55 protein-coding genes (2 of these 55 cut by a window edge) are annotated in these 54,367 nt (G+C 67.7%); 30 read left to right on the top strand and 25 right to left on the bottom strand.

What is annotated here, in order from left to right; translation table 11 throughout:
* Nucleotides 1–44, top strand: the end of a protein-coding gene (locus ACJ7Z0_RS17855; RefSeq protein ID WP_434790902.1) for an NAD(P)/FAD-dependent oxidoreductase. 1,102 nt of this gene lie to the left of the window's left edge; 44 of the gene's 1,146 nt are visible here — the last part of the coding sequence; its start codon lies beyond the left edge, outside the window; it ends in the stop codon at nt 42–44.
* A gap of 12 nt (nt 45–56) precedes the next feature.
* Nucleotides 57–1,127 (top strand): ABC transporter substrate-binding protein, encoded by a 1,071-nt coding sequence (locus ACJ7Z0_RS17850; protein WP_434790901.1) that lies wholly within the window; start codon nt 57–59, stop codon nt 1,125–1,127.
* Between the two features lie 324 nt (nt 1,128–1,451).
* Here ACJ7Z0_RS17850 and ACJ7Z0_RS17845 read toward each other — a convergent pair whose 3' ends face one another.
* Complete coding sequence (locus ACJ7Z0_RS17845) at nt 1,452–3,083, bottom strand: GMC family oxidoreductase (RefSeq protein WP_434790900.1); 1,632 nt, start codon at nt 3,081–3,083, stop codon at nt 1,452–1,454.
* A 132-nt stretch (nt 3,084–3,215) separates the two neighbouring features.
* On the opposite strand from ACJ7Z0_RS17845, the gene ACJ7Z0_RS17840 reads away from it, so the two are divergent.
* From ACJ7Z0_RS17840 to ACJ7Z0_RS17815, 6 genes are all read left to right on the top strand, one after another.
* Complete coding sequence (locus ACJ7Z0_RS17840; protein WP_434790899.1) at nt 3,216–4,121, top strand: LysR family transcriptional regulator; 906 nt, start codon at nt 3,216–3,218, stop codon at nt 4,119–4,121.
* A gap of 147 nt (nt 4,122–4,268) precedes the next feature.
* On the top strand, nt 4,269–5,435 hold the full coding sequence (locus ACJ7Z0_RS17835) for an MlaE family ABC transporter permease (protein ID WP_434790898.1): 1,167 nt from the start codon (nt 4,269–4,271) through the stop codon (nt 5,433–5,435).
* 61 nt (nt 5,436–5,496) lie between these two features.
* Entirely contained in the window at nt 5,497–6,321 is an 825-nt protein-coding gene (locus tag ACJ7Z0_RS17830; protein WP_434790897.1) for an ABC transporter ATP-binding protein, read from the top strand.
* A gap of 14 nt (nt 6,322–6,335) precedes the next feature.
* A complete protein-coding gene (locus ACJ7Z0_RS17825; RefSeq protein ID WP_434790896.1) occupies nt 6,336–7,307 on the top strand; it encodes an MlaD family protein in 972 nt (323 codons plus the stop codon).
* Between the two features lie 14 nt (nt 7,308–7,321).
* Nucleotides 7,322–7,984, top strand: a complete 663-nt coding sequence (locus tag ACJ7Z0_RS17820; protein WP_434790895.1) for an ABC-type transport auxiliary lipoprotein family protein — start codon at nt 7,322–7,324, stop codon at nt 7,982–7,984.
* A 48-nt stretch (nt 7,985–8,032) separates the two neighbouring features.
* Nucleotides 8,033–8,254, top strand: coding sequence for a hypothetical protein (locus tag ACJ7Z0_RS17815; protein WP_021005054.1), 222 nt, complete (start codon nt 8,033–8,035; stop codon nt 8,252–8,254).
* 47 nt (nt 8,255–8,301) lie between these two features.
* Here the strand turns inward: ACJ7Z0_RS17815 and ACJ7Z0_RS17810 are convergent, their stop codons facing one another.
* Nucleotides 8,302–9,165, bottom strand: a complete 864-nt coding sequence (locus ACJ7Z0_RS17810) for an IclR family transcriptional regulator (protein WP_434792683.1) — start codon at nt 9,163–9,165, stop codon at nt 8,302–8,304.
* A gap of 147 nt (nt 9,166–9,312) precedes the next feature.
* Here ACJ7Z0_RS17810 and ACJ7Z0_RS17805 point away from each other — a divergent pair, with 147 nt between their 5' ends.
* The 5 genes from ACJ7Z0_RS17805 to fahA all read left to right on the top strand — a co-directional run bounded on the left by ACJ7Z0_RS17805 (nt 9,313) and on the right by fahA (nt 14,905).
* On the top strand, nt 9,313–10,272 hold the full coding sequence (locus tag ACJ7Z0_RS17805; RefSeq protein WP_434790894.1) for an MBL fold metallo-hydrolase: 960 nt from the start codon (nt 9,313–9,315) through the stop codon (nt 10,270–10,272).
* Between the two features lie 137 nt (nt 10,273–10,409).
* Nucleotides 10,410–12,047, top strand: coding sequence for an FAD-dependent oxidoreductase (locus ACJ7Z0_RS17800; RefSeq protein ID WP_434790893.1), 1,638 nt, complete (start codon nt 10,410–10,412; stop codon nt 12,045–12,047).
* Nucleotides 12,048–12,055: 8 nt separating this feature from the next.
* Nucleotides 12,056–12,274, top strand: a complete 219-nt coding sequence (locus ACJ7Z0_RS17795) for a DUF2783 domain-containing protein (RefSeq protein WP_434792682.1) — start codon at nt 12,056–12,058, stop codon at nt 12,272–12,274.
* An 11-nt stretch (nt 12,275–12,285) separates the two neighbouring features.
* Nucleotides 12,286–13,596 carry a homogentisate 1,2-dioxygenase gene (hmgA, locus tag ACJ7Z0_RS17790; protein WP_434790892.1) on the top strand — a complete coding sequence of 437 codons (1,311 nt, stop codon included), beginning with the start codon at nt 12,286–12,288 and terminating at the stop codon, nt 13,594–13,596.
* Between the two features lie 37 nt (nt 13,597–13,633).
* Complete coding sequence (fahA, locus tag ACJ7Z0_RS17785) at nt 13,634–14,905, top strand: fumarylacetoacetase (protein ID WP_434790891.1); 1,272 nt, start codon at nt 13,634–13,636, stop codon at nt 14,903–14,905.
* Between the two features lie 142 nt (nt 14,906–15,047).
* On the opposite strand, the gene mrdA is transcribed toward fahA, so the two are convergent.
* The 4 genes from mrdA to ACJ7Z0_RS17765 form a co-directional block, all read right to left on the bottom strand.
* The gene (mrdA, locus tag ACJ7Z0_RS17780) at nt 15,048–17,015 is read right to left on the bottom strand and encodes a penicillin-binding protein 2 (RefSeq protein WP_434790890.1); all 1,968 of its coding nucleotides are present in this window, start codon (nt 17,013–17,015) and stop codon (nt 15,048–15,050) included.
* Nucleotides 17,016–17,079: 64 nt separating this feature from the next.
* Entirely contained in the window at nt 17,080–17,601 is a 522-nt protein-coding gene (mreD, locus tag ACJ7Z0_RS17775; RefSeq protein ID WP_434790889.1) for a rod shape-determining protein MreD, read from the bottom strand.
* On the bottom strand, nt 17,598–18,575 hold the full coding sequence (mreC, locus tag ACJ7Z0_RS17770) for a rod shape-determining protein MreC (protein WP_434790888.1): 978 nt from the start codon (nt 18,573–18,575) through the stop codon (nt 17,598–17,600). The genes mreD and mreC overlap by 4 nt, the downstream gene beginning before the upstream one ends.
* Before the next feature lie 83 nt (nt 18,576–18,658).
* Nucleotides 18,659–19,702 (bottom strand): rod shape-determining protein, encoded by a 1,044-nt coding sequence (locus tag ACJ7Z0_RS17765; protein ID WP_007833435.1) that lies wholly within the window; start codon nt 19,700–19,702, stop codon nt 18,659–18,661.
* Between the two features lie 214 nt (nt 19,703–19,916).
* Between ACJ7Z0_RS17765 and gatC the strand changes: the two genes are divergently transcribed.
* Genes gatC through gatB form a run of 3 tightly spaced genes read left to right on the top strand, consistent with a single transcriptional unit; the run spans nt 19,917 to nt 23,192 of the window.
* Nucleotides 19,917–20,216 (top strand): Asp-tRNA(Asn)/Glu-tRNA(Gln) amidotransferase subunit GatC, encoded by a 300-nt coding sequence (gene gatC, locus ACJ7Z0_RS17760; RefSeq protein ID WP_093021281.1) that lies wholly within the window; start codon nt 19,917–19,919, stop codon nt 20,214–20,216.
* Complete coding sequence (gene gatA / locus ACJ7Z0_RS17755; protein ID WP_434790887.1) at nt 20,213–21,700, top strand: Asp-tRNA(Asn)/Glu-tRNA(Gln) amidotransferase subunit GatA; 1,488 nt, start codon at nt 20,213–20,215, stop codon at nt 21,698–21,700. Before gatC ends, gatA begins: the two co-directional genes overlap by 4 nt.
* A 1-nt stretch (nt 21,701) precedes the next feature.
* Entirely contained in the window at nt 21,702–23,192 is a 1,491-nt protein-coding gene (gene gatB, locus ACJ7Z0_RS17750) for an Asp-tRNA(Asn)/Glu-tRNA(Gln) amidotransferase subunit GatB (protein WP_434790886.1), read from the top strand.
* A 15-nt stretch (nt 23,193–23,207) separates the two neighbouring features.
* Here gatB and ACJ7Z0_RS17745 read toward each other — a convergent pair whose 3' ends face one another.
* Both ACJ7Z0_RS17745 and pyrE read right to left on the bottom strand, forming a co-directional pair.
* Complete coding sequence (locus ACJ7Z0_RS17745) at nt 23,208–23,903, bottom strand: DUF4124 domain-containing protein (RefSeq protein WP_434790885.1); 696 nt, start codon at nt 23,901–23,903, stop codon at nt 23,208–23,210.
* Between the two features lie 11 nt (nt 23,904–23,914).
* A complete protein-coding gene (pyrE, locus tag ACJ7Z0_RS17740; RefSeq protein WP_434790884.1) occupies nt 23,915–24,601 on the bottom strand; it encodes an orotate phosphoribosyltransferase in 687 nt (228 codons plus the stop codon).
* Nucleotides 24,602–24,613: 12 nt separating this feature from the next.
* Between pyrE and ACJ7Z0_RS17735 the strand changes: the two genes are divergently transcribed.
* Nucleotides 24,614–25,417, top strand: a complete 804-nt coding sequence (locus ACJ7Z0_RS17735) for an exodeoxyribonuclease III (RefSeq protein WP_434790883.1) — start codon at nt 24,614–24,616, stop codon at nt 25,415–25,417.
* A gap of 4 nt (nt 25,418–25,421) precedes the next feature.
* Here the strand turns inward: ACJ7Z0_RS17735 and ACJ7Z0_RS17730 are convergent, their stop codons facing one another.
* The 13 genes from ACJ7Z0_RS17730 to ACJ7Z0_RS17670 all read right to left on the bottom strand — a co-directional run bounded on the left by ACJ7Z0_RS17730 (nt 25,422) and on the right by ACJ7Z0_RS17670 (nt 38,318).
* The gene (locus ACJ7Z0_RS17730) at nt 25,422–26,201 is read right to left on the bottom strand and encodes a GntR family transcriptional regulator (protein WP_434790882.1); all 780 of its coding nucleotides are present in this window, start codon (nt 26,199–26,201) and stop codon (nt 25,422–25,424) included.
* Nucleotides 26,198–26,869, bottom strand: coding sequence for a cysteine hydrolase family protein (locus ACJ7Z0_RS17725; RefSeq protein ID WP_434790881.1), 672 nt, complete (start codon nt 26,867–26,869; stop codon nt 26,198–26,200). The genes ACJ7Z0_RS17730 and ACJ7Z0_RS17725 overlap by 4 nt, the downstream gene beginning before the upstream one ends.
* A gap of 28 nt (nt 26,870–26,897) precedes the next feature.
* On the bottom strand, nt 26,898–28,520 hold the full coding sequence (locus ACJ7Z0_RS17720) for an ABC transporter ATP-binding protein (protein WP_434790880.1): 1,623 nt from the start codon (nt 28,518–28,520) through the stop codon (nt 26,898–26,900).
* A 7-nt stretch (nt 28,521–28,527) separates the two neighbouring features.
* Complete coding sequence (biuH, locus tag ACJ7Z0_RS17715) at nt 28,528–29,220, bottom strand: biuret amidohydrolase (protein ID WP_434790879.1); 693 nt, start codon at nt 29,218–29,220, stop codon at nt 28,528–28,530.
* Nucleotides 29,221–29,225: 5 nt separating this feature from the next.
* Entirely contained in the window at nt 29,226–30,149 is a 924-nt protein-coding gene (locus ACJ7Z0_RS17710; RefSeq protein ID WP_434790878.1) for an ABC transporter permease, read from the bottom strand.
* A complete protein-coding gene (locus tag ACJ7Z0_RS17705; protein WP_434790877.1) occupies nt 30,146–31,231 on the bottom strand; it encodes an ABC transporter permease in 1,086 nt (361 codons plus the stop codon). Before ACJ7Z0_RS17705 ends, ACJ7Z0_RS17710 begins: the two co-directional genes overlap by 4 nt.
* Nucleotides 31,232–31,250: 19 nt before the next feature.
* Nucleotides 31,251–32,369: a BMP family ABC transporter substrate-binding protein gene (locus ACJ7Z0_RS17700; protein ID WP_055800464.1), complete on the bottom strand. Its 1,119-nt coding sequence runs from the start codon at nt 32,367–32,369 to the stop codon at nt 31,251–31,253.
* Between the two features lie 53 nt (nt 32,370–32,422).
* Nucleotides 32,423–32,803, bottom strand: a complete 381-nt coding sequence (hpxZ, locus tag ACJ7Z0_RS17695; protein ID WP_434790876.1) for an oxalurate catabolism protein HpxZ — start codon at nt 32,801–32,803, stop codon at nt 32,423–32,425.
* Nucleotides 32,800–33,633: an ABC transporter ATP-binding protein gene (locus ACJ7Z0_RS17690; protein ID WP_434790875.1), complete on the bottom strand. Its 834-nt coding sequence runs from the start codon at nt 33,631–33,633 to the stop codon at nt 32,800–32,802. The genes hpxZ and ACJ7Z0_RS17690 overlap by 4 nt, the downstream gene beginning before the upstream one ends.
* Nucleotides 33,630–34,460 (bottom strand): ABC transporter permease, encoded by an 831-nt coding sequence (locus ACJ7Z0_RS17685; protein WP_434790874.1) that lies wholly within the window; start codon nt 34,458–34,460, stop codon nt 33,630–33,632. The genes ACJ7Z0_RS17690 and ACJ7Z0_RS17685 overlap by 4 nt, the downstream gene beginning before the upstream one ends.
* Before the next feature lie 2 nt (nt 34,461–34,462).
* Nucleotides 34,463–35,467: an ABC transporter substrate-binding protein gene (locus ACJ7Z0_RS17680; protein ID WP_434790873.1), complete on the bottom strand. Its 1,005-nt coding sequence runs from the start codon at nt 35,465–35,467 to the stop codon at nt 34,463–34,465.
* Nucleotides 35,468–35,484: 17 nt separating this feature from the next.
* Nucleotides 35,485–37,197 (bottom strand): allophanate hydrolase, encoded by a 1,713-nt coding sequence (gene atzF, locus ACJ7Z0_RS17675; RefSeq protein WP_434790872.1) that lies wholly within the window; start codon nt 37,195–37,197, stop codon nt 35,485–35,487.
* A 257-nt stretch (nt 37,198–37,454) separates the two neighbouring features.
* Nucleotides 37,455–38,318, bottom strand: a complete 864-nt coding sequence (locus ACJ7Z0_RS17670) for a M48 family metallopeptidase (protein ID WP_434790871.1) — start codon at nt 38,316–38,318, stop codon at nt 37,455–37,457.
* Between the two features lie 75 nt (nt 38,319–38,393).
* Here ACJ7Z0_RS17670 and ACJ7Z0_RS17665 point away from each other — a divergent pair, with 75 nt between their 5' ends.
* The 7 genes from ACJ7Z0_RS17665 (at nt 38,394) to ACJ7Z0_RS17635 (ending at nt 46,904) form a co-directional block, all read left to right on the top strand.
* Nucleotides 38,394–39,761 (top strand): AmpG family muropeptide MFS transporter, encoded by a 1,368-nt coding sequence (locus ACJ7Z0_RS17665; protein WP_434790870.1) that lies wholly within the window; start codon nt 38,394–38,396, stop codon nt 39,759–39,761.
* Nucleotides 39,762–39,904: 143 nt separating this feature from the next.
* Nucleotides 39,905–41,107 (top strand): beta-ketoacyl-[acyl-carrier-protein] synthase family protein, encoded by a 1,203-nt coding sequence (locus ACJ7Z0_RS17660; protein ID WP_434790869.1) that lies wholly within the window; start codon nt 39,905–39,907, stop codon nt 41,105–41,107.
* Nucleotides 41,104–41,949, top strand: coding sequence for a beta-ketoacyl synthase chain length factor (locus ACJ7Z0_RS17655; RefSeq protein WP_434790868.1), 846 nt, complete (start codon nt 41,104–41,106; stop codon nt 41,947–41,949). Before ACJ7Z0_RS17660 ends, ACJ7Z0_RS17655 begins: the two co-directional genes overlap by 4 nt.
* Nucleotides 41,950–41,955: 6 nt before the next feature.
* Nucleotides 41,956–43,662 carry an NAD(P)/FAD-dependent oxidoreductase gene (locus tag ACJ7Z0_RS17650; protein WP_434790867.1) on the top strand — a complete coding sequence of 569 codons (1,707 nt, stop codon included), beginning with the start codon at nt 41,956–41,958 and terminating at the stop codon, nt 43,660–43,662.
* On the top strand, nt 43,659–44,381 hold the full coding sequence (locus ACJ7Z0_RS17645) for a response regulator (RefSeq protein ID WP_434790866.1): 723 nt from the start codon (nt 43,659–43,661) through the stop codon (nt 44,379–44,381). The genes ACJ7Z0_RS17650 and ACJ7Z0_RS17645 overlap by 4 nt, the downstream gene beginning before the upstream one ends.
* 4 nt (nt 44,382–44,385) lie before the next feature.
* Complete coding sequence (locus tag ACJ7Z0_RS17640; RefSeq protein WP_434790865.1) at nt 44,386–45,582, top strand: ATP-binding protein; 1,197 nt, start codon at nt 44,386–44,388, stop codon at nt 45,580–45,582.
* A gap of 59 nt (nt 45,583–45,641) precedes the next feature.
* Entirely contained in the window at nt 45,642–46,904 is a 1,263-nt protein-coding gene (locus ACJ7Z0_RS17635; RefSeq protein ID WP_434790864.1) for an O-antigen ligase family protein, read from the top strand.
* A gap of 101 nt (nt 46,905–47,005) precedes the next feature.
* Here the strand turns inward: ACJ7Z0_RS17635 and ACJ7Z0_RS17630 are convergent, their stop codons facing one another.
* Together ACJ7Z0_RS17630 and ACJ7Z0_RS17625 are read right to left on the bottom strand one after the other, a co-directional pair.
* Complete coding sequence (locus ACJ7Z0_RS17630; protein WP_012745419.1) at nt 47,006–47,215, bottom strand: zinc-finger domain-containing protein; 210 nt, start codon at nt 47,213–47,215, stop codon at nt 47,006–47,008.
* An 8-nt stretch (nt 47,216–47,223) separates the two neighbouring features.
* Nucleotides 47,224–48,177 (bottom strand): branched-chain amino acid transaminase, encoded by a 954-nt coding sequence (locus tag ACJ7Z0_RS17625; RefSeq protein WP_434790863.1) that lies wholly within the window; start codon nt 48,175–48,177, stop codon nt 47,224–47,226.
* A gap of 138 nt (nt 48,178–48,315) precedes the next feature.
* Here ACJ7Z0_RS17625 and ACJ7Z0_RS17620 point away from each other — a divergent pair, with 138 nt between their 5' ends.
* Nucleotides 48,316–49,329, top strand: coding sequence for a recombination-associated protein RdgC (locus ACJ7Z0_RS17620; protein WP_434790862.1), 1,014 nt, complete (start codon nt 48,316–48,318; stop codon nt 49,327–49,329).
* A 28-nt stretch (nt 49,330–49,357) separates the two neighbouring features.
* On the opposite strand, the gene ACJ7Z0_RS17615 is transcribed toward ACJ7Z0_RS17620, so the two are convergent.
* Nucleotides 49,358–49,792 (bottom strand): glycerate kinase, encoded by a 435-nt coding sequence (locus ACJ7Z0_RS17615; RefSeq protein ID WP_434790861.1) that lies wholly within the window; start codon nt 49,790–49,792, stop codon nt 49,358–49,360.
* 218 nt (nt 49,793–50,010) lie between these two features.
* Between ACJ7Z0_RS17615 and ACJ7Z0_RS17610 the strand changes: the two genes are divergently transcribed.
* A complete protein-coding gene (locus ACJ7Z0_RS17610; RefSeq protein ID WP_434790860.1) occupies nt 50,011–50,466 on the top strand; it encodes a hypothetical protein in 456 nt (151 codons plus the stop codon).
* 54 nt (nt 50,467–50,520) lie between these two features.
* On the opposite strand, the gene radA is transcribed toward ACJ7Z0_RS17610, so the two are convergent.
* Nucleotides 50,521–51,912: a DNA repair protein RadA gene (gene radA, locus ACJ7Z0_RS17605; RefSeq protein ID WP_434790859.1), complete on the bottom strand. Its 1,392-nt coding sequence runs from the start codon at nt 51,910–51,912 to the stop codon at nt 50,521–50,523.
* A gap of 99 nt (nt 51,913–52,011) precedes the next feature.
* Here radA and hpaR point away from each other — a divergent pair, with 99 nt between their 5' ends.
* The 4 genes in view from hpaR to ACJ7Z0_RS17585 are tightly spaced (at most 44 nt apart) and all read left to right on the top strand, a layout consistent with a single transcriptional unit that may run on beyond the window.
* Nucleotides 52,012–52,446: a homoprotocatechuate degradation operon regulator HpaR gene (hpaR, locus tag ACJ7Z0_RS17600; RefSeq protein WP_434790858.1), complete on the top strand. Its 435-nt coding sequence runs from the start codon at nt 52,012–52,014 to the stop codon at nt 52,444–52,446.
* A complete protein-coding gene (locus ACJ7Z0_RS17595) occupies nt 52,443–53,084 on the top strand; it encodes a fumarylacetoacetate hydrolase family protein (RefSeq protein WP_434790857.1) in 642 nt (213 codons plus the stop codon). The genes hpaR and ACJ7Z0_RS17595 overlap by 4 nt, the downstream gene beginning before the upstream one ends.
* Nucleotides 53,081–53,851 (top strand): fumarylacetoacetate hydrolase family protein, encoded by a 771-nt coding sequence (locus ACJ7Z0_RS17590; protein ID WP_434790856.1) that lies wholly within the window; start codon nt 53,081–53,083, stop codon nt 53,849–53,851. Before ACJ7Z0_RS17595 ends, ACJ7Z0_RS17590 begins: the two co-directional genes overlap by 4 nt.
* Before the next feature lie 44 nt (nt 53,852–53,895).
* On the top strand, nt 53,896–54,367 hold the 5' portion of the coding sequence (locus tag ACJ7Z0_RS17585) for a Bug family tripartite tricarboxylate transporter substrate binding protein (protein ID WP_434790855.1). 512 nt of this gene lie beyond the right edge of the window; 472 of the gene's 984 nt are visible here — the first part of the coding sequence; it begins with the start codon at nt 53,896–53,898; its stop codon lies off the right edge, out of view.

The raw sequence follows: 54,367 nt of genomic DNA, 5'->3' as shown, positions 1-54,367 counted from the left end.
AACGCTTCTTTGCAGAAGAACCAACCACCCCCACCCCACCCTGAAAGGAAAACACCATGTTCCGTTTCCAGAAGACCTTTTTCTCTCTTCGCCGGACCGTGCTCGGTGCGGCGGCGGTTGCCGCGCTCGCGGCCGGCGGCGCGGCCGGCGCGCAGACCAAGACGCTCTACATCGGCATGAACGGCGGCACCATGGAGAAGGCGTACACGCAGTACGTGTTCCCAGCCTTCGAGAAGCTCCATGGCGCCAAGGTGGTGGTGGTGCCGGGCACCTCGTCCGACATCCTCGCGAAGGCGCAGGCCAACAAGGACCGGCCGCAGATGCACGTGATGTTCCTGGACGACGGCATCATGGTGCGCGCCATCGGCATGGGTCTGTGCCAGAAGCAGCGGTCCAATCCGTCGCTCGCAGAAATCTACCCGGCTGCGCGCTTCAAGGACGACATGGCCAGCGGCGTGAGCCTGGGCATGACGGGCCTGGCCTACAACGCGAAGATGTTCAAGGAAAAGGGCTGGGCCGCGCCCACGTCGTGGATGGACCTGGCCGACCCCAAGTACAAGGGCAAGGTGGTGTTCCAGTCGATGTCTTCATCGTCGTTCGGGCTGCATGGCTTCCTGATGTTCAACCGCATCCAGGGCGGCAACGACAAGAACGTGGAGCCCGGCTTCAAGGCCTGGCCCACCAGCATTGGCCCGAACGTGCTCGAGTACATCCCGAGTTCGGCCAAGCTGTCGGAAATGGTGCAGACCGGCGAAGCCGCGATCTTCCCGCTCACGCCTACGGCCGTGGCCGCGCTGAAGACCAAGGGCATACCGGTGGAATACGCGCCGCCGAAGGAAGGCGCGGTGGTGCTGATGGTGGGCCAGTGCGTGATTGCGAACAACAGCGAGCCCGAGCTGTCGCAGAAGCTCGCCGAGTTCCTGCTGAGCCCGCTGGCTCAGGCCAATGTGTTGCAGTACGGCGCGCAAATTCCCACCAACCCCAAGGCTCCGGCCGTGGGCGATGGCGTGAAGCAGGTGGCCGACATCAACCAGTGGATGAAGACCGCGGTCACCATTGACTGGGACAGCATCAATGCGAACCGTCCTGCTTGGAATGCGCGTTGGAACAAGACGATCGAGAAGTGATTGGCCTCGGACGTTCGGGGCGCGCTCCCGCCGACGGGGTACCTTGCTCCGCGAATGTCCCCCGGCCTGCGGCCTCCTCCTTTATTTCGCTGCGCAAGGCACCCCATCGACGTGAGCGTTATGCGCGACGGTCGTTGATCGGCGGAACACCGGCAGCGTGCCCCAGTGCACAGGGCATCGGGTGCTCCCCGCAGCGAAATAAAGGAGGAGCCGAAGGCGGGGGACATTCGCGGAGGGGAGTACCCGGTGGCCTTTGCACGCGCCCTGAACAGCAGCGCCCCGAACAACAGCGCCCCGAAACAGCAACAGCCCCGAACAAACGCCTCAGCGATTCGCTTCCAGAATCCACCCCGCAGCCTTCTCGGCCATCATCAACGTCGGGCTGTTCGTGTTGCCGCTGGTGATGGTGGGCATCGCACCCGCGTCGACCACGCGCAGGCCCTGCACCCCGCGCACACGCAGCTTCGAATCGAGCACCGCCATCGGGTCGCCGTCGGCGCCCATCCGGGTAGTGCCGACCGGATGGAAGATGGTGGTCGCGATGTCGCCGGCCAGGCGCGCCAGGTCTTCGTCGCTCTGGTACTGCACGCCGGGCTTCCATTCCTCGGGCTTGTACTTGGCAAGCGCGGGCTGCGAGGCGATGCGGCGTGTCACGCGCAGCGAATCGGCCGCCACCTTGCGGTCTTCGTCGGTGCTCAGGTAGTTGGGCGCAATCGCGGGCGCATCCTGGAAGCGCGGGCTCTTGATGCGCACGGTGCCGCGGCTCGTGGGGTTGAGGTTGCACACGCTCGCGGTAAAGGCCGGAAAGCTGTGCAGCGGCTCGCCGAAGGCATCGAGCGACAGCGGCTGCACGTGGTACTCGAGGTTGGGCCACTCATGATCGGGCGAGCTGCGCGTGAAGGCGCCGAGTTGCGAGGGCGCCATGCTCATCGGCCCGCTGCGCTTCATCAGGTATTCGAGCCCGATCTTCGCCTTGCCGTACATGGACGAAGCCAGCACGTTGAGCGTGGGCGCGCCGTTGATCTTGTAGACCGCGCGAATCTGCAGGTGGTCCTGCAGGTTGGCGCCGACGCCGGGCGCATCGAGCACCACATCGATGCCGTGCTGGCGCAGCAACTCTGCCGGGCCAATGCCCGAAAGCTGCAGGATCTGCGGCGAGCCGATGCTGCCGGCGCAGAGCACCACCTCGCGCGTGGCGTGCGCCGTCACCATCTCGTGGCCGTCCCACACCTGCACGCCGGTGCAGCGCCGGCTGCCGTCGGGCTGGGTCTCGATGATCAGCTTGGTGACATGCGCGTTGACCCACATCTCGAAGTTGGGCCGGCCGTAGCAGACCGGCCGCAGGAAGGCCTTGGCGGTGTTCCAGCGCCAGCCGTTCTTCTGGTTGACCTGGAAGTAGCCGACGCCTTCGTTGCTGCCGCGGTTGAAGTCGGTGCTGTGCGGCACGCCGGCCTCCACAGCGGCTTCGGCAAAGGCTTCGAGGATGTCCCAGCGCAGCCGCTGCTTCTCCACCCGCCATTCGCCGCCGGCACCGTGCATCTCGTCGGCGCCAAGGTAGTAGTCCTCGTGCTTCTTGAAATCGGGCAGCACGTTTTCCCAGCGCCAGGCGTCGTCGCCCGTGAGCTGCGCCCACTGGTCGTAGTCTCGTGACTGGCCGCGCATGTAGATCATGCCGTTGATGCTGGAGCAGCCGCCCAGCGTCTTTCCGCGCGGGTAGCGCAGCGTGCGCCCATTGAGCCCCGCGTCGGGCTCGGTGCTGTAGAGCCAGTCGGTGCGCGGATTGCCGATGCAGTACAGGTAGCCCACCGGAATGTGGATCCAGTGGTAGTCGTCCTTGCGGCCGGCCTCGATCAGCAGCGTGCGCTGTTGCGATTTGCGGGTCAGCCGGTTGCACATCAGGGCGCCCGCCGTGCCACCGCCGATGACGATGTAGTCGAATGTGTTGTCGTTGCTCATGGCGGCTGCTTGTCTCCGAGGACGATATTTTTGATACTCATGGCGCCATGAGGCGCCCCAGGCCGAAGTTTCACCAGGCCACGCTTAAAAAGCCAATGATTTCGGCGCAAGTAGCTTATAAATTGGTCTTATATGACTGCCGCCGGCTTGGACCTCCAGATCTTGCGCGCCTTCGTGCACGCGGCGCGCGAAGGCAGCGTGTCGCGCGCGGCCGAGCGGCTGCACCTCACGCAGCCGGCGGTGAGCCTGCAGCTCAAGCGCCTGGCCGAGGAAACCGGGCTCCAACTCTTCACGCGCACGCCACACGGGCTCGCACTCACGGCCGACGGCGCGGCATTGCTGCCACAGGCCGAGCGCGTGCTCGCGGCCGTGGGAGACATGCAGCAGGCCGCGCGCAACCTGCAGGGCACGGTGCGCGGGGCGCTGCGCATCGGCACCATCCTCGATCCGGAGTTCACCCGTCTCGGCGTGTTCTTGCGCGAACTGGTGGAATCGGCCCCGCAGATCGAAACCGAGCTGCGCCACGGCATGAGCGGCACGGTGCTGGCGCAGGTGCTGCGCGGCGAGCTCGACGTGGGGTTTCACCTCGACACGGACGAAGGCGACGCCGCCGCGCCAGCGCTGCTCGCGGCGCGCACGCTCACGCGCTTCACCTACCGCGTGGTCGCGCCCGCGGGCTGGGGCCCGCAGGTGCTGGGCCGCGACTGGAAGGCGCTGGCCGCGCTGCCCTGGCTCGCCACGCCGCCCGAGTCCGCACACCATCGGTTGCTCGACAAAGTGTTCGGCCCGCTCGGGCTTTCACCGCGACGCGCGGCGTTGGTCGACCAGGAAGCCTCGATGCTCGACCTGCTGAAGTCGGGCGTGGGCCTGAGCCTCTTGCGCGACTCGATCGCCATCCGCGAGAGCCAGTCGCACGGCCTCGTGATGGCCGACCGCGTTCAGCTCGACTGCGCGCTGCGCTTCGTCTCGCTGGCGGCGCGGCGCAACGAGCCCGTGATCGCGAGCGCATGGAACGCGCTGGCACGGGCCTGGCACTGACCGCAAAAAAGCCGCGAATGTTCCATCGGACGGCGTTCCGCCCTACGCAAACCGGAGCCGCAATGCACGAAGAAAGCCGATTCATCCGGTTACGATGCGCCCATCGAGACCGCCTCTTTTTCTTACTTCGCCCTGCACCGCCGCATCATGTCCCTAGCAACTTCGACTGCCGACGCACCAGCCGCCGACAGCGTGTTGCCGCGCGTCGAAGAGCGCGAGCAGGACGGCCGCCGCTGGACCGTGGCCAGCGGCCGCTGGACCACGCTGGCCATGTCGTCGCGCCCCTCGTGGCAGGCGCTCACCAAGGACCTGGCGGACGCGCCCCCGGCTGAAGACCGCGCCTGGGACCTGCGCCCCATCGAGCAGCTCGACCACATCGGCGCGCAGCTGCTGTGGGAGCACTGGCACCACGACTGGCCGGCCACGCTCGAGATGTCGCCGCAGCACAAGGCGGTGCTCGACCAGGTGGCCCTGTACACCGTGGGAACGCCCGACGAGCCGCCGCCCACGCTGGCCGAGCGGCTGCGGCATTTCTCGCACACCGGCCCGCGCGCGCTGGAGGTAATGCGCGATTTCGTCGGGTTGATCGGCCAGCTCGCGCTGGATACCTTCACGCTCGTGCGCGCGCCGCACCGCGCGCCCTGGCGGGATTTTTCGGGGCATCTCTATCAGTTCGGCGCCACGGCGCTGCACATCACGGCGCTGGTGGGCCTGTTGATCGGCGTGGTGCTGGCCTACCTGATCTCGCAGCAGCTGCGCCAATACGGCGCCGAGGCCTTCGTGGTCAACATCCTCGGGCTGTCGCTGATCCGGGAGCTCGGGCCGGTGCTTGCGGCGGTGCTGATCGCCGGGCGCTCGGGCTCGGCCATCACGGCGCAGATCGGGGTGATGCGCGTGACCGAAGAGCTGGACGCCATGCGCGTGATGGGCATTCCGCACGGCTTCAGGCTGGTGATGCCGCGCGTGATGGCGCTGGCCATCGCCATGCCGCTGATCAGCCTCTGGACCTCGATGGCGGCGCTCGTGGGCGGCATGCTCGCGGCCGACGCCGCACTCGACATCTCGCCTTCGTACTTTCTGTCGGCGCTGCCGCGCGCGGTGCCGATCGCGAACCTCTGGCTCGCGCTGGCGAAGTCGGCGGTGTTCGGCATTCTGATTGCGCTGATCGGCTGCTACTTCGGCATGAAGGTGAAGCCCAACACCGAAAGCCTGGGGCGCGGCACCACCTCGTCGGTCGTGACCTCGATCACCGCGGTGATCTTGGTCGACGCGCTGTTCGCGGTGCTGTTCAAGGGCGTGGGGTTCCGGGCATGAGCCGCCGCCCGGCCGCTCCGAAGGAGGCTCGCACCGGAGTGCGAAGCGCGGAGGTATTCGAATGAGCGAATCCTCAACCACTGTCGTTGTCGACATCCGCAAGCTCTGGACGGTGTTCAAGAACGCCGACGGCGAGGTCGTGGTGCACCGCGACCTCGACCTGCACATCGAGCGCGGCGAGGTGCTCTCACTGGTCGGCGGATCGGGCACCGGCAAGACGGTGCTGCTGCGCCAGATCCTCGGCCTCGAAAAGCCATCGAAGGGCACGGTCGAGGTGCTGGGCCGGGCGCCCGGCGAGCTCAGCGCCAAGGGCGCGGCCAACGTGGGCATGCTGTTCCAGCATGGCGCGCTGTTCTCGGCCTTCAGCGTGCTCGAGAACATTGCCTTTCCGCTGCGCGAGCTCAAGCTTTTGCCCGACGAGCTGATCCGCAACGCAGCGCTGGTCAAGCTGCAGATGGTGGGCCTGGAGCCCCGGCACGCCAACATGAGCCCGGCGGACTTGTCGGGCGGCATGATCAAGCGCGTGGCGCTGGCGCGCGCGCTCATCATGGATCCGCCGCTGCTGCTGCTCGACGAACCCACGGCCGGCCTCGACCCCGAATCCTCCGACAGCTTCTGCGACCTGCTGCGCGGCCTGCACCGCGAACTGGGGCTGACGGTGGTGATGGTCACGCACGACCTGGACACGCTGTTCGACCTGAGCACCCGCATCGCGGTGCTGGCCGACCACAAGGTGATCACCAGCGGATCGGCACGCGAAGTCATCACGTATCCGCATCCGTTCATCCACGAATATTTTCTGGGAGGGCGCGGCCAGCGTGCCCTGGAGGCCCTGCATGACAAACCCGCCAAAGCCCCGCCGCCACCCGTCGGCGCGGGCCACTGAAAGGTAACCACATCATGGAAAACAAAGCCCATGCCATTGCCGCCGGTGCCTTCGTGCTCGGCCTCATCGCCGTGCTCGTGGGGCTGGTGGTCTGGTTCACGCGCGACAACACCGTGCGCAACATCTACGAACTCTCCACCCGCGACGCGGTCAGCGGCCTGCAGCCGCAGGCCATGGTGCGCTACCGCGGCATCGCGGTCGGCAAGGTGGCGTCGATCGACTTCGACCCCAAGGTGAAGGGCAACGTGCGCGTGCGCATCAGCGTCGACGAGCGCGTGCCGCTCACCACCTCGAGCTTTGCCACGCTGAGCTACCAGGGCGTGACCGGCCTGGCCTTCATCGCGCTGGACGACAAGGGCGAATCGAACGTCGCGCTCAAGCCCAACAACGACGATCCGCCGCGCATTCCGCTCAAGCCGTCGATGCTGGCGCAGCTGCAGGACCGAGGCGAATCGATCATCAACCAGGTCGAGGAAGTGACCAGGCGCGCCAACACCCTGCTGGGAGACGACAACCAGAAGCGGACGGCCGACGCGCTCGAAAACATCGCGGCGGCCTCAGCCAGCGCCAACACGCTCATCAAGCAGCTCGATAACACGGTGAAGACCGGGTTGAACCCCGCGCTGGCAGCGCTTCCAGAGACGATGACCACGGTGAAGAAGGCGGCCGGCGACGTCTCGCGCGTGGCCAACAACTTCAACACCACCGTCGGCCGATTGAACGCGCCGGACGGCCCGGTCGAGCGGCTGAGCGACGGCACCAAGGCGCTGGCGCAGGCGGTCGATTCCTTCAATGCCGCCACGCTGCCGCGCGTGAACCGCGTGGCCGACGACACCTCCCGCGCAGTGCGCCGGCTCGGCCGCGCGGCGGACGGCATCAACGACAACCCGCAATCGCTGCTGTTCGGCAGTGGCGGCACCGCCGCGGGGCCCGGGGAGCCTGGCTTCTCGGCGCCGCCGGCCACCAATTCCCTGGCACGCCCCTGAAGGTGATGACAACCATGAAGAACAATGCCACTCGCACTCCGGCGCTTGCCGCCGCCGGCCTGGCGCTGCTGATGATTGCCGGCTGCGGCGCGCTGCCGGACAAGCCAGTGCGCGCCACGCTGTACGACTTCGGGCCCGGTGCTGCCGCGCCGGCCACCGCCGCCCAGCCGCCCGCGGCCGCACTGCCCACGCTCGCGCTGGCCGAGATCGAGAGCAACACCCGGCTCGACGGCACGCAGATTCTTTATCGGCTCGGCTATGCCGATGCCAACGAACTGCGCCCCTACGGCCAGTCGCGCTGGAGCCTGCCGCCGGCGCAGCTGCTGCGCCAGCGGCTGCGCGATGCGCTCGCCGAGCGGCGCACCGTGCTCGGCCCGGAAGAAAGCGCAACCCTCGCGCGCGCCGAGGGCAAGGTGCCCGACACGCTGCGCATCTCGCTCGACGAGTTCAGCCACTACTTCGAATCGGCCGGCAGCAGTGTCGGCCTGGTCCGGCTGCGCGCCACGCTGATCCGCGGCGGCAGCGGCGGCGACCGCGTGGTGGGCCAGCGCACCTTCACCGTGCGCCGTCCGGCGCCGAGCGCCGACGCGCCAGGCGGCGTCAAGGCGCTGGCCGCGGCCACCGATGCGGCCGTGGCAGACGTCGTGCAGTGGGTGGACCAGCAGGCGCGGCCGTAAGCTCGGTTCACAAGGCAAGGCGAATTTTCATCACCGGAGGAGACCCACATGAACGCAACACGCATCATCGGCATCCTGCTCGTCGTCGCAGGCATCGCGGGGCTCGGGCTCGGCGGCTTCAGCTTCACGAAGGAAACGCACCAGGCCAAGCTGGGCCCGCTGGAGTTCTCGGTGAAGGAGAAACAGCAGGTCAACTTCCCCGCCTGGGCGAGCGTGGCCGCCATCGTGGTGGGCGGCGCGCTGGTGCTGCTGGGCGGCAAGAAGGGCTGAGCCGCTGATCCGGGTCGGGACGCCCGAATCGCGGGACGAGCCCGGGGTCAGGGACCCGATTTTCCGGAACCGTTTTTTCCGGCAGGCGTTGCCCCCAGCCGCCCGGAGACCGTGCCCGCGCAGGCCTTGAGCGCGCGTGCGATTTCGCCGTCCCAGGCGGTGTCGAAGATGGCGGCCGGGCCGATGGCCGTGACCGACAGCACGATGGCGCCCGTGTGGTCGAACACCGGCGCCGCCATGGCGCTCACGCCCTCGATCACCTCGCCTTCGGAGCGGCTGATGCCGTGCACCCGCACTTCCTCGAGTTGGCGCTCGAACTCGCTCCACGAGGGCAGGGGCGGCTGCGGCGGCATGCCGGCCTCTGGCGGCTGCTCGCCGGCCTTGCGCTGCTTCTGCCGCTGGCGCTCGGCATCGAGCAGCTGCCTGACCGTGTCGGCAGCGAGATAGGCGGCAAAGATGCGGCCCGAGGCCGTGTTGGTGAGTGAGAACACCGTGCCGTGCCGCATGTTCACGTGCACCGGCGATGGCGATTCGGCTGTTCGCACGATGGTGGCGCCGCGCGCGCCCCAGACCGCCAGCGCCACCGTGTGGCCGATGCGCTGGGCCACCTCGGCAATGAGCGGCGTGGCAATGTGCACCGGGTCGGCCTGCTGCAGGCTGATGAGCCCCAGTTGCAAGGCCAGCGGGCCGAGCAGATAGTGGCCGCTGGCGCGGTCCTGCTCGATCAGGCCGAGCCGCCCGAAGCTCACCATGTAGGGATGAGCCTTGGCGGCCGTCATGTCGGCTTCCCGCGCCAGGTCTTTCAGCGCCATCGGCCGGCCGTGGTGCACCAGCGCGCGCAGCAGCTGGCCACCCACCTCGATGCTCTGGATGCCGCGCTGGGCGGCGCGGTCGGTGTCACTGGCTGTCATGGCCGCCTTGGCGTCTGATTGTTCGTTCATGAAGAAGGGATTAGACATTAACCGATCTGGGGCTTACACTTCGGAAATTCGTTAACCGTGAATTCATTTGCTTTAGACGAATTCAAATTCATCCCACCACCCGACGGAGACACACCAATGAGCCAAGCCAAGAAGTTCGCCAGCCAGGCTGACATGGAAGAAAAGAAGATCACCTTCAGCCAGATCTCGGAACACGCCTGGGCCTACACCGCCGAGGGCGACCCCAACACCGGCATCGTCATTGGCGACGATTGCGTGCTGGTGGCCGACACCCAGGCCACGCCCGCCATGGCGGCCGATGTGGTGCGCCGCATCCGCGAAGTGACCGACAAGCCCATCAAGTACGTGGTGCTCACGCACTACCACGCGGTGCGGGTGCTGGGCGCGGCCGGCTACGGTGCCGAACACATCCTGGCCAGCCAGGACACGCGCGACCTGATCGTGGAGCGCGGCGAAGCAGACAAGGCCAGCGAGATCGGCCGCTTTCCGCGCCTGTTCCAGAACGTCGAAACCGTGCCGCCGGGCCTGACCTGGCCCACCATGACCTTCACCGGCAAGATGACGCTGTGGCTGGGCAAGCTCGAGGTGCAACTGATCCAGCTGGGCCGCGGCCACACCAAGGGCGACACCGTCGTGTGGCTGCCCGAGGAGCGCACGCTGCTCTCGGGCGACCTGGTCGAATTCGGCGCCACGCCGTACGCGGGCGACGCCTACTTCCAGGACTGGCCGCAGACGCTGGACAACATCGCCGCGCTCAAGCCCGCCGCGTTGGTGCCCGGCCGCGGCGCCGCGCTCACCACGCCCGCCGAAGTGGCCGAGGGCCTGACGGGCACGCGCGACTTCATCTCCGACGTGTACGCCAGCGTGCAAGAGGGCGTGAAGGCCGGCCGCGACCTGAACACGGTCTACAAGGACACCTACGCGAAGCTCAAGCCCAAGTACAGCCAGTGGGTGATCTTCGACCACTGCATGCCCTTCGACGTGAGCCGCGCGTACGACGAAGCCTCGGGCCATGCGGATCCGCGCGTGTGGACGGCCGAGCGCGACATCGAGATGTGGAAGGCGCTGGAAGGCTGATCGGCCTTGCTCCCTCCCCCTCCGGGGGAGGGCTGGGGTGGGGGGCAGGCAGAGCGCCAATTTCGAACGCCGCCGAGCCCCCATCCCAGCCTTCCCCCAAAGGGGGAAGGAGCAAGACAAAGACACGGAGACAACACGTGATCGACTATCAAAGCCTGCGCTTCGACTACAAGCGCCACGCCGACCAGGACGCGGCCACGCCCGCCCGTCACCCGGTGGTGATCGTCGGCGCCGGCCCGGTCGGCCTCGCGCTGGCCATCGACCTTGCGCTGCGCAAAATTCCGGTGGTGCTGCTCGACAACGACAACACCCTGTCCAGCGGCTCGCGCGCCATCTGCTTTGCCAAGCGCACGCTCGAGGTGTTCGACCGCCTCGGCTGCGGCGACCGCATGGTCGACAAGGGCGTGTCGTGGCACGTGGGCAAGGTGTTCTTCCACGACGAGCAGGTCTACCGCTTCGACCTGCTGCCCGAGCCCGGCCACGAGCGCCCGGCCTTCATCAACCTGCAGCAGTATTACGTCGAGGGCTACCTCGTCGAGCGCGCCGCGGCGCTGGCGCTGATCGACCTGCGCTGGAACAACAAGGTCACGGGCATCGCGCAGGGCGGCGACGCGGCGATGCTCACGGTGGAGACGCCCGAGGGCAGCTACCAGCTGGCGGCCGACTACGTCGGCGCCTGCGACGGCTCGCGCTCCAACCTGCGGCAACTGATGGGCCTTGAAGCCAAGGGGCGCGTGTTCCGCGACCGCTTCCTGATCGCGGACATCACGATGGATGCGGACCTGCCTACAGAGCGCCGCTTCTGGTTCGCCCCCCCATTCCACCCCGGCCAGAGCGTGCTGCTGCACAAGCAGGCCGACGGCATGTGGCGCGTCGACTTCCAGCTCGGCTGGGACGCCGATCCGGTGGAAGAACGCAAGCCCGAGAACATCACGCCGCGCGTGCGCGCGCTGCTCGACAGCATCGGCTTCGAGGGCGTGCAGTTCCAGATCGGCTGGGCCAGCGTCTACACCTTTGCATGCCAGCGCATGGAGCACTTCCGCCATGGCCGCGTGCTGTTCGCGGGCGACTCGGCGCATGGCGTGTCGCCCTTCGGTGCGCGCGGCGCCAACTCGGGCGTGCAGGACGCCGACAACCTCGCCTGGAAGCTCGCGGCCGTGCTCGCGGGCGACGCGCCCGATGCGCTGCTCGACAGCTATGCAAGCGAGCGCGAACACGCGGCCGACGAGAACATCCGCAACTCCACGCGCGCCACCGACTTCATCACGCCCAAGAGCGAAGTGAGCCGCCTGTTCCGCGACGCGGTGCTGGAGCTCACCAAGCGCCATGCCTTCGCGCGCACGCTGGTCAACAGCGGGCGGCTCTCGGTGCCCGCCGTGCTGCGCGATTCGCCGCTCAACACGCCCGATGCCGATGTGTTCAAGGGTGCGATGGTGCCGGGCGCCGCGGCGGTCGATGCGCCGCTCGTGCGGGCCGACGGCAGCACCGGCTGGCTGCTGCGCGAATGCCATGCGGTGCGGTTCACCGCGCTGGTGTTCGGCACGGGCGAGGCGGCCGAACGCAGCCTGCAGGCGCTGAAGGCCTGCGACTTTCCGCTGCACATCGTGCGCGTGCAAGGCGCGTCGCCCGAAGGCGAACTTGCCACGCAGCGTTACGACGCGCAGCCCGGCACCGTCTATCTGCTGCGGCCCGACCAGCATGTGTGCGCGCGCTGGCGGCATCCCACGGCAGAGAACATCCGCGCCGCCATCGACCACGCACTGGCAAAGGCTTGAGCACCACTATGCAACAGCAACACCACCTGAACACCGCGCCGAACCTCGACGCGCCCGACGATTTCTACGAAGCGCTGATCGAGGCGCACCAGGGGCTTTCCACCGAAGAGAGCCACGCCTACAACGCGCGCCTCGTGCTGGTGCTGGCCAACCACGTCGGCTCGCTCGCCGTGCTGCGCGAAGCGCTCGACGCAGCGAAGCAAGACCATCCACAAGCCATCCCGTGAGGAAGGACACCATGACCACCGCAACCCCCGCCACCGAACGGCTCTATCAAAGCGGCTTCGGCAACGAGTACGCCAGCGAGGCCGTCGCGGGCGCCCTGCCGCAGGGCCGCAACAACCCGCAGCGCGCGCCGTTCGACCTGTACACCGAACTGCTCTCGGGCACGGCCTTTACCGCGCCGCGCCGCGAAAACCGCCGCACCTGGCTCTACCGCCGCCAGCCCTCGGTGGTGTCGGGCCGCTACCAGCCGTATGCGCAGGCGCACTGGACCACCGGCGCCGACCGCGAGATCGCGCTGCCGCCCGAGCCGCTGCGCTGGCATCCGCTTCCGCTCGACGGCGCGGCCGAGGCCGACTTCATCGACGGCATGCACACGATCGCGGCCAACGGCGACGCCGAAGCGCAGGTGGGCATCGGCTCGCTCATGTACCTGGCGGGCCGCTCGATGGAGCGCCGCGCCTTCGTCAACGCCGACGGCGAGATGCTCGTCGTGCCGCAGCAGGGCCGCCTCGTGATCACGACCGAACTCGGCGTGCTCGACGTGAAGCCCGGCGAAATCGCCGTGCTGCCGCGCGGCATGGCATTCAAGGTGGCGCTGCCGGATGGGCTTTCCCGCGGCTATGCCTGCGAGAACTACGGGGCGCATTTCCGCCTGCCCGAACTCGGCCCCATCGGCTCCAACGGCCTGGCCAACGCGCGCGACTTCCAGGCGCCCGTGGCGGCTTTCGAGGACGACGGCGGCGCCTACGAACTCGTCAAGAAGTTCGGCGGCCGCTTCTGGAAGGCGCCGACGAAGCAGTCGCCCTTCAACGTGGTCGCATGGCACGGCAACCTGGCGCCGGTGAAGTACGACACGGCCAATTTCATGGTCATCGGCTCGATCAGCTTCGACCATCCCGATCCCTCGATCTTCACCGTGCTGACCTCGCCCACCGACACGCCCGGCACCGCGAACTGCGACTTCGTGATCTTCCCGCCGCGCTGGATGGTGATGGAGAACACCTTCCGTCCGCCATGGTTCCACCGCAACTTGATGAGCGAGTTCATGGGCCTGGTGCTGGGCGAGTACGACGCCAAGCCGGGCGGCTTCAAGCCCGGCGGCGCGAGCCTGCACAACTGCATGGTGCCGCACGGGCCCGACGAGGAAGCCTTCGACAAGGCCGCGCACTCCGACCTGAAGCCGCACAAGCTGGACAACACGCTGGCCTTCATGTTCGAGAGCCGCTTTCGCTTCATTCCGACGAACTTCGCGCTCCAGAGCCCGGCGCTCGACTCCGACTACGCGGACTGCTGGGCCGGCCTCCAGGATCAGTTCAAGGCGTGACGTTGTTCGAGCGAACCGACATTACAGAAAGACATTCATGACCATCGCATTGAACGCCACCCACGACCCGAAGCTGCGCAGCTGGGTCGCCTCGGCCAACGAGCCCGGCTGCGACTTCCCGATCCAGAACCTGCCCTTCGGACGCTTCCGCACTGCCGGCAGCAGCGAAGGCTTTCGCATCGGCGTGGCCATCGGCGACCAGGTGCTCGACCTCCGGGCCGCAGGCCTGGCCGGCACCGACGACATGAACGCGCTGATGAGCGCCAGCGCGAAGGACCGCCAGGCCCTGCGCGCCGCCATCTCGGCCGGCCTTGCCGAAGGCAACGGCAAAGAGGCCGCATGGTCGAAGGCGCTGCTACCGCAGGCCAGGGCCGAAATGACCGTGCCCTGCCGCATCGGCGACTACACCGACTTCTACACCGGCATCCATCACGCGACCACCATCGGCAAGCTGTTCCGTCCCGACCAGCCGCTGATGCCCAACTACAAGTGGGTGCCCATCGGCTATCACGGCCGCGCCTCGTCCATCGGCGTGAGCGGGCAGGTCTTCAAGCGCCCGCAGGGGCAGACCAAGGCGCCGGATGCGGCAGAACCGAGCTTCGGCCCGTCGAAGCGGCTCGACTACGAACTGGAGCTTGGCTTCTTTGTCGGCCGCGGCAATGCGCTCGGCGAGCCGATCGCGATCGGCGAGGCTGAGGACCATCTGTTCGGTGTGACCCTGCTCAACGACTGGTCGGCGCGCGACCTGCAGGCCTGGGAATACCAGCCGCTCGGGCCGTTCCTCTCGAAGAACTTCGCGAGCACGCTCTCGCCGTGGATCGTGACGATGGAAGCGCTGGCGCCTTTCCGCGCCAGGTTCGAGCGCCAGGCGGGAGACCCGCAGCCGCTGCCGTATCTCGATGCGCCGTCCAATCGCGAAAGCGGCGCGCTCGACATCACGCTCGAAGTGCTGCTGCAGACGGCGAAGATGCGCACCGCGGGCGAAGCTCCCATGCGCCTCACGCGCGGCAACACCACCGAGGCCGCCTACTGGACCGCCGCGCAGCTCGTCGCGCACCACACGGTGAACGGCTGCAACCTGCAGCCCGGCGACCTGCTGGGCTCGGGCACGCTCTCGGGCCCCAAGCCCGACGAGGCTGGTTCGCTGATAGAGCTCACGCTGGGCGGCAAGCAGGCAATCACCTTGCCCAACGGCGAGAAGCGCACCTTTCTCGAAGACGGCGACACGCTGGTCATGCGCGGCTACTGCGAGCGCGCGGGGGCAGTGCGCATCGGGCTGGGGGAAGTCAGCGGCACGGTGGTGCCCTGAGGTTCATCCCCTCCCCGCGTTGTTCCCTCTCCCTCTGGGAGAGGGCTAGGGTGAGGGCAGGCGGCCGTCGTATGGGCGCCGCACTTTATCGGCGGCACAGTGCCCTCACCCCAACCCTCTCCCAGAGGGAGAGGGAGCAAGATCAGGGTGCGGTTACAGCGGTGGCCGCAGCCGGCCACGCCACTTCGCTGGCCACGCGCGGCTTGCCCATGGGGGCGGCGGCCTTGCCGACCTTGATGGCGGCCATGTCGGCTTCGCTCGGGTACTGGTCCAGCAGCCAGTAGTCGAACACGCGGCGCGCGATGGGTGCCGCGGCACCGGCGCCCCAGCCTGCGTTCTCGACGATCACCGCCAGGGCGATCTTCGGATCGTTGACCGGCGCAAAAGCCATGAACAAGGCGTGGTCGCGCTGGTGCTCCTCGAGCGCGCGCGCGTTGTACTTGGTGTTCTGCGCCTGCGTCACGGCCTGCGCAGTGCCCGTCTTGCCGGCCGCCTGGTAGCTGGCGCCGGCGAACACGCCGCGCGCCGTACCGCTGGTGACCACGCTGGTGAGGCCCTCCCGAATGACCGCGACGTTGGCTGCGGTGTAGCCGAGGTTCTCGGCCGGCGGCTGGGGCACTGGCGCCACTTCCCCGCTCACCGTGTTGCGCGTGGCCAGCACCAGATGCGGTTTGTGCTTCATGCCGCCGTCGGCCACGATGGCCGTGGCCTGCGCCAGTTGCAGCATGGTGAAGGTGTTGTAGCCCTGACCGATACCGAGCGAGATGGTCTCGCCCGCATACCATTTCTTCTGCTCCGGCCGCTTGTAGGCGTTGCGCTTCCATTCGGTGCTCGGCAGCACGCCGCGCACTTCGCCGCCCAGGTCGATGCCGGTGATCTGCCCGAAGCCCATCGGTTTCATGAAGTCGTGGATCAAATCCACGCCCATCTCGTTGGCCAGCGAGTAGTAATAGATGTTGCTCGACACCTGGATCGAGCGCCGCATGTCGACGCCGCCCAGGTTTCCTTCGGGGCTGCCGAAGCGGTGCCCGCCGAAATTGAAGTAGCCGGGGTCGTTCACCACCACGTTCGGGCCGCGCTTGCCAGTCTGCAGCGCCGCCAGCGCCATGAAGGGCTTGTAGGTCGAGCCGGGCGGGTAGGTGCCGCGCAGGGCGCGGTTGAGCAGCGGCTTGTCGAGCGATTCGCTGAGCTCTTTCCAGCTTTCGGTGTCGATGCCTTCGACGAACAGGTTGGGGTCGAAGGTCGGCTTGCTCACGAAGGCCAGCACCTCGCCGGTCTTGGGGTCGATGGCCACCAGCGCGCCGCGGCGATCGCCGAACATGTCTTCCACCAGCTTCTGCAGCTTGATGTCGAGCGACAGCATCACGGTGTTGCCGGGGGTGGCCGGATGGCTCGCAAGCCGGCGTATCGCGCGGCCGCCGGCCGAGGTTTCCATCTGCTCGACGCCGGTCTGGCCGTGTAGCGTCTTCTCGTAGCTTTGCTCGATGCCGAGCTTGCCGATGTAGTCGGTGCCCTTGTAGTTGGCCTGGTCTTCCTCGGCCCAGTCTTCCATCGCGGTCTTCTCGCGCTGGTTGATGCGGCCGATGTAGCCGAGCACGTGCGAGGCGATCTCGGCATGCGGGTAGTTGCGGAACAGCCGCGCCTTGATCTCCACGCCCGGGAAGCGGTAGCGCTGCGCCGCGAAACGCGCCACCTCCTCGTCGCTCAGGCGGGTGCGGATCGGAATGGAGTCGAAGCTGCGCGAGTCTTCACGCAGCCGCTTGAAGCGGCGGCGGTCGCGCGGCGAGACCTCGAGCACCTGCGTCAGGCTCTCGATGGTCTCCTCGACGTCGCCCACCTTGGAGGGCGTGATCTCCAGCGTGTAGGCCGAATAGTTCGAGGCCAGCACGATGCCGTTGCGGTCGAGGATGAGGCCGCGGTTGGGCACCACGGGCACGATGGCCGTGCGGTTGCTCTCGGCCTGCTCGGCCAGGTCTTCATGCCGCACCACCTGCAGGTACACCAGCCGCGCGCCGAGCAGGCTGAAGGCGAAGAGCACCACCATGCCGATCACGATCACGCGGCGCTTGAAGCGCGCGAGGTCGGCGGCAACGTTGCGGATCTCGGTCATGGCGGCGTGAGCTTAGGCGCGTGCAAGTGCGATGGCAAATCCAAAGGCAAATGCGAGCTTTGGCTTAAAGAGGACGGTTCTCGTCGGGTTCGGGGGTGCGGCGCTGGGGCGCAAGCAACAGGGCGGTCGCCAAGGGCCACAACACGGCTTCGATGGCCGGCGAGATGAGCACCGTCCAACCCGGAAACACACCGCCGCCGATCATGCGCGTGACGACCTCGATCAGCTGCGAAACTGCAAAGAGCGGCAGCACCTGCAACGCCTGCGACGCCACCGGATACCAGAGCAGGCGCCGGTGGATGGTGATCGCGAAGAAGCCCAGCGTGGTGTAGGACAGCGCGTGCTGGCCCAGCATGGAGGCCTGGTGCACGTCCATGCACAGGCCGAACACGAAGGCTGCGCCAATGCCCACGCGCATCGGCTGGTGCACGCCCCAGAACACGATGGCCAGGGCCAGCAGATCGGGCATCCACGCGGCCCGGCCGATCGGGATCATGTTGATGAGCAGCGCCACCACGAGGCTGGCCCACATGAACAGCGGGCTCACGGGCAGCAGGAGCTGCTGTTGTCCGGGACGCTTGATCATCGGGCGTGCTCCGCGGGTTTCTTCTCGGCCTTGTCGCCCTTGTTGTCCGCCTTGGCGGGCTTGGCCTCTGACTTCTTGCGCACCGCGGCGGCGGGCGCGGCGGGGGGCGGTGCCGAGGGCGTGCCCGTGGGCGCCAGCACCAGCACGTAGCGCGCGGCCGTCACGCGGGCCAGCGGCACGCAGTAGATGCGTGCAAAGGCGGAGTCGGCGCGCCGTTCGATGCGCTCGATCTTCGCCACCGGCAGGCCCGGCGGATAGACGCCGTCGACACCGCTGGTGGAGAGCAGGTCGCCCTCCTGCAGATCGGCATTGGCGGCCATGAAGCGCAGCTCGAGCCCGCCCCCGTGCGCCGACGCGTCGCCGAAGGCCACGCTGCGCACGCCGGTGCGGGTGTTCTGCACCGGGATGGAAAGATCGCGGTCGATCACCAGCGTGATTTCGCTGGTGAAAGGCAGCACCTGCGTCACCTGGCCGAGCACGCCGTGCGCGTCGATCACGGGCGAGCCGGGCGCCACGCCCTGCGTGAGCCCCTGGTCGATGACGATCTTGCGCGTGTACGGATCGGCCGCGTCATAGAGCACCTCGGCCGCGCGGCCCGGCGCCTGGGTGGTCTGGCGCAGTTCGAGCAGCGCGCGCAGCCGCGCGTTGTCCTGCGCCAGCGTGTCGGCCTGGCTCGCGCGCTCGGCCTGCAGCATGAGCGCCTTGCGGGCCTCGTTCTCGTTGCGCTGCGCGGTCTGGAGGTCTTCGAGATAGCGGCCGCCGCCGATCGCCAGCTGCACCGGCTTGAGCGCCAACCATTGCACCGGGTAGAGCACCGCGCCGACGGCGGCGCGAAGGGGCTGCACGAGATGGAAGCGCGCGTCGGCCACCATCAGGAACAGCGCCAGCGCGCCGAAGAAGATCAGCTTGCTCAGCGCCGACTGCCCCTGGTTGAACAGGGGCGGGGCTGTGCGATCGAGCGTGCCCAAGGGCATGGTTCAAGCCTGGCCGTGCAACGTCAGATGGCAAAAAGGCCGGCCTGCGCAAGCAGAGCCGGCCGATGATGGCGGTGACGCATTCACTCGCTCGTGAAAATGCTTCCCAAGCGGTCCATGCGCTCGAGGGCAATGCCGCAACCGCGCACCACGCAGGTCAGCGGGTCTTCGGCCACCAGTACCGGCAGTCCGGTTTCCTCGGCCAGCAGGCGGTCGAGGTCGCGCAGCAGGGCGCCGCCGCCGGTCAGCATCATGCCGCGCTCGGCGATGTCGGCGCCGAGTTCGGGCGGCGTCTGCTCCAGCGCGTTCTTCACGGCCGAGACGATGTTGTTGAGCGGATCGGTCAGGGCTTCCAGCACTTCGTTGCTGCTGATGGTGAAGCTGCGCGGCACGCCTTCGGACAGGTTGCGGCCCTTGACTTCCATCTCCTTGACCTCGGAGCCCGGGAAGGCCGAGCCGATGTTCTTCTTGATGACTTCGGCCGTCGGCTCGCCGATCAGCATGCCGTAGTTGCGGCGGATGTAGTTGATGATGGCTTCGTCGAAGCGGTCGCCGCCGACGCGCACGGAGCCCTTGTAGACCATGCCGCCCAGGCTGATGACGCCCACCTCGGTGGTGCCGCCGCCGATGTCGACCACCATCGAGCCCGAAGCCTCGCTCACGGGCAGGCCGGCGCCGATGGCCGCGGCCATGGGTTCTTCGATGAGGTAGACGGAAGTAGCACCGGCCGCTTCGGCCGCGTCCTTAATGGCGCGACGCTCGACCTGGGTGGAGCCGCAAGGCACGCAGATGATGATTCGCGGGCTGGGCGTGAGCAGCGTGCGCGGGTGCACCATCTTGATGAACTGCTTGATCATCTGCTCGGTGATCACGAAGTCGGCAATCACGCCGTCCTTCATCGGGCGGATCGCCTCGATGTTGCCGGGCACCTTGCCCAGCATTGCCTTGGCCTCGCGGCCGACGGCCTGGATCACCTTCTTGCCGTGGGGGCCGCCTTCGTGGCGGATGGCGACCACCGAGGGTTCGTCCAGCACGATGCCCTTGTTGCGGGCAAATATCAGTGTGTTGGCGGTGCCGAGGTCGATCGCAAGGTCGGTGGAAAAGTACCGACGGAAAGCTCCAAACATGTGCGGAATCCTCTGGAGCACGGCCTGCGCGTCGGCAGGTCGTCGCTCTGTTTTTGGGTCGTGTGACGGGGTGTATTGATCGTTTTTGGCGCAAAAGCCGGCGCGTTCGCGGGGGTTGCGGCAAAGGCGGGATAATACCTGAATCCCCTCTGAATCCCGTGTCAGCACCCCCTCCGGCGTGCATTACCTCCGGTTTTTTTGGCCGGTTTCATCCATGTCCCTTTCCGCTTCAGATATTGCACGCATTGCCTCGCTGGCACGGCTGCAGCTTGCTCCCGACGAAAGCGAGCGCATGCTCAGCCAGATCAACGGCTTCTTTGACCTGGTCGAGCGCATGCGCTCCGTCGACACCACCGGCGTCGAGCCGCTGGCCCACCCGGTGGCGGCCGTCCAGGATGTCACGCTGCGCCTGCGCGACGACGTGGTGAGCGAACCCGACAACCGCGAAGCCAACCAGAAGAGCGCCCCGGCCGTCGAAGCCGGCCTGTTCCTCGTGCCGAAGGTGATCGAATGAGCGGCGAATTGCACCAGTTGGGCGTGGTCGCCCTCGCCAAGGCCCTGGCCGAGCGCAAGGTTTCCGCCGTCGAGACCGCGCAGGTTTTCCTCGGACGCATGAAGGCGCACGAAGCACTGGGTACTTTTGTAGACGTCAACGAGGAGGTCACGCTGGCCCAGGCTCGTGCCGCCGACACCCGGATCGCCAAGGGCAACGCGCCCGCGCTGGCCGGCGTGCCCATTGCGCACAAGGACATCTTCGTCACCACCGATTTCGCCACCACCGCCGGCTCGAAGATGCTCGCGGGCTACCGCTCGCCCTTCGACGCGACCGTGGTGCGCCGCCTGGCCGAGGCCGGCGCGGTCACGCTCGGCAAGCTGAGCTGCGACGAATTCGCGATGGGCTCGGCCAACGAGAACGTCGCCGTGCCCGCCGTGGGCCACGACAAGGCCGTGCCGGTGCAGAACCCCTGGAACCGCGAACACATTCCGGGCGGCTCCTCGGGCGCCAGCGCGGCCGCCGTGGCGGCGCGCCTCGCGCCAGCGGCCACCGGCACCGACACCGGCGGCTCGATCCGCCAGCCGGCCTCGTTCTGCGGCGTCACGGGCATCAAGCCCACCTACGGCCGCGCCTCGCGCTACGGCATGGTGGCCTTCGCATCGAGCCTCGACCAGGCCGGCCCGATGGCCCGCTCGGCCGAAGACTGCGCGCTGCTGCTGTCGGCCTTCTGCGGCCCCGACCTGGACCGCGATTCGACCTCGCTCGACAAGCCCGCCGAGAACTTCGGCCGCTCGCTCGGCGACTCGCTCGAAGGCCTGCGCATCGGCGTGCCGAAGGAGTTCTTCGGCGAAGGCGTCGCGCCCGGCGTGCGCGCCGCCATCGATGCGGCGCTCGCGCAATACGAGAAGCTCGGCGCGAAGCGCGTCGAAGTCACGCTGCCGCTCACCGAGCTGTCGATTCCGGTGTATTACATCCTGGCCGCGGCCGAAGCCTCGAGCAACCTGAGCCGCTTCGACGGCGTCAAGTTCGGCCACCGCGCCAGCCAGTACAAGGATCTGGCCGACATGTACGAGCGCACGCGCGCCGAAGGCTTCGGCGACGAGGTGAAGCGCCGCATCATGATCGGCACCTACGTGCTGTCGCACGGCTACTACGACGCGTACTACCTGCAGGCGCAGAAGGTGCGCCGCATCATTGCCGACGATTTTCAGCAGGCCTTCAAGCAGTGCGACGTGATCGCCGGCCCCGCCGCGCCGACCACTGCCTGGAAGATCGGCGAACACGGCGGCGACCCGGTGGCCGACTATCTCGCCGACATCTTCACGCTGCCCGCGTCGCTGGCCGGCCTTCCCGGCATGAGCGTGCCCGCGGGCTTCGATGCGGGCATGCCCGTGGGCCTGCAATTGATCGGCAACTACTTCGCCGAAGCGAAGCTGCTGAACGCGGCCCACCGCTTCCAGCAGGCCACCGACTGGCACACGCGCACGCCGGAGGGCTTTTAAGATGAGCGAACCCGTGAATACTTTCGAAGCACAGCAACAAGGCCGCCCGACCGGCCCGCTGGTGCGCGGCTATGAAGTCATCATCGGCTTCGAGACGCACGCGCAACTGTCGACCGCGAGCAAGATCTTCAGCCGCGCCTCCACCGCCTTTGGCGCCGAGCCCAACACGCAGGCCTCCGCGGTGGACCTGGCGCTGCCCGGCACGCTGCCGGTGATGAACAAGGGCGCCGTCGAGCGCGCCATCAAGCTGGGCCTGGCGCTCGGCTCGCACATTGCGCCGCGCAGCGTGTTCGCGCGCAAGAACTATTTCTACCCCGACCTGCCCAAGGGCTACCAGATCAGCCAGTACGAGATCCCGGTCGTGCAGGGCGGCTCGGTCTCGTTCTTTCTGGGCGAAGAAAAGAAGACCGTGCGCCTGGTGCGTGCCCACCTCGAGGAAGACGCGGGCAAGTCGCTGCACGAAGACTTCATCGGCCAGAGCGGCATCGACCTGAACCGCGCCGGCACGCCGCTCTTGGAGATCGTGACCGAGCCCGACATGCGCTCCACCGCCGAGGCCGTGGCCTATGCGCGCGAGCTGCACAAGATCGTCACCTGGATCGGCATCTGCGACGGCAACATGCAGGAAGGCAGCTTCCGCTGCGACGCCAACGTGTCGGTGCGCAGGCCCGGCGAAAAGCTCGGCACGCGGCGCGAGATCAAGAACCTGAACAGCTTCAAGTTCATGCAGCAGGCCATCGACTACGAGATCAACTCGCAGATCAACGAGCTGGAAGACGGCCGCAAGATCGAGCAGGCCACCGTGCTGTTCGACCCCGATACCGGCGAGACGCGCACCATGCGCACCAAGGAAGACGCGGCCGACTACCGCTACTTTCCCGACCCGGACCTGCCGCCGCTGGCCATCGAGCCCGAATGGATCGAGCGCGTGCGCGCCACCATGCCCGAACTGCCGCGCGCCATGGCCGAGCGCTACGTGCGCGACCACGGCATGTCGGAATACGACGCGGCGCAGCTCACGCAGAGCCCCGCGCTCGCACGCTACTTCGACGATGCGGTGAAAGCAGGCGCCACTCCCAAGCTCGCAAGCAACTGGATCACCGGCGAGATGGCGCGCCGCCTGAACGCACAGGAAATCGGCATCGAGGCCGCGCCGGTCACGGCGCAGCAACTGGCCCAGCTGGTGAAGCGCATTGCCGACGGCACGCTGCCCAACAACGCCGCGCGCCAGGTGTTCGAGGCGCTCTGGACCGGCGAAGGCAGCGAGGTGGACGCCATCATCGAAGCCAAGGACCTGAAGCCGATGAGCGACACCGGCGCGCTCGACAAGATCCTGGACGAGGTCATCGCCAAGAACCAGAAGAACGTCGACGAATACCGCGCCGGCAAGGAAAAGGCCCTCAACGGCCTCGTGGGCCAGGTCATGAAGGCCAGCGGCGGCAAGGCGAACCCCGCCCAAGTCACCGAACTTCTGAAGGCAAAACTGGCCTGATCGGCCGGCGGCGAGCTACTTGCCGCCGCCGTTCTGGGGGGACCAGATCTGTCTTAAGCGCGCGCGCTCCTCGTCGAAGCGCGCGTTCACGCGCCTCTTCTCGTCTTCCTGCTCGCCGATGAAGCGGTTCTGCACCGCCACGCTCTGCGTGTTGTCCTCGAGCTTGCGGCGCACGGCGCCCGGCGCCTTGCTGACGTCGTGCTTGTAGAACTCGAGCTCCTCCTCGACCTTCTTGCGGTCCTCGGCGAGCTCCTCCAGGCGCTTCCTGGCCGCCTGGATCACCGCATCGATCTGCACCAGCGCCTCGCCCCGCTCGCGGTCATGCACCGTGGCATTGGGATAGCGCACCAGCAGTGCGCGCTCGCGCCGGCGCTCGTCGAGCTGGCGCGCGGCCTGCAGCGCCGCTTCGCGGGCGCGGTCTTCGCGCTCAGCCAACTCGCGGGGGGTATATGTCGGCTCGACGCGCCGGCGCGTGGTGCCGCTCGGATTCAGTTCGCGCTGCTCCCGGTCGGTGCATTCGGCAATCGGACGGTCGGCCGTGAGGGTGCGGCCGCGGGCGTCGGTGCAGGTATAGATACTGGCGGGTGCCTGCGTTGCAGGCTGCGCCGGCACTTCGGCGGGCAACATCAGCAGCACCGCCGCCATCGACAGCAGCAGCGCCGCTGCGGCAAGCGGCCGCACGGTCTGGTTCTCGAGCTTGCGCACAGGCATGGGGGCGGGCCTCAGCGGGCGCCGTAGCGCGCGCGGTAGGCGAGCACGCGCTCCCGGTGCGTACCCAGGTCGGCGGCGGCATGGCTGCCCGACAGGTAGTTCAGGAGGTCGTCGAGCGTGGCAATGGCCACCACCGCCAGGCCCAGCTGGTTGCGCACGTACTGCACCGCGCTGTGGTCCACGTCCACGCCGTTCTCGGTGGCTTTTTCCTGCCGGTCGAGCGCAATGGCGACGGCGTGCGGCGTGGCGCCCGCGGCCTCGATGGCGGCGATCGATTCGCGCACCGCGGTGCCGGCCGACATCACGTCGTCGACGATCAGCACCCGGCCCTTGAGCGGCGCGCCCACCAGGTTGCCGCCTTCGCCGTGCGCCTTGGCTTCCTTGCGGTTGTAGGCAAAGGGGTAGTTGCGGCCGCGCCGGGCCAGTTCGGCGGCCACCGTGGCGCCCAGCGGAATGCCCTTGTAGGCGGGGCCGAAGATCATGTCGAACTCGACACCGCTCTCGATCAGTCGGTCTGCATAGAATCCGGCGAGCCGCGCGATCTTGGCGCCGTCGTCGAAGAGGCCCGAATTGAAGAAATAGGGGCTCAGCCGGCCGGCCTTGGTCTTGAACTCGCCAAAGCGCAGCACGCCCGCGTCGAGTGCAAACTGAACGAAGTCCTGTGCCACCGCACTGCTTTCCACACCATCTACAGCCATCGGAATTTCCTTGTGTTCAAACTGACCAGCCTCAATCTCAATGGCCTGCGTTCGGCCGCCACGAAAGGGGTGGCGGACTGGGTGGCCGAACTTGCGCCGGATTGTATTTGCATGCAGGAAATCCGGGTCCAGGCGAGCGACATCGAGGGCCGCTTCGAAGAAATGGCGGGGCTCAAGGGCCACTTTCATTTCGCCGAGAAAAAAGGCTACGCCGGCACCGCGATCTACACGAAACACGCGCCCAGCGACGTGGTCGTGGGCTGGGGCGACGCCGAATTCGACGCCGAAGGCCGGTATCTCGAACTGCGCTTCGACACGCCGGGGCGCAAGCTGTCGATCATCAGCTGCTACTTTCCGAGCGGAAGCTCGGGCGAGGAGCGGCAGGAAGCCAAGTTCCGGTTCCTGAAGGGCTTCTTCCCGCACCTCGTGGCGCTCAAGAAAAAGCGCGAATTCATCCTCTGCGGCGACATCAACATCGCGCACAAGGAGATCGACCTCAAGAACTGGCGCGGCAACCAGAAGAACAGCGGCTTCCTGCCCGAGGAGCGTGCCTGGATGACGCGGCTGCTCGACGCCGGCACCGACGGTGCGGGCCTGGTCGACGTCTATCGCATGCTCAAGCCTGAGACCACGGCCGAGGCCTACACATGGTGGAGCAACCGCGGCCAGGCCTACGCCAACAACGTGGGGTGGCGGCTCGACTACCACCTGGCCACGCCAGCGCTCGGCGCCCTCGCACGCACCGAGCAGATCTACAAGACCATCAAGTTCAGCGATCACGCGCCCATCACGGTCGAGTACGACTTCAAGCTCTGACGGATCAGCGCGGCGCGGCCGTCTTGCCGGCATGCCGCGCCAGGTGCACCTGGTGCAGCGTGATCTTGCGCACCTCGGCCTGGCTGGTCTCGATGTGCGCGCGCAGCAGCATCGCGGCCTGGTCTCCGCGGTTGGCGCGAACGGCCTTCAGGATCTTCGCGTGCTCGTCGTAGGTGGCGTCGATGCGCGGCTGCTGGGTGAAGTCGAGCCGGCGGATGATGCGGATGCGGTCGGTCACGTCGCTGTGCACGCGCGCCATCTCGGCGTTGCCCGCGGCGGCCACGAGCGCGCAATGAAAAGCCTCGTCCCATTGCGCCACCTGCGCGGTGTCGCTGCTGCGCTGGGCCACCGGCACGAGCCAGATATCGGCCAGCGCATCGAGCAGGCTGCGGTCGACACGGCGGTCGGCTTCGCAGAGGCGATGCACGGCGGTGGTCTCCAGCACCATGCGCAGGTCGTAGAGCTGCTCGAACTGGTCGAAGTCGAAGGGCAGCACGCGCCAGCCGCTGCGGAACAGCACTTCGACGAACCCCTCCTGCTGGAGGCGGAACAGCGCCTGCCGCACGGGCGTGCGCGAGACGCCGAGCCGCTCGCTGATCTCGTTCTCGGTGAAGCGGTCGCCGGGCACGAGGATGAAATCGGCCACGTCGCGCTTGAGCTGCGCGTAGACCTCGTCGGCGCGGGTGCGAAAAACGGTTGTCGCGCCAGCGGCGGGAACGGCGGATGCGGGTGAGGCGGAGCGGGAACGAACGGTAGGCACGTATGGAATAGTAGTCGCTGTCATTGCCCGCCGCGAAGCGCCGCCAAGAGCGCGGCGCTCGGCGCGGTCCAGCCGACGATGCCACCCTGGGCACGGACCATGTCGAGCGTGGCGGCCTTGAAGGCCGGAAAGTAGCTCTCGGTGCAGTCTTCGAGCAAGAGGCAGTCGTAGCCGCGGTCGTTGGCTTCGCGCATCGAGGTCTGCACGCAGACTTCGGTGGTGACGCCGCCGAACAGCAGGTGCGTGATGCCGCGCTGTTGCAGCAGTTCATGCAAGCCGGTGGCATAGAACGCGCCCTTGCCGGGCTTGTCGATGACGATCTCGCCGCCGATGGGGGCGAGCGCCTCGATGATCTGGTTGCCCGGTTCGCCGGCCACGAGAATCCGGCCCATCGGGCCTTCGTCGCCGATGCGCAGCGCAGGGTTGCCGCGGTTGCGTTTGGCGGGCGGGCAATCGGAGAGGTCGGGCTTGTGCGCCTCCCGGGTGTGCACCACGAGGCCGCCTGCTTCCCGCCATGCCTGCAGCGCCGTCTTTGTCGCGGGAACAATCGCTTCGAGCAAGGACACGTCGTTGCCCAGTGTTTCGCCGAAGCCGCCGGGTTCGATGAAGTCGCGCTGCATGTCGATGAGGACCAGGGCGGTGTTCTTGATCTCGAGCTCGTAGGGGAAGGGGGTGGCTTCTTCTATGCGCATGGTGTTGCTCTTTAATTCAAAGGGCCGCTCATGCCGCAGCCTTCAGTGGCTCGTGGTGCCCACCGCCCATGTGCGCCCCGATCACATGCCTTTCGGCGCCCGCGGCCGAGGTCTCGAACACGATCCGTCCCTCGCTCATCACGACGATGCGGTCGGCCAGTTCCAGCAGCTCGTCGAGGTCTTCGCTGATGAGAAGCACCGCCCCGCCCTTCTCGCGCACCTGCACGATGCGCTCGTGGATTTCGGCCACGGCGGCGAAGTCGAGGCCGAACACGGGATTGGCCGCGATCAGCACGTTGATGTCGCCGGCGAGCTCCCGCGCCAGCACCGCGCGCTGCACGTTGCCGCCCGAGAGGCTGCGAATCGCGGCGCCCTCGCCCTGCGTCTTGACGCCGTATTCGGCAATCCACTCGCGCGCGCGGCTGCGCCAGAACGGAAAATTCAACACCCCGCCGCGCGACAACGGGGGTCTGTCGAAATCGCGCAGCGCCATGTTCTCCGCCACACTGAGGTCGCCCACGCAGGCATTGCGCAGCGGCTCCTCGGGCAGGCTGCGCACCTTGAGGCTGCGGTTCTCTGCGCGCCGCGCGCTGTACGCTTGGCCCATGACGCTCACCTTGCCGGCGAGCCGCGGACGCTGCCCGACCAGAGCCTCGACCAGTTCGCGCTGACCGTTGCCCGAGACGCCCGCCACGCCGAGGATTTCACCCGCGCGCACGGAAAGGGCCAGGTCGTGCAGCGCCAAGGTGCCGCGGTCGCCCTGCGCCTTGAGTCCTTCGACCTTCAATGCAATGGGCGCCGCAGCGGGCACGGGCTTTCTGGCGACGGGTGATGCAGCCGGTGCCGAAACCGCAGCGTCCTCGCCGCCCATCATGGCCCCTGCCAACCGCGCAGGGCTCGTGTCCGCCACGCGGCAATGGTGCACCGCCTTGCCGCGGCGCAGCACCGTCACGCTGTCGGCATAGGCCATCACCTCGCGGAACTTGTGCGTGATGATGAGCACGGTGCACAGGCCGCTCTTCGCGAACTCGCGCACGTGGCCGAGCACCTCGTCGGCCTCCTGCGGCGTGAGCACCGAGGTCGGTTCGTCGAGGATCAGGAGGCGCGGCTTCAGGTAGAGCTGCTTGAGCAGTTCGAGCTTCTGCTTTTCGCCCGCCGCAAGCTCCGAGGGCCGCACGTCGAGGTCGAGGCTGAAGGGCGTGGTCGCCAGAAAGGCCTTGAGCTCGGCCCGCTTCGCCTTCCAGTCGATCAGCGCGGGTGTCTTGCCGCCCGCGAGCAGCAGGTTCTCGGCCACCGTCATGCCCGGCGCCAGCGTGAAGTGCTGGTACACCATGCCGATGCCGAGCGCGCGCGCCACGATGGGGTTGGCAATGTCCTGCTCGCGGCCGTCGATCAGGATGCTGCCCTCTTCCGCGCGCTGGAAGCCGGCGACGCACTTCACCAGCGTGCTCTTGCCCGCGCCGTTCTCGCCGAGCAGCGCATGCACCGTGCCGGGCTCCACGCGCATCGTCACGCGGTCCATCGCGGTGAAGGCGCCGAAGCGCTTGGTCAGCTCGTAGGTGTCGAGCGCGAGCGCGCCGCTGCCGCTCGGCAGCGCACCAATGGCGTGGGGGGCGTGCGGGGCATGGGTGGCGGCGGAAGAAGCGGTCATGGCCGCATCAGCCCAGCGCACTCAACAGCGCCTGCGAGGTGGCATGCGCACCGAACACGCCACCCTGCATCGTGATCATCTTCAGCGCCGCCAGGTGGTTGCCATGGTCGGTGGCGGCGGTGCAGTCGGACAACAGCAGGCATTCGAAGCCGCGGTCGTTGGCATCGCGCATCGTCGTGTGCACGCATACGTCGGTGGTGATGCCCGCGAGAATCAGGTTCTCGATGCCGCGCGTGCGCAGGATCAGCTCCAGGTCCGTCGCGTAGAACGAGCCCTTGCCGGGCTTGTCGATCACCACCTCGCCGAACAGCGGCGCGAGTTCCGGAATGATCTCCCAGCCCGGCTCGCCTCGCACCAGGATGCGCCCGCACGGCCCGTCGTCGCCGATGCCCACGCCGCCGGCACCGATCTGCCGCGAGCGCCAGCGCTTGTTGGCGGGCAGGTCGGCCAGGTCCGGCCGATGGCCTTCGCGCGTGTGAATGACGTGATAGCCCAGCGGCCGCAGCGCAGCCAGCGTGCGCGCAATCGGTTGGATCGGTGCCTGCACCAGCGAGAGGTCGTAGCCCATCACGTCGACGTAGCCGCCCTTTCCGCAGAAGTCGGTCTGCATGTCGATGACGATGAGCGCGGTGTTGTCGGGCCGCAGCGCGCCGTTGTAGGGCCAGGCATAAGGCTCGGCGGCAATGTGACGGGCGATCATGGCATTCAGCTCCTTGTCGATGAAAGTTCGCCGGGGCTTCCGGCGGCTGCCGTGCCCGGCTTGCAGGTGAGCACCAGGATCACCAGCGTGAGCACGTAAGGCACGGTGTTGAACAGGTGGTAGCCCCAGCCGACGCCGATGGACTGCAGCGCGGGCCCGATGGCGCCCGCGCCGCCGAAGAGCAAGGCCGCGCCGATGCAGCGCAGCGGGCTCCAGCGCGCGAAGATCACCAGCGCCACCGCAATCAGGCCCTGGCCGCTCGAGATGCCTTCGTTCCAGCTGCCCGGATAGAACAGCGTGAGCGACGCGCCGCCGAGCCCGGCAATGAAGCCGCCCGCCGTCGTCGCCGCGATGCGCAGGCCCGACACCGAATAGCCGAGCGCGCGCGTGGCCTGCGCCGAATCGCCGGCCATGCGCACCAGCAAGCCGGCGCGCGTGCGGGCAAAGCCCCACCAGAGCAGCACGGCCAGCACCACGCCCACGGGCACCAGCGCATTGAGCTGCAAGGCGGAACGCACCACCGGGTTGTCGCTCCAGAAGCCCAGTGGTATCGCGGGAATCTGCGGCGCCTGCGGCTGGATGAGCGGCTTGCCGAGGTAGAACGCGAGCCCCGTGCCGAGCAGCATCAAGGCGATGCCGGTCGCTACGTCGTTCACGCGGTCGAGCGAGCACAGGAGTCCGTGGAGCAGCGCAAGCAGCGCGCCCGCCACCGCGCCGATCAGCACGCCGAGCCAGGCCGAATCGGTGAGATATGCGCCGCCGAAGGCCGCCATGGCCGAGAGCACCAGCACGCCTTCGAGCCCGAGGTTGATGCGGCCCGACTTTTCGGTGAGGCATTCGCCCAGGCTCACGAACAGGAAGGGCGCGCCCACGCGCAAGGCGCCGCCGACGATGCCGGCGACCAGGGCGATCCACTGGTCCGCGGTCATGGGGCAACCTCCGCACTGCGCACTGCGGCATCCGCCTTGGGAGCGGCCCTGCGGCTCATCAATGCCTTCCAGTCGACCATGCGCAGCCCCTCGCTCGCGAGAATGAGCACGAAGGCGATGCCCTGCAGCACCAGCACCGAGGCATCGGGCAGCCCGAGACGACGCTGCAACAGGCTGCCGGCGGCCCCGAAGCCGCCGAAGAGAATGGCGACCGGCACGATGGCCACCGGGTTGTGCCGCGCGATGAAGGACACGAGGATGCCCGCATAGCCGTAGCCCGCGATCAGCGAGGCATTGGCGTTGGTGTGCACCGCCGCCACCTCGACCGCGCCCGCGAGCCCCGCGCAGGCGCCGCCCAAACCGCAGGCGCCGAGGATGAGCCGCGTGGCCGGCAGGCCGACGAGCTGCGCGGTGCGCGGATTGCCGCCCACCACGCGCACTGAAAAGCCCGAGGCCGTGGCGCGCAGCCACCACCCGAGTCCCAGGCACGCCACCACGCCGATGGCCAGGCCCCAGTGCACGTCAGAGCCGCCGATACCGCCGATCAGCAATCCGGCGTCCAGCGCGTAGGTAGAGGGTTTGTTGAGGCTCGCCGGATCGCGCAGCGGCCCTTCGACCAGGTGCTTGAAGATGCCGATCGCGATGTAGGCCAGGAGCAGGCTGCTGATGGTTTCGTTGATGCCGCGGTACTGGCGCAGCCAGCCCGCGAAGGCGATCCACAGCGCGCCGGCCAGTGCGCCGGCGAGGCAGACCACCGCCGTGCCCACCACGTTGCCGGGCAACGGCACCGCATGCGCAAGCGCCGCCGAGGCCAGGCTGCCCAGCACCAGTGCGCCTTCGCCGCCGATGACGATGAGCCCCGCGCGCGCGGGCAGCGCCACGCACAGGGCGGTGAGCATCAGCGGCGCGGCGCGCTGCAGGGTGTTCTGCCACGAGAACCAGTCGCCGAACGCGCCCTTGAACAGCGTCGCCCAGACCTCCACCGGATCGACCCCGGCAAAGGCCACTAGCACGCCGAACAACAGCAGCGCCGCCGCAATGGCGAACACCGGCAGGGCGAATTCCTTGAGCGCGTGGCGCATGGCGATGAAGCGGCGCGAATCAGGCCGAACCGATGACGCCTTCGACGAGGTAGTTCATCTTTTCCAGCTCGAGGTCGGTCTGCTTGAGCACCTTGCCGGCCGGCACCACGACGGCGCCCTTGTTGTCCTTGATGCCGTCCTTGAAGATGTCGAAGGTGCCCGCGATCATCTTGGCCTTGATCTCGTCGGCCTGCTTCTTCGCGGCGTCCGGCACCATGGGGCCGTAGGCGGACATCTTCACGTAGCCTTCCTTCAGGCCGCCGCGCAGGAAGTTGGGGTGCGGCTTGCCGCTTTGCGCGGCTTCGATGGCGGTCTTGTAGGCGGTGAGCCAGTTCCACTCGGCACCGGTGAGGTACGCGTTGGGCGCCAGCTTGGCCTGGCTCGCGTGGTAGCCGCAGACCATCTTGCCGCGCTTGGCCGCCGTTTCGACCACCACCTTGGGGCCGTCGACGTGCATGGTGAACACGTCGCAGCCCTGATCGGCCAGGCTGTTGGTGGCTTCGGCTTCCTTCACGGCCATCGACCAGTCGCCCGTGAAGATCACGCTGCAGGTGATGTTCGGCTTGACCGAGCGCGCGCCGAGCGTGAAGGCATTGATGTTTCGCAGCACCTGCGGGATCGGCTTGGCGGCGACGAAGGCGATCTTGTTGCTCTTGGTCATGTGCGCCGCGATCACGCCGTTCAAAAACTGGCATTCGTCGATGTAGCCGAAGAAGCTGCCGGCGTTCTTGGGGTGCTTGCCTTCGGTCCAGAGGCCGCCGCAATGCGAGAAGCGCACGTCGGGGTTCTTGGGCGCCACCGCGAGGATGTGCGGATCGAAGTAGCCGAACGACGTGGGGAAGAGCAGCTTGGCACCGTCCTGCGAGATCATGCCGGCCATGGTCTTCTGCACGGCGGCGGTCTCGGGCACGTTCTCTTCTTCGACCACCTTGACGCCGGGCAGCTTCTTGACTTCGGCCGCGGCCATGGCGTGCGCCTGGTTGTAGCCGTAGTCGTCGCGCGCACCGACGTAGATCACGCCGACGGTCAGCGGCTTGGCCTGTGCACCGGCAAGGGCGCTCCAGCCCCCCAGGGTGCCGGCAGCGCCAAGCGCGGCCAGGGATTTGAGGGAATCGCGGCGGTTGATGGGGCTGGTCATGGCATTCTCCGATCTTGGATACAAGTTGGGGTGCAAAAAATGTGCCTGCGTGTTCAGTCCATCAGGCTCACGTGCGCGGCGACCACGCGCCAGCCGTCGGCGGTACGCAGCCAGGTCTGGCTCTGGCGGCCGGTCTGGCGGCTGCCTTCGCGGCGGAACTCGACGTTGGCGGTCGCAAAGTCGCGGCCGTAGGTGGTGATGACGGTGCGCAGCAGCTCGCGCGGCGGGCTCTGCAGCGGCAACGATGCGCGGAAGGCGCTGATGTCGGCGTGGCCGTAGTGGGTCTCCGAGAAGCCGTAGCGCAGCGTGTGCGGGCTGTTCCAGAACAACTCGTCGAGCACGGCGCGCTGGTTCGTCACCAGCGCTTCTTCGTAGCGCGCGAACACGGCCGTCACTTCGGTGAGCACCTCGGGAATGTTGATCTCCGGGGTCATCGGCGAACCTCGCGCTGGAAGATGTCCAGGCTGAGCTTCTTCATCGCGACGAAGCTGTCGCTGCTCAGCGTCTCCAGGGTGCGCGGCCGGGCATCGCCGTAGCGCAGGATCTCGGCCACCTTGGTCGGCCGCTTGGTCAGGAGCAGCACCTCGTCGGCCAGGTACACGGCCTCTTCGAGGTCGTGCGACACCAGGAGCATGGTGGTGCCGGTCTGCATGAACACCTCCTGCAGCTTCTCGCGGATGAAGAGCGTCATCTCGAAGTCGAGCGCCGAAAACGGCTCATCGAGAAACAGCACCTCGGGGTTGGGCGCGAGCGCCCGCATGATCGATGCGGTCTGCTGCTGGCCGCCCGAAAGCTCGTAGGGAAATCGCTTCAGGTCGAACTTGACGTCGAACGACGCCACCAGCTCTTCCATGCGGCGGTCGACCTCGGCCTTGCTGCGTCCTTCGAGCTTCAGCGGGTAGGCGATGTTGTCGATGGTGCGCATCCACGGGAACATCGCCTCGCGGTAGTTCTGGAACACGTAGCCGATCTTGGTGTCCTTGCGCTGCTTGCCGTCGAACAGGATCTCGCCCGAGTCGATGGGAACCAGCCCCGCGATCATGTTGATGAGCGTGGACTTGCCGCAGCCGTTGGGCCCGAACACCGAGACGATCCTGTGCTTGGGAATGTCGAGGTCGAAGTTCTCGTACAGCGGCCAGCCCGCAAAGTACTTGGTGAGCCCGCGAATGGTGATGTGCGTGCCGGCCGGGCCGGGCTTGAAGACGGGCCTGGGCACGTCGGCATACACCGGGCCGTTGACGACGATGTCGGGCGTCACTTTCATCTTCCGCTCCAGTGCACGATGCGGCGCTCGGCAATGAGAAAGAGGATGTTGAGCGCATAGCCCAGGGCGCCCGCCGCAAGAATGGCCGCGTACATGCTTTTCACGTTGAGCACCTGCTGCGCATCGATGATGCGGTGGCCCAGGCCGGTGTCGGAGCCGATGAACATCTCGGCCACGATGACGATCACCAGTGCCATCGACACCGCCGAGCGCAGGCCCACGAAGCTGGGCTGCAGGCTTTCCCACACCAGCACGTCCTTGAAGATCTGCCAGCGCGAGGCGCCCATGACGCGCGCGGCCATCACGCGCTGCTTGCGTGCGTTGATCACGCCGTAGGCGCTGTTGAACACCACGATCAGCAGCGCGCCGAAAGCTGCGATGGCCACCTTGTTGACGTCCGACACGCCGAAGATCAGGAGGAACAGCGGAATCAGCGCGGACGATGGCGTGGAGCGGAAGAAGTCGATCAGGAATTCGACGCTGCGGTAGGCTTTCTCGTTGCTGCCGAGCAGCACGCCCAGCGGCACGCCGACCACCGCTGCAATGGCAAAGGCCTGCAGCGTGCGCCACACGGTCATTGCGAAGTCGGTGAGCAGCGGCCCGCCCGCGAGCCCCGTGATGAGCGCCGCAACGGTGTCGGCGGGGGTGGGCAGCAGGATCGGCTTGATGAAGCCGAGCCGCACCGCCACGTCCCACACGATGAACAGCACCACGGGTCCGATGAAGGGCAGCAGCCGGTCGCGCAGCGGCGGCTTGGGCGCCGCCGCATTGGCGCCGGCGGCCGGCGGTGTCCACGGCGCGGCCGTGGTCGTGCTTGCGTCGGCCATGATCAAGCCTTGTAGAGCAGGCCGTCCACCAGCACCTTTTTCTCGAAGATGCCTTTTTCGGTGAACAGGTCGTAGAACTTCTGGAAGTACGCCACGTCGCTCGGCTTGAACTCGTTGTAGAGCATGTACGAGGCGAGTGGCACTTCGGCCGTGAGGCTGCCTTCGATGGCGGTGTAGCCCTTCATGTGCTGGCGCGCATCGTCCGGCTTGGTGCGCACCAGCTCCACGCCGCGTGCATAGGCGGCGATGTATTTCTTTGTCACTTCGGGGTTCTTCTTGATGAACTCGCTCGTGAGGCTGGCCGCACCGCCGTGCCACGGCGCCATCGGGTCGCCGAGGATGTACTTGGCCACCACGCCGGCCTCGATGACGCGCGTGGTGCCGTTCATGCGGCCGACGGTGCCGGTCGGCTCCAGCGTGTAGCAGGCATCGACCTGGCCCGCAACCAGCGCGGCCACGTGCTGGCCGATGGGAAGTTCGCTCACGACCGCGCCCTTGGCGCCCGCGCGTTCGAGCATGGTCTTGCAGAGAGTCACGTTCTGGATGCCGGGGCCGGACGCGATCTTCTTGCCGGCCAGCTCGGCCATGGTCTTGATCGGACTGTCCTTGGCGACGATGAATTCGTCGAGCACGAACTTGGCGTTGCTCGGGTTGGTGCAGAAGATCTTGAAGAGCCCCGGCTGCGCGATCTCGCCGATGGCGAGGTTGGCCGAGCCGGTGCCGTTGGAGCTGCCGTCGCAGCGGCCCGCCAGCATGCCTTCCATGACCTGCTGCGCACCCGCGAATTTGAGCGGCTCCACGTCGAGCCCCGCTTCCTTGAAGTAGCCGCGGTCGATCGCGGCAAAGAAGGGCAGGCCGGCGGCCACGGGCCAGAAGCCGATGCGGATCTTCGGTGCGGCTTGCGCGCGCACGATGGCGGGCGCGGCCAGCACGGCCAGCCCCGCGGCACCGGCCTGCAACAACTGGCGGCGCGAGGCGGCGGCGGGTGATTTCTCAGGGGTGCTCATGAAGACTCCTCGATCGGTCAGGTTGGAATGGCTTGGGAAGAAGCGGTGCGGCTCGCGATGTAGGCGCGCCAGCCGCCGTGGTGGCTCACGTCTTCCGCATCGGCCAGTGCGTGGCCTTCGCAGATGAAGCCGTGCACCCAGTTGCCGTCGGCAAGCTCGACGCTGCCCAGGCCCAGCGGCGGCGGAATCAGCGCCAGGAAGCTGCCGACCTGCGCGAGCGGAACGCACCACACTTCGAGCGCAATGGCCGTTCCGCCGCCGGCGCTGCGTTGCAGCCCCGGCTTGGGCGGCACGGTGCCCGGCAAGGCATGCAGGCGGTAGCGCGGCGAGGTGGTGGTGGCGCGCAGCAGCGTGGCGCCGCGTTCGGTGAGCTGCGCGTTGAGCGGCATGCCCGAAAGATGCGCGCCGACGACGGCGATCGGCATGGTCTGCGCCGCCGGAGCACCCAGGCCAGGCACGGGCTTGGGCTCAGGCAGCGGCAACCCCGTGGCGCCCTGCGAAAGGCCGGTGGCGTGGTGATAGCGCTGGCCCAGATCGGCCAGCGCGAGATCGCTGCCGCAAGGGCCGATCAGCGTGATGCCGAAGGGCAGGCCGTCGGCGCGAATGGCGCTGGGCACCGAGATCGCGGCATAGTCGAGCAGATTGACGAAGTTGGTGTACGCGCCCAGGTTGCGATTGAGCACGACCGGGTCGGCGCGCATCTGTTCGCGCGTGTAGTGCGTGGGCGCGGTCGGCACCAGCAGCACGTCGATGCCGCGCCACATCGGTTCGGCCTGCCGCGCGAGCGCGCGCAGCCGGGTTTGCGCCTCGAACACGTCGGCGGCGTCGTAGCCGCGGCCGCTCTCGAGAATGCCGCGCACCGGTTCGATCACCTGGGAGCCGTGCGCATCGAAGAACTCGCGCACCGCGGCATAGCGCTCGGCCACCAGCGCGCTTTCGTAGAGCAGCGCGGCGGCCTCGGCCAGCGGTGCATATGGGATCGTCACGGCCGTGCCGCCGAGGGCAACGAGCCGGGCCTGTGCATCGCGAAAGGCCTCTTCGGCCACGCCGTCGCCGAAGAAGCTCAGGGTGTCGGGCACGCCGAACCGGAAGGCCGAGGGGAACGGATCGCTGCGCAGCGCAAGCCCCCTCGAATAGGGGTCGCGCGCGTCGGGCCCGGCGGCCGCCAGGAGCACGTCGACGGCCAGGGCCACGGTGCGCGCGAAGATCGACACGCAGTCCGCACTCTGGGCGGCAGGCACCACGCCAAAGGCGCTCAGCAAGCCGCGCGAGGGCTTGATGCCGACGATGTTGTTGAGCCCGGCGGGCACCCGGCCCGAGCCTGCGGTGTCGGTGCCGAGCGCGAAATCGACCTCGCCGGCGGCCACCACATAGGCCGAACCCGAGCTGGAGCCGCCCGAGACATAACGCGGATCGAAGGCATTGGGCACTTCGCCATAGGGAGAGCGGGTGCCGTTCAGGCCGCAGGCGAACTGGTCGAGGTTGGTCTTGCCAAGCAGCGATGCACCGGCATCGAGCAGTTTCTGCACCGCCGCCGCGTGTGCCGAGGGCCTGCGGTCGAAGGCCGGACAGGCCGCCGTGGTGGGCACGCCGGCCACGTCGATGTTGTCCTTGACGGCAAAGCGCAGGCCGGCGAGCGGGCCGCTGCCGGTGTCCGCACCGGGCACGGGTTGCGCGAAGCGTGCGATCCACGCCGCAGCAGCCGATCCGTTTTTTTCATGCACCATCATAAGGCATCCAAACTTGTGTACAAGTCGAGATGCAAGCAATGTGCCAGGAGGATCGGGATCGTCCTTCACAAGTCGTGGTTGGGGTTTTGCCCCCTCTCCCTCCGGGAGAGGGTTGGGGTGAGGGCTCCGTGGCTCCGTGCCCCGACGAAGCGCGGCTCAGATGTGACGGCCGCCGCCCTCACCCCAGCCCTCTCCCAGAGGGAGAGGGAGTCAGACAATCAGCCGCGCCCTCTTCCAGAAGAGGTGGGGCTCACACCTCAGCCTCGCTTGGCTTCGCGGTAGAGCTTTTCCACCTTCGGCAGATTGGCTTCGAGCTGCTGGATGCGGTCCGGTCCGCTCGGGTGGGTGGACAGGAAACTCAGCCCGCCCTGGTTCTTGGAGGCCGCGGCCATCTTCTTCCAGAGCGACACCGAGGACTGGGGGTCGTAGCCCGCGCGGGCCGCGAGCTCCAGGCCGACGAGATCGGCCTCGGTCTCGTCGCTGCGGCTGAACTTCAGCGTGAGCAGCTGCGTGCCGGCACGGGCCGCCAGATCGCCCATCTGGCCGAGGCCCAGCAGCTGCGCACCGATGGAGAGCGCGGCGCCGGTGCCGGCGCTCTTGGCCAGGCGGGCACGCGCATGCTCGCGCAGCGCATGGGCCATTTCATGCCCCATCACCATCGCAACCTCGTCTTCGCTGAGCTTGAGCTGCTCCAGAATGCCGGTGAAGAAAGCGATCTTGCCGCCGGGCATGCAGAAGGCGTTGATCTGCTTGCTGCCGATGAGGTTGACCTCCCATTTCCACTGGCGCGCCCGCGTGTTCCACGGCGTGGCGAAGGGAATCAGGCGGTTCGCGATGGTGCGCAGCCGCTGCAGCTGCGCGTTGCCGTCGCCGGCGAGCGCCCCCTTGGCGCGCGCCTTTTCGAGCAACTGGCCGTACTGCTGCACGCCGGCGGCCTCGATGCGGTCGGCCGGCACCAGGTTGCGCGCCATCGACGCATTGCCCACGTTCACCTGCGCCAGCGCCGGGCCGGTCAGCACCGCGCCGGCCGCCGCAAGCAGAAAAGCCCGCCGCGGCTGCCAGGCCGAGGAGCGGGAGGCCAAAGCCGCGGAAGAAACGAAGGACTCGCATCGTGTGCACATGCGCGGATCATAGGAACAAACGCGGCAAAAAGACCGCTCGGCGCCAAGCGCACCCTCATGGACAATCCGGGGCTCATGTCTGCCCAGCCCGCCGAAACTTCCACCGCCCCCTCCCTGCCCTGGCGCGACGCGCTGAAGGTCTACCTCGAGCCCGCCACGCTGCGCATGCTGGCGCTCGGCTTTTCCGCCGGGCTGCCGCTGCTGCTGGTGCTGGGCACGCTGAGTTTTCGCCTGCGCGAGGCGGGTATCGACCGCACCACCATCGGCTACCTGAGCTGGGTCGGCCTGGCCTACGGCTTCAAGTGGGTCTGGGCGCCGCTGGTCGACCGGCTGCCGCTGCCGCCGCTGACCACGCTGCTCGGGCGCCGGCGCGGCTGGCTGCTGCTGGCGCAGGGGGTGGTGATCGCGGGGCTGATCGGCATGGCGCTGAACGATCCGCGCCAGGGTCTCGTGCCGCTGATCTGGTGCGCGCTGCTGGTGGCCTTCGGCTCGGCCACGCAGGACATCGCGCTCGACGCTTTCCGCATCGAATCGGCCGAAACCCGCAAGCAGGCCGCGCTCGCGGCTGCCTATCAAACCGGCTACCGGCTCGCGATGATCTGGGCCGGCGCCGGCGTGCTGTGGGTCGCGGCCTGGGCCGAGGTGGCTCCGGCCGCGGCCGTCACCGGCGCGGCGGCCTACCAGAACGGCGCCTGGAAAACGGCCTACTTGGTGATGGCGGCCTCGATGGCGGTCGGCGTGCTCACGGTGCTGCTGTCGCCCGAGCCCGTGCGGCGCGTGCTGCCCAAGGCGAAGAACGCCACCGAATGGCTGCAAAGCGTGCTGATAGAGCCCTTTGCCGATTTCATTCGCCGCTACAAGTGGCAGGCCGCGCTGATCCTCTCGCTGATTGCGATCTACCGCATCAGCGACGTGGTGATGGGCATCATGGCCAACCCGTTCTACGTGGACATGGGCTTCACCAAGGACGAAGTGGCCACGGTCAGCAAGATCTACGGCGTGGTCATGACGCTGGCAGGCGCCTTCGTGGGCGGCGTGCTGTCGATGCGCCTGGGCGTGATGCGGGTGCTGATGCTGGGCGCGGTGCTCAGCGCCGCGAGCAACCTGCTCTTTGCCTGGCTGGCCTCGCGCGGGCATGACCTGACGGCGCTGATCGCGGTGGTGTCGGCCGACAACCTGGCGGGCGGCATCGCCTCGGCAGCGTTCATCGCCTACCTGTCGAGCCTCACGAACATCAGCTACTCGGCCACGCAGTACGCCCTGTTCAGCTCGCTGATGCTGCTGCTGCCGAAGTTCATTGCCGGCTACTCGGGCGTGTTTGTCGACGCCTACGGCTACGCCCAGTTCTTCACCGCCACCGCCCTCCTGGGCGTGCCGGTGCTGCTGCTGGTGGCGCTGGCCGCCCGCATCACCACGACCACAGGCCCCGCCGAGCGTCAATAGAGCACGGGCCTTATAGGAAAAGAGCTGACGCGGCCCGGCCCGCTCAACTGGTAGGCTTTCACAATTCGTTTACCTTTCCGGTTACCTTTCGCCTCGCTGATACAAAAGCGTTTTCACCTTCTGCCTGCCAACCCACAAGCAACGTGCCGCCCCGCATTTCTCCTCTTCAGATCAGCGCCTTCACGGCCACTTCGGCCGTCGGCGTCGGCAAGGAGCCGCTCGCCGAGGCACTCGCTCACTCGCGCAGCGGCCTGCGCGCCAACGATTTCGGCGATGCGCCGCTGCCCACGTGGATCGGCCGCGTCGACGGGCTCGAAGACATCCGCCTGCCGGAAGCGCTGGCTTCCTGGGACTGCCGCAACAACCGGCTCGCCTGGCTGGGCCTGCATGCGGACGGGTTCCTCGAAGCCGTGGCCGCCGCGCGGGCCAGGTACGGCGCCTCGCGCATCGCGCTGATCCTGGGCACCTCGACGTCCAGCATCGGCGAAACGGAGCTGGCCTATACGCAGCTCGATGCCGATGGCCTCTTTCCCCAGAACCAGCGCCGGGCGGCGGTGCATACGCCGCATTCGCTGGCCATGTTCGTGCAGCAAGTGCTCGGGCTCACCGGGCCCAGCGAGACGATTTCCACCGCCTGCTCGTCGAGCGCCAAGGTGTTTGCCTCGGCCGAGCGGCTGATCCGCCTCGGGCTGGCCGACGCCGCGGTGGTGGGCGGGGTCGACACGCTGTGCGGCAGCGTGCTGTTCGGCTTCAACTCGCTCGAGCTGGTCTCGAACGAACCGTGCCGGCCCTTCGACGCCGGCCGCAAGGGCATCAGCCTCGGCGAGGCGGCCGGCTTTGCGCTGGTGGAGCGCGTGCAGGACGAGGCCGGCGCGCCGTTGCGGCTGCTCGGCTACGGCGAAGCCAGCGATGCGCACCACATGTCGACGCCGCATCCCGAAGGCCTGGGCGCCGAACGCGCGCTCGACGAGGCGCTGGCGCGCGCGGGACTGGCGCCCGACGCCATCGACTACATCAACATGCACGGCACGGCGAGCCAGAAGAACGACGAGGTCGAAGGCGCACTGGTGGCGCGGCGCTTTCCGGCGCGCACCCATGCCAGCTCGACCAAGGGCTTCATGGGCCACACGCTGGGCGCGGCGGGCATCGTCGAATCGGTGATCAGCCTGCTGGCGATCGAGCGCGGCCTGATGCCGGGCACCGTGAACACCAACCAGCTCGACGCGGGCTTCGGGCCGCAGATCAGGCTGCAGCCTGCGCATGGCGAGGTGCGCTACGCGCTGACCAATTCCTTCGGTTTCGGCGGCAACAACTGCTCGCTGGTGTTCGGCAAGGCCGCCCCATGACCGCCACCCGCCAGGCCCCGAAGCCGCCCACTCTCTACATCGAAGGCCCGGCCTTCTGGACGCCCACCCTGCCGGGCTGGGACGCCGCCCGCGCCGCCTTCCGTGGCGAAGGCGCGCTGGCCGACCCGCCCGCCAAGCGCCCGTCGCCGCAGGTGCTGGCGCCGGCCGAGCGCCGCCGCGCGCCCGACACCGTGGCCCTCGCGCTCGAGGTGGCCGCCGCATCGATGGCCGGCTCGGGCCGCAACGCCGCCGACGTGCCCTGCGTGTTCGTGTCGGCGCATGGGGATCTCTCGATCAACGACTACATGTGCAGCACGCTGGCCACCGACCCCACGGTGCTGTCGCCGACGCGCTTTCACAACTCGGTGCACAACGCGGCCGTGGGCTACTGGACCATCGGCACCGGCTGCATGGCGGCCAGCAACTCCATCTCGGCCTACGAAAACAGCTTTGCCGCCGGCCTGCTCGAAGCGGCGGTGCAATGCGCGGCCGACCAGTCGCCGGTGCTGCTGGTGGGCTACGACACGCCCACCGTGGGCGCGCTGACCTCGGTGACCGACAGCCAGGGCCTCCTGGCCGTGGCGCTGGTGATCGCGCCCGAGCGCACGGCGCGCACCGTGGCGGCTCTCGATTGGTCGCTGCAGGAAAGCGGCGGCGCCGCTGTGCCGGCGCCCCTTTCTTCCGATGCCGCGAAAACGCTGGTGCACATCAATCCGATGGCCCATGCGCTCGGCCTGTTCGAATCGCTGGCGCGCGTGGAGGCCGACCCGCCGGCGCTCGAACTGCCGCTGTCTTCTTCCACCCTTTCACTGCGGCTGCAACTGCGGCCGATCCGGGACTGAAGCTCCATGACCGGCACTGCGCAACGATATGACGCAGTGATCATGGGCGGCGGGCTCGCGGGGCTGACCCTGGCCCTGCAGTTGAAGCAGCGCTTCGATGACATCGACGTGCTGGTGCTGGAACGGCGCAGCCATCCGGTGCCGCACGCGGCCCACAAGGTGGGCGAATCGTCGGTGGAGATCGGCGCGCACTACTTCGACACGGTGCTGGGCCTCAAGCCCCACATGGACAGCGCGCAGCTGCGCAAGTTCGGCTTCCGCTTCTTCTTCAGCGAAGGCCGGCGCGACATCGACCAGGTGACCGAGATCGGCGCCAGCCGCTACCTGGCCGTTCCCAGCTACCAGATCGACCGCGGCATCTTCGAGAACTACCTTGCCCAGGAGGCCGTGCGGCGCGGCGTGCGCTTCGACGATGCCGCGCTGGTGCGCCGCGTCGATCTGGCCCAGGGCGCCGATGCGCCGCACCGCCTGGAGTGGTCGCGCGGCAACGAAACCCACAGCGCCGAGGCGCGCTGGCTGATCGATGCCTGCGGGCGCGCCGGCCTGCTCAAGCGCAAGCTCGGGCTCGCCGAGGCCAACGCGCACGAGGTGAACGCCGTGTGGTTTCGCATCGGCGAGCGCATTTCCATCGACGAATGGAGCGACGACACGGCCTGGCGCGGGCGCTGCGACCCTCAGGCGCGCTGGCTTTCGACCAACCACCTGGTGGGTGCCGGCTACTGGGCCTGGCTGATTCCGCTGGCTTCGGGCTCGCACTCGGTGGGCATCGTGGCCGACCCGAAGCTGCATCCGCTCGACACCATCGACACCTTCGAAAAAGCCATGCAGTGGTTTGCCACCTACCAGCCGAGGCTGTACGACGCGCTCGACGGCAAGCGGCACCTCTTGCAGGACTTTGCCTTCCTCAAGCACTTTTCGCACGGCTGCAAGCAGGTGTTCTCGGGCCAGCGGTGGGCGTTGACGGGCGAGGCGGGGCTGTTTCTCGACCCCTTCTATTCGCCCGGCAGCGACTTCATCGCGATCAGCAACACCTACATCACCGACCTGGTGGCGCACGACCGCGCGGGCCGCTCGCTCGAAGCGCGCGCGCAGCTCTACGACCAGATCTACCACTCCTTCTACGAAAGCACGCTGGCGCTCTACCAGGACCAGTACCCGCTGTTCGGCGACCCCGAGGTGCTGCCGGTGAAAGTGATCTGGGACTACGCCTACTACTGGGGCGTGCTCTCGCAGATCTTCTTTCAGCAGCGGCTCACCGACCTGATGCTGCTGGGCAGCCTGAAGGAAGAGTTGCAGCACTGCCAGCGCCTGAACCTGGCGGTGCAGCAACTGCTGCGCGCATGGTCCGCCGCCAGCCCCCGGCGCAACGCCCCGGTCATGCTCGATCAGGCCGCCATGCCGTGGTTCGCCGAACTCAACCGCAGCCTCAAGGACCAGCGCCTGGATGACGCCGCCTTCAAGGCGCGCATCCGGGCTTCGACCTTTCAGCTGCACCAGCTGGCCGGCGAAATCCTGGCGCGGGCGCGCGCGGACAATGCGGAACTGGCCGGCTGCAACCTTCCCGCCATCCTCGAAGAAAGCATGACCACGCCGCCGGCCGACGCACCGGTCGGCGCCATGCTTTTCGCGGCACCCCGGGTTGACATCCGGACGCCTGGTTTACCCAACTTTACGGAGCGTTCAAGCCCCGTTGCCCCCCGTGGACGACCATGAAGCGCATGAGCACCCCCCAACTCCTGATGATCGAAGACGACGCCCGCCTGGCACACATGGTGGGCGAATACCTGACGCAGTCGGGATTCCTCTTCTCGCATGCCGGCGACGGCGCCAGCGGCCTCGAGCAGCTGCAGCAGCACGCGCCCGACCTGGTGATCCTCGACCTGATGCTGCCCGACACCGACGGCCTCGAGATCTGCCGCCGCATCCGTTCGTTGCCCGCGCCCGCCTCGAAGGTGTCGGTGCTGATGCTCACCGCCAAGGGCGACCCGATGGACCGCATCATCGGCCTGGAAATCGGCGCCGACGACTACCTGCCCAAGCCCTTCGAGCCGCGTGAGCTGCTGGCCCGCATCCGCGCGGTGCTGCGCCGGCGCAGCGAGAACAACGCCGACACCGAAGCCAGCACGGTGATGCGCTTCGGCACGCTCGAGATCGACCGCAACGCACGCACCGTGGCGGTGGGCGGCGCGCTGGCCGACCTCACCTCCTACCAGTTCGACCTGCTGGTGGCCATGGCCGAGCGCGCGGGCCGCGTGCTCACGCGCGACCAGATCATGGAAGCGGTGCGCGGCCGCGAGCTCGAAGCCTTCGACCGCTCGATCGACGTGCACATGGGCCGCATCCGCGCCGCGATCGAAGTCGACGCCAAGAACCCGAAGCGCATCCTCACCGTGCGCGGCGTGGGCTACGTCTTCGCCAAGCAGCAAGATTGATTTGATGCTTCGCAATTTGTATTCGCGCCACCTCTACGTGCGCATCTGGCTCGCGGTGGTGGGCGGCGTCGTCATCCTCACGCTGATGGCCAACTGGATCGTGCGCGAGGCGGCGGAGGCCGAGCGCGAGCGCCTGGCACCGGTGCCGCGCAACGTGGTGGTGCTCGACGCGCAGGACCGACCCATCGGCAGCGGCAAGGCCCTGCGGGTGCCGGGCCAGGGCCTGGAGTTCGACGTGACGCTCGCCGACGGCAAGGCCATCACGCTGCGCGTGGCGCCGCGCGACCGCCCCTCGGGCACCGGCGGGTTCGCGCCCTGGCGCACGCCTTTCGGGCTGGGCTGGATGATCGCGCTCGTGGGCATTGCCGTGGCCCTGGGCGTGTACCCCATCGTGCGGCGGCTTACCCAGCGGCTGGAAACATTGCAGCGCGGCGTGCAACGCTGGGGGGAAGGCGATCTCTCGGTGCGCGTGACCGAAGAAGGGCAGGACGAAGTGGCTGATCTCTCCAAACGTTTCAACGCATCGGCCGAACGCATCGAAAAACTGGTGCGCTCGCACAAATCGTTGCTGGCCAACGCATCGCACGAGCTGCGCTCGCCACTCACCCGCATCCGCATGGGCCTGGAGCTGATGGGCGAGCGCCCGAGCCCCGCAGCGCGCGACGAGATCTCTCGCAACATCGGCGAGCTGGACCAGCTCATCGACGAGATCCTGCTGGCCAGCCGGCTCGACGCCAGCGAGGCCGACATGGGCACCATCGAGGCGGTCGACCTCACCGGGCTCGCGGCCGAGGAGTGCTCGCAGGTGGATGCCGAGCTCGACCTGGTGGAAGGCACCGACAACGCCAAGCTCACCGTGCCCGGCGTCTCGCGCCTGCTGCGCCGCGCGATCCGCAACCTGCTCGAGAACGCACGCCGCTATGGCGCCGGCGAAATCTCGGTCGAGCTCGGCAGCGCCAACGGCTTTGCCACCGTGCGCGTGAACGACCGAGGCCCCGGCGTGCCGGCGGCCTTGCGCGAACGCATCTTCGAGCCCTTCTACCGGCTGCCCGGCGCCAGCGAGCGCAACGGCGGCGTCGGCCTCGGGCTGGCGCTGGTGAAGTCGATTGCCGAGCGCCACGGCGGCAGCGTGCGCTGCGAAGAGCGGCCGGGCGGCGGCGCCAGCTTCGTCATCCGGCTGCCGGTGGCCAGCGGCAGCTGACCGGGCGACGGGCGCCCAGTCAGGTTGGGCCAGCGGGGCCCACCTAAAATCCCGCCCCTATGCAGAGATCGCACATCGTCAGGCCCGCGGCCATGTTCTGGGGGCTGGTGGTGTTCATGCCCGTCGGCGTCACCTACCTTGCGGCCCTGCTGCTGCTCGCCACCATGGGGCTGGCCGGCGGCTACCGTGAACGCTATGCGCGGCTTCGTGCCAACCCGCTGTGGTGGCCGATGGTGGCGTACCTGGCCTGGACCTTCATCGTGCTGGCCATTGGCCCGCACTACCCCGAGACGGGCTCGAACCTGTTCCACGGGCTGCGCATCGGCCTCACCATCTTGATGGCCATGGCGCTCACCCGCGAGGAAGCGATCTGGGCGCTGCGCGGCTTCCTGCTGATCGCAGCGCTGAACGTGCTGCTGATCGTGGCCCACTACGCCTTCGGCTTTCCGATCTGGTCGCCGCTGCGCGCGGTGGTCATGGAAGTGGGCAACAAGTCGATCAGCAACGCGCTGCTTTTCAGCGTGGTGGCGTCCACGGCCGCCGTGTGGGGCATTGCGCAGATCGCCGCGCACAGGCCGCTGCGTGCCGTCCCCGCCTTCATGCTGGTGCTCGGGCTGGGCCTGGTGGTGGCGCTGCCGCTGACCTCGCGCACCTCGGTGCTCGCCCTGATGCTGGTGATTCCGGTGGTGTGCATCCACCAATGGCGCAGCCACCTCAAGATGCTGGTGAGCGCGCTGTTGCTGGGTGCCGTGGTGCTGGCGGCCGGGCTCTATCAGTTGCCGCAGCTCCAGCACAAGGTCGAGACCGGCGTCGAGGAAATCGAGAAGGCGCAGGCCGGCGAGATCTTCAAGGGCAGCTGGGTCATCCGCTACTACATGTACCGCGACACCGGCCTCATGATCGCCGACCGGCCGCTCACCGGCTGGGGCATCGGCGGCTGGACCGACCAGTGGCACAAGCGCGGCCCGGTGCTCTTCGCCGATTCGAACATGCCGCACAACGACTTCCTGTGGGTCGGCGCGCAGGGGGGGCTGCCGGCCTTGCTAAGCCTGTTGGTCATCATGGTCGGCGCCGTCTGGCAGGCATGGAAAAGGCCCGACATCGCGGGCCGCTACGCGCTCGCCGCCACGTTGATCGCGCTGATCGCGTCGAGCGTGAACTCGGCGATGCGCGACGCGCAGATCGGCCTGGCGCTGCTGTGGATCGCGATGGTCTACCTGCGGCTCGCGCAGGAACCGCGGGATGCCCAGCCCTGGCGCGACCTGTGGCCGAGCCGCCACATCGCAGCGGCGCTCGATGAGGCCCCGCCGCAAGCCAGCTAGCTAACGACGGCTGCTGTGCCTGGCTTCGGCCGCCGCGAATTGCCGGACGACCCGCAACAGCCGGTAGCCGGCGCCGAAACGGCCCAGCAGGCCGCGAACGGTCAATGCCGGGACGAGACCGTCTCGCCCGCCTTCAGGCGATAGACGGTGCCGCAGTACGGGCACTTGGCTTCACCGGTGCGTGCCACGTCCAGGTAGACCTTGGGGTGGGTGTCCCAGAGCTTCATGTCCGCCTTGGGGCTAGGGCAGAACACGCCGCCCTGATGGTTGAGCTCCCTGGCCAGGAGTTCGACGACTGCGTTGGTAGGCATGGGTTTTCTCAGACTTTCGTGAGCCAGTGGGCGTACTTGGGATTCTTGCCGTTCACGATGTCGAAGAAGGCCGCCTGGATCTTCTCGGTGATCGGGCCGCGCGAGCCGCCGTCGCCGCGGTTGCCGATCTCGACGCGGTCGAGTTCGCGAATGGGTGTCACTTCGGCGGCGGTGCCGGTGAAGAAGGCTTCGTCGGAAATGTAGACCTCGTCGCGCGTGATGCGCTTTTGCACGAGTTCGATGCCCAGATCCTTGCACACGTGCAGGATGGTGTTGCGCGTGATGCCGTTGAGCGCGCCGGCCGACAGGTCGGGCGTGTAGACCACGCCGCCCTTGATCACGAAGATGTTCTCGCCCGCGCCTTCGGAGACGAAGCCGCTCGCGTCGAGCAGCAGCGCTTCGTCGTAGCCGTCGTCCAGCGCTTCCATGTTGGCGAGGATGGAGTTGGTGTAGTTGCTCACCGACTTGGCCTGCGTCATGGTGATGTTGACGTGGTGGCGGGTGTAGCTGGAGGTCTTCACGCGGATGCCGCGCCGCATGCCCTCTTCGCCCAGGTAGGCACCCCAGGACCAGGCCGCGACCATGGCGTGGACCCGGTTGCCCTTGGGGCTCACGCCCAGCTTTTCGGAGCCGATCCAGATCAGCGGGCGCAGGTAGCAGCTTTCGAGCTTGTTCTCGCGCACGACCTGCTTCTGGGCTTCATTCAGCTGTTCTGGCGTGAAGGGAATCTTCATGCGCAGGATCTTGGCGCTGTTGAACAGGCGCTCGGTGTGCTCGGCCAGGCGAAAGATGGACGTGCCGCCATCTGCCGTCTTGTAGGCGCGCACGCCCTCGAAGGCGCCGCAGCCGTAGTGCAGCGTGTGGCTCAGCACGTGGATCTTGGCGTCGCGCCAGTCCACGAGTTCGCCGTCCATCCAGATCTTGCCGTCACGGTCGTCCAGCGAGGGGGGGATCGAGCTCATTTCCTGATTCCTTTGTTTGGGAAGCGGTGTGGGGGTGCGACGGAGAGGAAGTCGCAAAAGCTTGCGATTTTACGGCCGACCCCGGAACGGGGTGCCCGACAATGGCCGGTTGTCCAAACCAGTGGAAAAAGGGTTTCCGTGTCCGTATTCAAGAACGTCATCGTCTATCGCATCGAACCTGCCTGGTCCCAAACATTGACCGAGGTGGAAGAAGGTCTCGGCAAGCAGCGCTTCGAGCCCTGCGGCCCCTCGCAGGAAAAGTCCGCCGGCTGGGTCGAGCCCCGCGGCGAGGCCAACGGCCCCCTGGCCGAATCCATCGGCGGCCAGTGGCTGGTCGAATACATGATCGAGAGCAAGGCCGTCCCCGGCTCCGTGGTGCGTCGCAAGCTCGACGAGCGCTGCGCGCAAATCGAGGCCACCACCGGCCGCAAGCCCGGCAAGAAGGAAAAGAAGGAGCTCAAGGAAGACATCACCCTCGAGCTGCTGCCAATGGCCTTCACGCGCAGCGCCCGCGTGGCCGTGTGGATCGACCAGGCCGAGCGCCGCCTCGTGATCAACAGCGCCAATGCCGCCCGCGCCGACGAAGTGGTCACCAGCCTCGTGAAGTCGCTCGACGGCTTTGCGGTGGCCCTCATCAACACGCAGATCGAACCGGCCGCGGCCATGGCCAACTGGCTGCTCACGCAGGAGCCACCGGCCGGCTTCACCATCGACCGCGAGTGCGAGCTCAAGGCCTCGGACGATTCCAAGGCCGTGGTGCGCTACGCCAAGCACCCGCTCGACATCGAGGAAGTGCAAAAGCACATCACCGACGGCAAGCGCCCCACGCGCCTGGCGCTCACGTGGGACGACCGCGTGTCCTTCGAGCTGACGCACGGCATGCTGATCCGCAAGATCGTGTTCCTCGAAGGCACGGGCGATGGTGCCTCGGGTGGCAAGAAGGAAGACAACTTCGACGCCGACGTGGCCATTGCCACCGGCGAACTCGGCCAGCTGGTGCCGGCGCTGCTCGACGCGCTGGGCGGCGAAGCGGCATTCTCGGGCGCTCCGACGGACGAAACCGCGAAGCCGGCGGCAGCACCTGCCGCCGCCGCACCCACCACCTCGACGCCGGCCGACGCCGTCGAGGAAGAAGAAGACGCGCCGTTCTGAAGGAAGGCGCCCCGCCCGGCTTGCCTGATCAGCTCGCCGGCGTTTCTGTTTCTTCTTCGGGCGCCGCCTCGGGCCGCGTCAGCGTCCAGCTCTGCAGCTTGCCGCCGTTGAACACGGCGTCGACATACGAGCCGCCCGTATCGGTCCAGCGGTAGAGCTCGGGCTGTTCGTCCTTGGGCGAACGCAGCTCGCCGAGCGCGCGCGTCATCGCAATGACGTGCATCAAGGTGGCGCCCTTCTTGAGCCTGGCGTTCAGCATCACCGCGCTGGCGACATAACCCACGGGCCGGTCGGCCGCCCGCTTGAGCACCTGCATCGCGCGGTTGAAGTGCAGCAGCAAAAACATCACGATCGCGCCGCCAGTCAGCGCCACGCCGGCCCAGCCGTAGCTACGCCACGCGAGCCCGAGAAGAACGATGCCGCCCACGGGCACCAGCAGTTTCTGAAAATTCATGGGGCGCATTGTCGCCGCCCGGCGATCCTCGCCTCGCCGGCGTCATTCGAAAGTTCGCATCCGGATCGAGGGCGCTTTTCTTGCCGCACCGGCAAGGCAGGCGGCAGTAGCGGCCGTGGCTACCGCCGGGCGCGCGGCGCGGTACTCATTGCGAAAAGCACGCGGCCCGGTGACGCCAGCCGGCACATTTCACCGCACGGGCATTTGCCCGGGCCACTGAAAAGCGTATGAATAGTCCGCGTCCTGCCAGCTTCATTCGTCTCACCCTCGCCGCCACGCTCACGGCCACCGTCCTCAGCGGTTGCTACGTGGTGCCACTCGGACAACCCGCACCCGCGGCGCCGGCCTCGCAGGCTTACGCCGTTGCACCGGGTCCGGTGGCGCAGAGCTTCAGTGCGCGGCTGTATCCGTCGAACGCCGAAGCGGCGCGCTACGGAACCGTCTCGGGCACGGTGACCAACGACATGAACGGCCGCGGCCATTTCAATGCGCAGATCGGTGGGGAGCTGTATCAGGGAGAGGCGACCCGGGTTGCGGGCTCGCGAGGTGCCGGCCTGGCGAACGCCAGCGGCAATCGCGGCGGCAACCTGAGTTGCCAGTACACGATGAACTCGGCCACGTTGGGCAGCGGCCAATGCGTGCTCAACGGCGGACCGGCGTTCACGATGCACATCGGGGGGTAGGGAGGGTGGCCCGGCGCGCCAGTGGTGCGCCGGGCATTTTTTCCCGCAGTGAATTCAATCGAGGCGGCGGACCACGTCCATCGCCTCTTCGATGCGGTCGACGGCGTGGATGGTCAGGCCCTCGATCTCTTTCGATCCCTTGCGCGGCGCATTGGCCTTGGGCACCACGGCCACGCTGAAGCCGAGCTTGGCGGCTTCGCGCAGGCGCTCCTGCCCGCGCGGCGCGGGGCGCACCTCGCCCGCCAGGCCCACTTCGCCGAATGCGATGAAGCCCTTGGGCAGCGGCTTGCCGCGCAGGCTCGAGGTGATGGCCAGCATCACGGCCAGGTCGGCCGCCGGTTCGCTGATGCGCACACCGCCCACGGCGTTGACGAACACGTCCTGGTCCATGCAGGCCACGCCCGCGTGGCGGTGCAGCACGGCCAGCAGCATGGCAAGGCGGTCGCGGTCCAGCCCCACCGAGAGGCGGCGCGGGCTCGGTCCGCCGTTGTCGACCAGCGCCTGGATTTCCACCAGCATCGGCCGCGTGCCTTCGAGCGTCACCAGCACCACGCTGCCGGGCACCGGCTCGGCATGCTGGCTCAGGAAGATCGCGCTCGGATTGGCCACGCCCTTCAGGCCGCGCTCGGTCATGGCGAACACGCCGATCTCGTTCACGGCGCCAAAGCGATTCTTGATGGCGCGCACGAGGCGGAAGCTCGAATGCGTGTCGCCCTCGAAGTACAGCACCGTGTCGACCATGTGCTCGAGCACGCGCGGGCCGGCGAGCGCGCCCTCTTTCGTGACGTGGCCCACCAGCACCACGGCCGTGCCGCTGGTCTTGGCAAAGCGCGTGAGGTGGGCCGCGCATTCGCGCACCTGCGCCACCGAGCCCGGTGCGGAGGTGAGCTGGTCGGAGTACACCGTCTGGATCGAATCGATCACCGCGATGGCCGGTCGCGTGGCGTCGAGCGTGGCGATGATCTTCTCGAGCTGGATCTCGGCCAGCACCTGCACCTGCGAATGGTCGAGGCCGAGCCGCCGCGAGCGCAGCGCCACCTGCGCGCCGCTTTCCTCGCCGGTGACGTAGAGCGCGTTCTGCCCCGCGCGCTGCAGCGCATCGACCGCCTGCAGCAGCAAGGTCGACTTGCCGATGCCCGGATCGCCGCCGATGAGCGTGACGCCGCCCGACACGATGCCGCCGCCCAGCACGCGGTCGAGTTCTTCCAGGCCGGTGGGCGTGCGCTCGATGTCGGTTGCTTCTATTTCCGACAGCGTGGCGAGTTCGGACGCGCCCGCGAGCGAGGTGTATTGCGTGCCGAAGCGGTTGTTGGCCGGGCCGCTGCTGCTGCCCGCGACCTGCTCGATGAGTGTGTTCCAAGCGCCGCAGCTCGGGCATTTGCCGAGCCACTTGGGGCTGGTGCCGCCGCATTCGCTGCAGACAAATAGTGTTTTTTCCTTGGCCATGCGGGGAGTTTAGGTGTCCGCACAAACCCTGATGGAAAACGGCTAGGAAAGAAATTCCAAATCATTTAACATGTTAACTAATTCAGCGAGACACAGCTTTTGAGCACCACCTTCACTCACCGCAATCTGCCGCGCCTGCTGCTGCAGGCCCGCGAAGCCGTGATGGCCCACACGCGGCCCAGCCTGCGCGAGCACGCGCTGTCCGACCAGCAATGGCGCGTGCTGCGCGTGCTCGGCGAGCACGGCGCGGTCGAAACCGGCCACGTGGCGCGCGAGGCCTTCATCCTCGGCCCCAGCCTCACCGGCGTGCTCGCACGCATGGAGCGCGACAAGCTCATCACGCGCAGCCGCGACCCCGAGGACCAGCGCCGCACCGTGGTCGAAGCCACGGCGCATGGCATGAAGCTGGTGAAGCGCCTGTCGACCAGCATCGAGGCGCACTACAACTGGATGGAAAAGTCGCTCGGCAAGGCCAAGCTCACGCAGCTCTACGGGCTGCTCGACGAACTCATTGCACTGGAGCAGCCCTCATGAGCAGCGGCGCCCCGCATTACCTTCCGACAGGCACCGTGTACGGCACGCTGCTGAACTTTCGCGCCGAGTTCGACGCGCTCGCGCCGCAGATGGCAGAGCCGCCCTACAAGGCGCCGCCGAAAGCGCCGGTGCTCTACGTGAAGACCGCCAACACCTGGAGCCCGCACGGCAGCGCCATCGCTGTGCCTTCGTCCGTACCCGAAGTGGAGATCGGCGCCAGCATCGGCATGGTGATCGGCGCCGAGGGCGACGTGGAAGGCTTCGTGCTGATGAACGATCTCTCGATTCCGCATGCGAGCTTCTTCCGCCCTCCCGTGAAGTTCAAGTGCGTGGACGGGTTCCTCGGCATCGGTCCGGTGCTGCGCGACGCGCAGGAGGTGGCCGACCCCGCGGGCTTTCGCGTCGAGGTGCGCATCAACGGTACGCTGAAGCAGTCGATCGATTTTTCGCAGCTCGTGCGTCCGGCGCAGCAGCTGCTGGCCGACGTCGGCGACTTCATGACGCTCGCGCACGGCGACGTGCTGATGCTGGGCTGCGACGCCGGCCGGCCGCTGGCCCGCGCGGGCGACCGCATCGAGATCTCCGCGCCGGGGTTCGAGACCCTGGCCAACACGCTGGTGCAGGAGGTGGCCGCATGAAGCACGCACGTGTCATTTACGAAGGCCGCGAACACACCGGCATCGCGCACGAATTCAATGGCGAACAAGATGCCGCCGTGCGCCTGGAAGACGGCCGCATCGTGCCGCAGGAGCAGCTCACATGGCTGCCGCCGCTCGCGCCGACCGTGCGTCCGCGCACCATCCTCGCGCTCGGCCTCAACTACGCCGACCACGCCAAGGAACTGGAGTTCAAGGCGCCCGAGGAACCGCTCGCGTTCGTCAAGGGCCAGAGCACGCTGACCGGCCACCGCCAGCGCACGCACCGCCCGGCCGGCGTGCAGTTCATGCACTACGAATGCGAGCTCGCCATCGTCGTCGGCAAGACGGCGCGCCGCGTGAAGCGCGATGACGCCTACGACTTCATCGGCGGCTACACCGTGGCCAACGACTACGCCATTCGCGACTACCTGGAGAACTGGTACCGCCCCAACCTGCGCGTGAAGAACCGCGACACCTGCACGCCGCTCGGACCCTGGTTCGTCGACGCGGCCGATGTGCCCGACCCGATGGCGCTCGCGCTCAAGACCACGGTGAACGGCACTGTCACGCAGCAGGGCAACACGCGCGACATGATCTTCGACGCGCCCTTTCTCATCGAGTATTTCAGCCGCTTCATGACGCTGTCGCCCGGCGACCTGATCCTGACGGGCACCCCCGATGGCGTGGTCGATTGCCGGCCCGGCGACGTGGTGGTGACCGAGATCGAGCGCATCGGCGCGCTGGTCAACACCATCGAGGGCACCTAGCGCCGCACTGCTTTTCCATACCAACGACAGAAGAGACAAACCCCATGACGACCAGGAACAAGCTAGCGCTCGCGGCGGCCCTGGTGGCTTTCGCCACCGCCACCTTCGCACCCCACGCACAGGCCCAGGCCTTCCCCGCCAAGCCCGTGCGCTGGGTGGTCGGTTATCCCGCGGGCGGCGGCACCGACTTTCTCGCGCGCACCGCCGGCGCGCAGCTTTCGCAGCAGCTGGGCCAGCCGGTGCTGGTGGACAACCGCCCCGGCGCGGGCGCCATCATCGCGTCGGAGAACGTGGCGCGCTCGCCCGGCGACGGCTACACCGTGTTCTCGGCCGACAACGGCGTGCTGGTGTACAACCCCGCGCTCTACAAGAAGCTGCCCTACGACGCGGAGAAAGACTTCGCGACCGTGGGCATGATGGGCCGCTCGACACTCGTCATCACGGCCGCACCCAACGCCGGCCTGGCCGACGCCAAGGCACTGATCGCCGCCCTGAAGGCATCGCCGGGCAAGTACA

Source organism: Variovorax palleresanus (assembly GCF_051144945.1).
GTDB classification, from domain to species: Bacteria; Pseudomonadota; Gammaproteobacteria; order Burkholderiales; family Burkholderiaceae_C; genus Variovorax; species Variovorax paradoxus_S.
The sequence above is the reverse complement of the archived record's forward strand: the minus strand, read 5'-3'. Positions and strand labels throughout refer to the sequence as shown.

Excerpts from the sequence above, each read along its gene's own strand:
- ACJ7Z0_RS17850 (WP_434790901.1), top strand. The coding sequence starts at position 57 with ATGTTCCGTTTCCAGAAGACCTTTTTCTCTCTTCGCCGGACCGTGCTC.
- ACJ7Z0_RS17845 (WP_434790900.1), bottom strand. The coding sequence starts at position 3,083 with ATGAGCAACGACAACACATTCGACTACATCGTCATCGGCGGTGGCACG.
- ACJ7Z0_RS17840 (WP_434790899.1), top strand. The coding sequence starts at position 3,216 with ATGACTGCCGCCGGCTTGGACCTCCAGATCTTGCGCGCCTTCGTGCAC.
- ACJ7Z0_RS17835 (WP_434790898.1), top strand. The coding sequence starts at position 4,269 with ATGTCCCTAGCAACTTCGACTGCCGACGCACCAGCCGCCGACAGCGTG.
- ACJ7Z0_RS17830 (WP_434790897.1), top strand. The coding sequence starts at position 5,497 with ATGAGCGAATCCTCAACCACTGTCGTTGTCGACATCCGCAAGCTCTGG.
- ACJ7Z0_RS17825 (WP_434790896.1), top strand. The coding sequence starts at position 6,336 with ATGGAAAACAAAGCCCATGCCATTGCCGCCGGTGCCTTCGTGCTCGGC.
- ACJ7Z0_RS17820 (WP_434790895.1), top strand. The coding sequence starts at position 7,322 with ATGAAGAACAATGCCACTCGCACTCCGGCGCTTGCCGCCGCCGGCCTG.
- ACJ7Z0_RS17815 (WP_021005054.1), top strand. The coding sequence starts at position 8,033 with ATGAACGCAACACGCATCATCGGCATCCTGCTCGTCGTCGCAGGCATC.
- ACJ7Z0_RS17810 (WP_434792683.1), bottom strand. The coding sequence starts at position 9,165 with ATGACAGCCAGTGACACCGACCGCGCCGCCCAGCGCGGCATCCAGAGC.
- ACJ7Z0_RS17805 (WP_434790894.1), top strand. The coding sequence starts at position 9,313 with ATGAGCCAAGCCAAGAAGTTCGCCAGCCAGGCTGACATGGAAGAAAAG.
- ACJ7Z0_RS17795 (WP_434792682.1), top strand. The coding sequence starts at position 12,056 with ATGCAACAGCAACACCACCTGAACACCGCGCCGAACCTCGACGCGCCC.
- hmgA (WP_434790892.1), top strand. The coding sequence starts at position 12,286 with ATGACCACCGCAACCCCCGCCACCGAACGGCTCTATCAAAGCGGCTTC.
- fahA (WP_434790891.1), top strand. The coding sequence starts at position 13,634 with ATGACCATCGCATTGAACGCCACCCACGACCCGAAGCTGCGCAGCTGG.
- mrdA (WP_434790890.1), bottom strand. The coding sequence starts at position 17,015 with ATGACCGAGATCCGCAACGTTGCCGCCGACCTCGCGCGCTTCAAGCGC.
- mreD (WP_434790889.1), bottom strand. The coding sequence starts at position 17,601 with ATGATCAAGCGTCCCGGACAACAGCAGCTCCTGCTGCCCGTGAGCCCG.
- mreC (WP_434790888.1), bottom strand. The coding sequence starts at position 18,575 with ATGCCCTTGGGCACGCTCGATCGCACAGCCCCGCCCCTGTTCAACCAG.
- ACJ7Z0_RS17765 (WP_007833435.1), bottom strand. The coding sequence starts at position 19,702 with ATGTTTGGAGCTTTCCGTCGGTACTTTTCCACCGACCTTGCGATCGAC.
- gatC (WP_093021281.1), top strand. The coding sequence starts at position 19,917 with ATGTCCCTTTCCGCTTCAGATATTGCACGCATTGCCTCGCTGGCACGG.
- gatA (WP_434790887.1), top strand. The coding sequence starts at position 20,213 with ATGAGCGGCGAATTGCACCAGTTGGGCGTGGTCGCCCTCGCCAAGGCC.
- gatB (WP_434790886.1), top strand. The coding sequence starts at position 21,702 with ATGAGCGAACCCGTGAATACTTTCGAAGCACAGCAACAAGGCCGCCCG.
- ACJ7Z0_RS17745 (WP_434790885.1), bottom strand. The coding sequence starts at position 23,903 with ATGCCTGTGCGCAAGCTCGAGAACCAGACCGTGCGGCCGCTTGCCGCA.
- pyrE (WP_434790884.1), bottom strand. The coding sequence starts at position 24,601 with ATGGCTGTAGATGGTGTGGAAAGCAGTGCGGTGGCACAGGACTTCGTT.
- ACJ7Z0_RS17730 (WP_434790882.1), bottom strand. The coding sequence starts at position 26,201 with ATGACAGCGACTACTATTCCATACGTGCCTACCGTTCGTTCCCGCTCC.
- ACJ7Z0_RS17725 (WP_434790881.1), bottom strand. The coding sequence starts at position 26,869 with ATGCGCATAGAAGAAGCCACCCCCTTCCCCTACGAGCTCGAGATCAAG.
- ACJ7Z0_RS17720 (WP_434790880.1), bottom strand. The coding sequence starts at position 28,520 with ATGACCGCTTCTTCCGCCGCCACCCATGCCCCGCACGCCCCCCACGCC.
- biuH (WP_434790879.1), bottom strand. The coding sequence starts at position 29,220 with ATGATCGCCCGTCACATTGCCGCCGAGCCTTATGCCTGGCCCTACAAC.
- ACJ7Z0_RS17710 (WP_434790878.1), bottom strand. The coding sequence starts at position 30,149 with ATGACCGCGGACCAGTGGATCGCCCTGGTCGCCGGCATCGTCGGCGGC.
- ACJ7Z0_RS17705 (WP_434790877.1), bottom strand. The coding sequence starts at position 31,231 with ATGCGCCACGCGCTCAAGGAATTCGCCCTGCCGGTGTTCGCCATTGCG.
- ACJ7Z0_RS17700 (WP_055800464.1), bottom strand. The coding sequence starts at position 32,369 with ATGACCAGCCCCATCAACCGCCGCGATTCCCTCAAATCCCTGGCCGCG.
- hpxZ (WP_434790876.1), bottom strand. The coding sequence starts at position 32,803 with ATGACCCCGGAGATCAACATTCCCGAGGTGCTCACCGAAGTGACGGCC.
- ACJ7Z0_RS17690 (WP_434790875.1), bottom strand. The coding sequence starts at position 33,633 with ATGAAAGTGACGCCCGACATCGTCGTCAACGGCCCGGTGTATGCCGAC.
- ACJ7Z0_RS17685 (WP_434790874.1), bottom strand. The coding sequence starts at position 34,460 with ATGGCCGACGCAAGCACGACCACGGCCGCGCCGTGGACACCGCCGGCC.
- ACJ7Z0_RS17680 (WP_434790873.1), bottom strand. The coding sequence starts at position 35,467 with ATGAGCACCCCTGAGAAATCACCCGCCGCCGCCTCGCGCCGCCAGTTG.
- atzF (WP_434790872.1), bottom strand. The coding sequence starts at position 37,197 with ATGATGGTGCATGAAAAAAACGGATCGGCTGCTGCGGCGTGGATCGCA.
- ACJ7Z0_RS17670 (WP_434790871.1), bottom strand. The coding sequence starts at position 38,318 with ATGTGCACACGATGCGAGTCCTTCGTTTCTTCCGCGGCTTTGGCCTCC.
- ACJ7Z0_RS17665 (WP_434790870.1), top strand. The coding sequence starts at position 38,394 with ATGTCTGCCCAGCCCGCCGAAACTTCCACCGCCCCCTCCCTGCCCTGG.
- ACJ7Z0_RS17655 (WP_434790868.1), top strand. The coding sequence starts at position 41,104 with ATGACCGCCACCCGCCAGGCCCCGAAGCCGCCCACTCTCTACATCGAA.
- ACJ7Z0_RS17650 (WP_434790867.1), top strand. The coding sequence starts at position 41,956 with ATGACCGGCACTGCGCAACGATATGACGCAGTGATCATGGGCGGCGGG.
- ACJ7Z0_RS17645 (WP_434790866.1), top strand. The coding sequence starts at position 43,659 with ATGAAGCGCATGAGCACCCCCCAACTCCTGATGATCGAAGACGACGCC.
- ACJ7Z0_RS17640 (WP_434790865.1), top strand. The coding sequence starts at position 44,386 with ATGCTTCGCAATTTGTATTCGCGCCACCTCTACGTGCGCATCTGGCTC.
- ACJ7Z0_RS17635 (WP_434790864.1), top strand. The coding sequence starts at position 45,642 with ATGCAGAGATCGCACATCGTCAGGCCCGCGGCCATGTTCTGGGGGCTG.
- ACJ7Z0_RS17630 (WP_012745419.1), bottom strand. The coding sequence starts at position 47,215 with ATGCCTACCAACGCAGTCGTCGAACTCCTGGCCAGGGAGCTCAACCAT.
- ACJ7Z0_RS17625 (WP_434790863.1), bottom strand. The coding sequence starts at position 48,177 with ATGAGCTCGATCCCCCCCTCGCTGGACGACCGTGACGGCAAGATCTGG.
- ACJ7Z0_RS17615 (WP_434790861.1), bottom strand. The coding sequence starts at position 49,792 with ATGCGCCCCATGAATTTTCAGAAACTGCTGGTGCCCGTGGGCGGCATC.
- ACJ7Z0_RS17610 (WP_434790860.1), top strand. The coding sequence starts at position 50,011 with ATGAATAGTCCGCGTCCTGCCAGCTTCATTCGTCTCACCCTCGCCGCC.
- radA (WP_434790859.1), bottom strand. The coding sequence starts at position 51,912 with ATGGCCAAGGAAAAAACACTATTTGTCTGCAGCGAATGCGGCGGCACC.
- ACJ7Z0_RS17595 (WP_434790857.1), top strand. The coding sequence starts at position 52,443 with ATGAGCAGCGGCGCCCCGCATTACCTTCCGACAGGCACCGTGTACGGC.
- ACJ7Z0_RS17590 (WP_434790856.1), top strand. The coding sequence starts at position 53,081 with ATGAAGCACGCACGTGTCATTTACGAAGGCCGCGAACACACCGGCATC.